The following is a 57,487-nucleotide window of genomic DNA, read 5'->3' as shown; positions in this document are numbered from 1 at the left end:
TCGAACCGCGATTGATCGGCGTCCGTCCCGGTCATGAGCAGCTCGCCGGTAAGGGGGCGGCGCAGCACGATGACCCGCCGTGTTCGGCTCCAGCCTGACAGCCGCAGCGTATCTTCGACCCCTTCCCAACCTTGCCCCGCCTCCTCCCACGCAGTGGAGCGGAAGAGCGTCTTGATGAAGGCCTTCACATGCTTCGTGACGCGTAGCTTGGTGCGAGACGGCTGATCTCGAGCCTCGGCCGCGCGGAGCACCGATGCGTTGCCAAAGGCCACGTCCCCGTGCAACATGGCGGGGCGTGCCTCCTTCGGCAAGGCATCCAGCCACGCCTGTGCTAGGCTCGAAAAAGTGGACGCCTTCAACCTATGATCTGAGGTCTGGAGGTGTGAGATGGAACGAGTTCCGCGACAGCAGTATACGAAGGAGTTCCGTGAGCAAGCGGTGCAGCTGGTCCTGGAACAGAAGTTGACGATTCCAGAGGTAGCAAGACGCCTGGCCATGTCGGGCAAGACGCTCGAGAACTGGGTGTGTCGAGCCCGGCGCGGTCAGCTCGCGACGCTGGGGGAGAGCCGACGGCCCGTGACAGAGCTGGAGGCCGAGGTCTCTCGGCTGAAGCGCGACCTGGCCGAGGCGCGGATGGAGCGCGACATCTTAAAAAAAGCCACCGCGTACTTTGCCAAGGCGCAGCTGCCCGGTACGCGCTCATGAGGACGCTGCGGCCCCAGTATCCCCTGAGTGTGTTGTGTCGGGTGCTGGAGGTGTCCCGAAGTGGGTACTATGCCTGGCGCACGCGCCGTCCCTCGAAGCGCGCTCAGGAGAACGCGCGCCTAGAAGTGGCGATCCAGGCCGCGCATGTGCGCACCCGGCAGACCTATGGGCCGGAACGTCTCCAAGCGGAATTGCGTGAGGATGGGTTCCCCGCTGGGGTCGGACGCATCAAACGGCTACGCAAGAAACTGAGACTACGTTGCAAACAGGTGCGCTGGTTCACGACCACGACGGATTCAAAGCACTCGCTGCCGGTGGCGGAGAATGTCTTGGCCCAAACGTTTGTCGCCACGCGCCCGAACGAGACCTGGGTCACCGACATCACGTATATCCCCACCGCAGAAGGGTGTTTGCCCAGCAGTGGGCTCGTCAACAGCTGGCGGCGTGAGGCGGCAACTCATGGCGTCCACTATTGACAACCCAGGTCACCCTTCGTACGAAGAAATGTGCCCCCAATCCGCTGCCAGCCAGGCTATCCCCGAGCAGGCCGCTGCTTCAACTGCCGTTTATAGGATTATAGACGCGTAGCCAGTCGTGGAGTGCGAGCCGGAGGTCTTCGACCGTCTGGAACGTTCGGACCCACAGCACCTGCTCCTTGAGGGTCCGTATGAACCATTCCGCGACGCCATTGCCTTCCGGGGCTCGCACGAATGCCGGACTCGATGTCATCCCGAGAAACCGGAGCTCGGCCTGAACGTCGTCACTCATGTCTTGACTGCCATGATCATGCCGCACCTGCACGCCCGTCGCACTGCCGGCCGAGAACGCGCCGAACTGCTGGCGACGCCCTGGCGAATCGGCTCCAACGCCTCGAAGCGCGTGGCCCGAGTCGCGGCATGGAGGCCGATCCCTTCGAGCGTCCAATGATCCACGCCGATGAAGACCGTGACGGGCCCATCCTGCTGCGTCACGGTGCTGGTCGCATCGGTGCCCCACATCTGATTCGGGCTCTCGGTCGTAATCGTGCCGTCGTGGGCCCGTGGTCCCAAGACGCGCGGCGCCCGGCTGGGGGCTAAGAGGCCGGCCTGCCGCATGAGCCGCAGCACGCGGGGCCTCGAGGCTCGAATGCCGCGCGCCCGCAAGCGCGCCCAGATTTTGCGATGGCCTTCCCCGAGAACCGGCGAAGCCGTGATGACCGTCCGGATCGCGCTCGTAAGCTCCTCATCTGGATAGGCGGTCTTTGGCCCCCGCTTGGCGGGGGTGAGGGGCGACCGTGTGCGCTGGCGTTGCTGGTGATAGAATGTGGCCCGACTCAGCCCCCATTCCTGACAGACTCGGACCACACCATACGGACGCTGGACAGAAGGCGACGTGGTGTGGCTCATCGCGTCGACCTCCCGGTGGCCAAAGGGGCGCCACCCCGTAAACGCTGGACCGCTTCCCGCGACAGTTCCAAGCGCATGGTGAGATCCCCCACCAGAGTCTTGAGCCGTCCCACCTCCGCATCCCGCTCATCGGCGGTGCGGCTCTTCAGGCTCACGTGGCCACCGGCAAGGAACTGGTCCCGCCACTCGGAGAGCCGTGCTGCCGTGAGCCCCCGCTCGAGGGAGACCAGATCCAGATCTTCACCGCGCAGCACTCGCAGCACGGCATCCACCTTTTTGCGCGAGGAGAAGCGGCCTCGTTCCACCTTCGATTTCGCCATGAACACCTCCATCAATGAGGGGCAGTATGCCCCCAATGTGTGTCCATGGATATCGTGGGGCGAAGGACCAGAGGCCACCCTTCATCGTGGGTTGACCGACAAGAAATCGTGAGCAAAATCTTTGACCAGAGGCTCGACCGCATCGGCAATAATTTGGCGCATATTCGTTTCCTCCACTGTCCCAACAACACTTGCAGACCAGGTGGCCCCTCAGGCCTGCGCGCTCTTCATCGACAACAAGCCAACTACTTGCTTGAGTTCCACGTTTACAGCATAGACGTACAACCCTAGCTCCTCCTTCAGCATGTTGATATTGATATAGAGATATGGCACTGATCCCAAACGCGTTCTTTCTACGTTCGTGAAGACTCGAATGCCTTTTGAGCAGAGGATCAGTTCGGCCGCTGTTTGGATCGCATCTTGCGAGAGACTATCAGCGGAGGCATCGGGACTGATGTCCTCAACCACCACCCCCAATCGAGAGATCCCTCTTAAGGATTCCCGGCTCCCCGCATCAAGCGCTTTGACGACCTTCATATTCCCCCAGACCAAAGCCACGACTACCAGCTGCAACACGTACCGCATAGGACCTCCAGATGCAGATAACCTACCCTTGCACTCGTCCACCATTCCTAACGGCGGGACTGGGTTTCAGTCGGTCCACAACCTTTCTTGGCGTTGCGTGCATCCTTCTTTAGTGCTTCAAGCCTCGTATCTCCCACAGATACTTACGGTACCACCAGCGGGAACTCTCTTTCACCAATTCCCGATTGACGCTGGTCCCATCCGCGAGTAAGACGTCGGCAAGGATGTGCGATTACTTGTCATTGCCATGGGATCTGAACCCTGACGTCGGCTCTCAAGCCGGGAACTATTCATCACGGTCCAACTGGCAACTGAAACTGAGACGGAAGTGAACAACGGGGTTGACAGAGAGCTACAAACCATTGAAACTACGCTCACGCCCCCGTAGCTCAGTTGGATAGAGCAGCGGTTTCCTAAACCGCGGGTCGTACGTTCAATTCGTATCGGGGGCACCAAACCAAGCTCGCTCGTGCCGGCGGCTCATCCGGCGAAGCCGCTCTTCATTGGGCCGCCGGATACACTCCTCGAGTACCGCTTTGCTTGCCAAGAAGCTTGCGCGTGCCGTACGCTCTTTATCGAATTATCGTAATTGTTGCGCAGAGATACCCCCCTGGTGTTTGGTCGGACTGTTCTACCGACTTGCCTCGTCGGACTCTTTAAGGAACTCCGCGCGAATCTGGGTAGAGCGTAATTATTCGGATGCATGAAACAAGACTTGACCCCAAGTACTTGCACCCCGATCTTCTGAATTCGCGCTTCGTCGAGAGGTTCGTTAGGGGCAAATCCTAGGGTCCAGACTCAATTAATCCACCAGTAGACGATGGCCATCAGGCAGATAGCGTTGAGGAATGTCTTGGCAGATTTATCGTAACGTGTGGCGATACGCCGCGCATCTTTGAGGCGGCAGAACATCCTTTCGATCTTGTTGCGTTGGCGATAGCGGCGCTTTTTGAATGGCGACGGTTTTTTGCGGGTTTTCTTGTTGGGAATGACCGCTTCGGTCTTGCGTTTTCTCAGCCACGCCCGCAGATCGTCGCTGTCCTACGCTGTATCGGCAAGAAGCTGGTTGGCAGCTTTGAGAGGTTCCAGCAACGGCTTCGCAGCCTTGATGTCCGAGGCATTCCCCGGCGTCAGCAGGAATGCTATCGGGCGGCCTGGTTCGTCCGTTGCGGCGTGGATTTTCGTCGTGCGTCCGCCACGGCTTTTACCGATGGCTTCCGAACCGCCCCCTTTTTACCGCTGGCTGAGCGGTGCGCCTTGATGATCGTGCTATCGATGCTGTTCTCGTAATGCGTGCCGACGATGGATGTCAGGTCGCGGAATATGCCCTCCCATATCCCGCGCTTTGCCCAGCGGTGATAGCGGTTGTAAACCGTTGTGGAAGGCCCGTATTCCGCCGGACAATCCTGCCAGCGGCAGCCCGATTGCCACACATGGATGATGCCGCTGATGATGCGCCGGTCGTCCTTGCGCGTCGGACCTCGCTGCTTCTTCGGCAGATGTTTTTCAAGGATTGACCATTGCAGGTCGTCCAGCCAGAACTGTTTATTCGTCTGTGCCTTCTTCATGGTCATGCGCCACCCCCTTTGCTCGCATAACCATTGGATCATCAATGACTTATCAACTCAATAATTGAGTTTGGACCCTAGTGTAGCGTCTCTCAAATAGCTATACAGTCAGCACCCGCTTGGCCCGGTGAATCTTGCGGAGGATGTCCTCCCCCTCGGCTTTCCAGACGTAGCGTGTTGGATGAGCGTTCCGTTCGGCCAGGTCGGCCAGAATCTGGTGGGAGAGTTCCTTGACGTGCTTGAAACTGCCTTCTCGCACGACATCGACGGTGAGATCCCGAAAAAAGCGTTCAACCAGGTTCATCCACGACGCCGATGTCGGGGTGAAATGCATGTGAAACCGCTTGTGCTTGGCCAACCACTTTTGGACGTCTCCATGCGTGTGCGTGGCGTAGTTGTCGGCAATCAGATGTAGCGCGACCCCTGCGGGAGTCTCCCGGTCGATCTGCCTGAGAAACTTCAGCCATTCTTGATGTCGGTGTTTGTGCGCGAGCATCGACACGACCTTGCCTTCCAGATAATTGAGCGCGGCAAACAGCGTCACCGTCCCATGCCGAATATAGTCATGGGTGGTGGTCTTGATGTGCCCCACGCCCAGTGGGAGGCCGGGCTGGGTGCGCTCGATCGCCTGGCACTGACTCTTTTCGTCGCAGCAGAGGACCAGCGCCCTGTCCGGCGGATTAAGGTACAGGCCAATCACATCCCAGAACTTTTCTTCGAACCGCGGATCGTTGGAGATCTTAAAGGTCCGTGTCAGGTGCGGCTTGATGTCGTTCTTTGACCAGAGCCGTTGGACCGTGCTCTTGGAAACCTGGTGGGCCGCAGCCATCGACCGGCAACTCCAGCGCTGGCGATGGGGCGGGGGGTGAACGGCCCCGGTCAGAATCAACTCCGTCACGCTGTCGTTGAGCACCGGTTTGCGGCCCCGGCCTGGGGTGTAGGTGAGCCCGGCCAGCCCCTGCTCGGCGAACCGCTGCCGCCACAACCGCACCGTGTAGCGGTTGATCCGCAACTGCTCGGCGACCGCCAGATCCGACCCGCCCGCCGCAGTCAGAAGGATGATCCGCGCCCGCAGAATGTCTCGCTGTGCTGCCTTACCCTTCCGACTCATTCGCTCCAACGTGGCCCGGTCCATCTCACTCAACGCCGGCTTAAGGGATCTCATGGTCCGGCAGTCGACCACCACTGGACCATACTGTCTATACAATTATGGGACACTACACTACCCTCTCCGTTTTCCAACGAACCCGCAATGACGAGCGCTCTATGGCTCTCATGCAATGCTGAAGTCCCAGTTATAGGAGGGCGTTGTGATGGCACAGTTGTTTGCCTTTGCGCTTCTCGTTCAACTCGCGATTCTTTTGCCGTCCGGTTTGGTAGCAGCTCAGGACTTGGCGCCTGCCACCTCAAGCGGCGCAAATGTTGAAAGTTATGCCAATAGTCTGCGTCGGGTCCCCGATGCTTCGCTTCTTCATAGGCTCTCGCCAGTTTTTGAGAATCTTGAATAAGACTTAATCCTAAAGAGCACACGGGGCGAGAAAGAGCAGAGGCTTTTTCGTGAATGCGCCCCTGCAGTTGTCTTAGTTTTGACGAAAGACAGTATGGGCAGTGGGGTCGTTATAGATAAATCGGGGCACGTCATTACGAACCATCATGTGGTTGACCATATTCGACCGTGGCGGTAGTCTTTAAGCCTCGCAATGGGCAGGACTTGACGAAGGATCTTGCCCGAAGAGCTACAGTGGAAACGGTTGATGAGATAGCGGACTTAGCTTTGTTGAAGATTGAGACCCCTCCGCCATCACTTTCCATCCTACCGTCAGGCAACTCCAGAACCGTGGAAGTTGGCACAGACGTTCACTCTATCGGGCACCCAGAAGGGGAAATCTGGACCTGACCTACCCGGGCTAAATTGGTCCAGGCTGAATGTTGGACTGGACCGCAACCAGGGAGGTCTTCACCATGCCCAGGAAACGGTTCACACCCGAAGAAATCCTTCAGCATCTGCGGACGGTCGAGCTTGAAACCGGCAAAAGCCTGCCGGTGCTCGATGCTTGCCGAAAGCTCGGGATTACCGAGCGAACGTACTACCGCTGGAAGAAAGCATACGGCGGCTTGTGCGTCGACCAGGCGAAGCGTCTAAAAGCCGTGGAGCAAGAGACTCTGCGGCTCAAGCGGATCGTGGCAAACCAGGCGCTCGATCTAGCCATCTTGAAAGAGGTGGCCGCGGGAAACTTCTACGCCCGGCCCGTCGGCGCGAAGCCGTGAGGCATGCCGTCACCATGCTCCAGGTGTCCGAGCGTCGAGCGTGTCGGGCAATCGGCCAGGTCCGGTCTGGCGATCGCTACCGGCCACGATGGGACCAGAGCCAGGAGCGGGTACGTGAGCGCATCATCGCGCTCGCCAAGGAGTACGGGCGGTATGGGTACCGCACGGTGACGGATCTGTTAAGACGCGAGGGCTGGGACGTGGGGAAAGATCGCGTGCATACCATGTGGCGACAAGAGGGCCTCACAGTGCCCAGAAAGCAGCCCCAGCGAGCCAGACTCTGGCACGCCGATGGGGCGTGCCTCCGGCTGCGGCCCGCCTACCACAATCATGTCTGGTCCTATGACTTTGGGGCAGATCGGACGCAGGATGGGAGACCCTTTCGGATTCTGAATATCCTCGATGAGTCCACCCGAGAGTGTCTGGCGTCGGTTGTCGCCCGCCGGATCCGCTCGCAAGATGTGCTGTTGATCCTTGCGGATCTATTCCTGAGTCGCGGGATGCCGATGCATGTTCGATCGGATAATGGGCCCGCGTTCATCGCTCTCAAGCTCAGACACTGGCTGAAGAATCTCGACGTGACGCTCCTCTACATCGAGCCAGGGTCACCCTGGGAGAACGGCTCTATCGAGTCGTTTAATGGCAAGATGCGGGCGCAGTTTTTAAACGGCGAGCTCTTCTACACACTCAAGGAAGCGCAAATCATGACGGAACGCTGGGGGAGGCATTCCAACACGGTCCGTCCGCACAGGAGCCTCGGGGGACAACCACCCGCTCCCGAAGCCCTCCCGCTTGCGAGCTGAGGACTAACATACGTAGGTGGTACAAAAACTCCCGGCTGGTCAAGCAACTTTGCTATCCCTAGGTGCCGACGAAGAATCATCATGACGGTTTCACGATAGGACGACGCGAGCCAATCGAGGGTTTCCGTGAAGGGCTGGGCCTTCGTCATCGATCGTGAGATCTCCCTAATCAGTGTGTGGAAGATTGCGCTGAGCCAACACAGCGGGATGCTTTATTCGTGAAAAGGTGTAGAATCCCCGCGTAGCGTGACCGGCCAATCGATCAGACTCACTTCGCATGAGTAGCATTTTCCTCAGCCACAGCAGCCAAGACAACGCGGTGGCCGAACACGCATGAATATTGAGTCTGCGAGATACAGCAGGCTACGGGAAGAAACGGGGGCGACCGTGACTTATTTCGGTTAGCCCCCGATTTTTTTGTTGAACCGTGATAGCAACCGTGACGGCCAGAATTGGTTGAGGGGGACCGGGGGTCTCCTCGCCGACCTCTATACCACCTCTGCCTATCGTCCCCCTCCGTCCGCCGATGATCCGTTGCCTTGCATCAATCCCATACTACCGGGCGGTCCATGGGGCTTACGGTGTTTTGTTCCGTGGTAAGCTTCTCGATCGGGGGGCAGGTTTCGATTTGCGTACCTTGGCCCCTTCGTTTGGCCTGATTTGGTGAGATGGGGGTTTACCTGGGCCTGTACTGCCGCGCCGGTAAACACTAGCATTCCAGCCGCCATCAATAATATGGATGCGCAAGTATGCCTCATTTTCATCATTCTCCCCCTTTGGCCACGTCTTGGGCTTGTTTAGCAAACTCTTTGGCAGAACGTCCTACGTCGCCAACCGCCTCTTCTCCCTTGTTATAATATTCCTTGCGTGTTCCACAGCGGTATACCATGCCTCTTGACCCATATTCACTAAATCATCCTTCGCGCGAGTGGTATAGCCGAGCAGACGGCCGTGCAGCTCGGTGCCCGGTTGACGCGCAAAGAGCAAGGTAACACCCGCCCCAATAACGCTCCAGCCATAAAAACTATAAGATCCCTGCTTCCCTCATCGCAATAGTTCCCGTTGCGAATAATTGCGAATAATATCGTTCTCCGTTAGCGTCCCAAGAGAAGTTAAAGTCTGCTGTCTATGCCTAGTCTAGCTCACTATCCTACCGAAGCCGAAAAGCGTTCTATTCTAGGGAAAGACGAAGGTGGAAAGCAATAGCACACATGAAGATCTTATGGCAGCTTTATCCCAAGAGTCGAGAAACTTCGGAGGTTTCCTTTTGTCCGTTGGCTGATGGATGGTGGCGTATTGTGGACCGGTGCCAACCCTGGACGTGTAGTAATCCTTATACTGCATGCTTGTGGTGATGTTTGACCCTGGTCGTCAATAGTGGACGCCATGAATTACAGCCTCACGCCGCCGGCTGTTGACGGGCCCACTAAGGTGAAGCTCGCAGTAGACTGGTTGAAAAGTTTGGGGTTTCGAAACGGTCGATGGGACCTCCTGGTGCTCCCGTATTGGCTATACAGAGGTACATCGGAAGGCGACGTTCAGGTGACGGGTTATTACGATCTCATCAAGTCGGGCTACAAAGACGCCTATCTGAACCTGCGATACCTGGAAGACCTTCAAGCGTATAAACACTTGCAAGATGCTGGGGTGCTGGCTCCGTTGGACGCTGCCACAACAATCACCGATCAAGATATTGAATCGGTGAAAAACGATATACGGAACCAGTTCTTCTCAAATACTGATCGGGTCCATGGCCGTATGGTCAGTTGGGTTGGCTGCTGGCACCACGGGTGTGTCGGAAACCGGCTTGTCCACCTCCTCTGGATGCGGATAATGGAGCGGTTTCTCTTTTTGCCGGGGCGTGTCCACAGACGTAGGCCCGAGGAGATCAGAGCCACGAGGGGGTGCTGCATCGTGGTGGACCGCTTGATTCACGACCAAAGGAAAGGATTGTTCAGCGCCAGCGAGCGCCGAGATACCCCCGAGGACCACGACGATCATCAACCCGAGTGCATAATGAAACATAGCCCCTCCGAGAAAGCCGCCAATAAGAAAGACCAATTTTGCCCAAACGTAAGTATGAACATAGCCTGTTTCCCTCGCCTCTGCAAATGGCCATTTTTGGATTTTTGTTCGCTCCCCCCGAACGAACTTTGGTCCGTTTAAGGTTTTGACTCGGTCACATTTGCGATCAAGCTGGCACAGTCTATCGTGCCCCCTATATTCTGGAAACGGGGCGAAATCTCAAACGATGACGTATCTCCTCCACGAGTTGGTGAAAGAGGGCTGGTGCTGGTGGTATCGGAAGTATGCGCCAGAAGAGACCATCCTCGAAGGGTTGGAGCAGGAAGCACGAGGGGCGAGGAATGTGTGGACTGATCCTGAACCTGTTTCGCCGTGGGAGTGGCGGAAGAAATGACTGATCGCGATGAGAGACTGAATCGTAGGGCGAGGGTTTCCTTTTTCAAGGGTTCCCTTTTGAGGCGCGTTTGTTTTGGGAAGCCCCGAGGGGCTTCCTTCTGGAGCCGAGCAGTCAGAAAATGATAGCGTACCCATATCAGGCCGTACCGAGAGGCTCAACCATGCCACCCGTCCTGCCGCAAAACCCCCAGGGGTGTTCCCACCATGATTGACGAAAAAACATTTCCGGTTTCTGTCACGGTTCCGATCCGAAAACTGTCACAGTTAGGGGAGGACACGGGAACATACGAGAAGCAACGGCAGGCTACAAACCCCTTGAGAGGCTTGCACCTGCCGTTGTATGGTGTATTTTGCTATGGACTGGTGTTTCTACCTAAATCGTGTTCCTAAACCGCGGGTCGTACGTTCAATTCGTATCGGGGACACCAAACCAAGTTCGCTCGTACCGGCGCCTCATCAGGCGCAGCCTTCTTCTTAGCGGCGCCGGATAAACACCTCTAGGACGTGTTTCCATATGTTACTTGCTCGCACCGGCGGCTCATCTGACGAAGCTGCTTTTCTTTGGCCGCCGGATACAGCTTCCAGTAGTTCTTTGCTTAACAGGAAGCTCGCGTGTATCGTGCGTTCTTCATCCAAATTATCATAACTGTCCGCGTACGGATAAACTGCTCCAGCGTTAGTTCACTCTAGTTTTGATCTTCCTCCTGAAAACTGTCGCATTCCAATGCTTCCCCAACTTTTCCGACTTGTGTCCGGAAATCCACGCACCGCCCTGTATTCCATGACTCGAGAAAGAGTGGTATTATGGAGAAAACATTCGTTTGAAAGGAGTACTACCTATGAAAGGCTCCCATTCTCATAAGCATCTCCACAGCCATGAGCACATGCACGGATCGGCTCAGACTCACAACCACGAGCATGCGCACGAGCATGCACATGCTCACGACCATGGTTCCGACACCGGTCGCCATGACCATCAGCACACCGGCGAGCACGGTGAACATCAGCATCAGCACTCAATGTAGTCTTCCCTGTGCACGTCTGATTTATTCTCTTCTCGTGATGTGATAAAGGGTCGCGCAGCTCTGATTGAGGAGGCGCCCCCTGCAGCCACAGACGTTTGCCAAGGTCACGTTTGAACAGCATCGCACCCCTGCCCGCCGGGAGCGGTTTCTCGACGAGATGAACTGCGTCGTGCCGTGGACGGAACTTGCTGTCGCGATTGCGTCGGTCTATCCCAAGGCTGAGGGTCCTGGCGTCCGCCAGTGGGCTGCGCCTCCATTGTCTGCAACAGTGGTTCAATCTGTCGGATCAAGCGGCGGCGGAGGCGCTGTACGACTCGCGGGCCTTGCGGCAGTTCGTGAGCATTGATCTGGGCCTCGATCCCCAGAATCGCCGGAAGGAATGGGACCCGGAGATGCATCAGACGAAGAGGGGCACTCAGTGGTATTTCGTTATCAAGGCTCATCTTGGGGTAGATAGTCAGACCAAGCTGATCCATGCAGTGGCCGCCACCGCGGCCACTGCGCATGACAGCCAGGGATCGTCGGACTTGCTGTATGGACAGGAGACGCGGGTGTGGGGGTTGATGCGGCCTACAGCGGGCGGCACGACGTGATCCGGCACCACGCTCCCGGTGCCCAGAACTTCCAAGTCGAACCAGCCCTCAAGCCAACGATTCACTCGATAGCATGGTCATGAGGTGTCCCCTAGTTGTCGAGCTTCCAACTATTGGTTCTTCCGGCTGCTACCAAAGGCCTGTGTTGAACACCTAGGGCGAATATACACTGCGCAATCCTTCCCCTGGTGCGTCGATCTGGCGCGGCTTCGTATGCTACCAATAATAGGAACCTCCGTAGTACCCACGGTATGCCCATGGAAAGGGATCGCCGTAGCCGTAGTATCGCCCATACCCGCCCTTCATGTGATCCCAATCCCAGACCGTAATATGCTTGACGACTAGCTCAGGAACTTGCTGCTTGACATCGCCGATTTGGATAGTGGTGGCGCCGAGCACTTCTCCTACAACGGTCACGCGTTTCTCCTTGTCATTAAACACGGCCGAATCCGGCACCTGATCGCCACGATCGATGATAACGAACCGACCTTTCGAATTGGATTCGCGTCCAGTGGGAATCAAATCTTCGGATAGCGGAATGTGCAGTACCTCGATCCATATTCTGTCTTGCGTCCCCTTTGCCGACAACACCCTGCCGCCGGCCAGCATAAGCTTTCCTCGATAGGTCTCAGGATGATCCTTGATGTCGACGTAACGGAGATGGCGATCGACACGTCCCGCCAAGCGATCGGAAATCATATCCGACGTGCGCTGACATGCGCTTGCAACAAGACATAGTAGGGCAATGCTCAACGAAAGACTCGCGCACTTCATGGTCACCTCCATTTCCATAAATTCCCCGCCCTTACAGGCGGAGTTCTCTCAGAATTCAAGAACACTTGTCCCGCGTCTTCCTTGCCTTGTCAGGCAACGTACTGCCTGATAATTTCCTCCGTAATTCCGACCGTGGACACAAAATACCCCCTTAACCAGATGTCGCCGTGATCCCAATACACGGTGTGCAAAGGCCAAACCTTCTTTCGCAGGACGAGATGTGCACGAGCGTATGATCCTTGTCGATCCCGATCTCTGTGAAGAGATCGACGCCGGATCGAAACAATAGGGCGTACTCGTCAACCGGAATGTTCGGAATCGAATAGCGCGGGATGGGCGGGATCGACTCGCGGCAGGCACACTCATGACATGCCCCGTTCCCTTCGACCAATGCATCGGACGTTCTATCCTCACCAATCCGTAGCCTTCCAACGGCAGATAGCCGTAGCGGTAGACAAGGGGTTTCCATCCGTTGCTACCTTGATCCTCCGTCGTCATCTAAACTCGATTTTCCTATAGGCCTTGCTCGCGGCCCGCAGTCTCGGACGTGACAGCACACCTCGTCAAAATGTGGTGTTTTCTTGTCATGCCGTACCCACTCGGCTAGACTTTTTCACACAGCCATGGCACGCGCCCGCGCAGCAGAACATCAACGGTCACGATCGAAAACCGCTCTCATCGAAGAGATCGCACACGGGATCAACAAGTTTCAGGAAGTTCTGGTGGCGATCAATGACATCAGCCAAGAGGGATTCCCTTATCGTGATGCGGCGCAGAGCAAAGCCGAGCTGCAATTTCGTGAATGCTTGCGACAGACGTTCGGTGAACGTTCTCATGAATTCCAAACGTATCGGAACTTCAAGATTCGCACAGCGACCAAGGCTGAGGTGGCACAGACCCTTTCTGTCATTAAAGACCTTATGCACACCTTGGAGGACCGGAAACTGGAACTTCAAGGACTCAAGGCGCCGCCAAAAACAGACCAGGCAAATGAGGCGCTTCCCAGCAACACAGCCCACTTGGTATTGGTCTCACCTGTAACGCCGACTACGACGCCACAGGTAACATCCCCAGTGACAGTCGCCGTGGCTATGACAACAACTATGGGACCGTCTAGTTCTCCTCTGATACCTCAACCACCACCGTCCCTACCTGAGTCCGTCAATGCATCTGAGTCGTCCCCGATGCCGGCATCGACACTCCCTCCAACTCCTCCGCCATCTCCGACGCCGACTCTGATACCCATCGCTGTCGCATCCCAGCCACCACCCCCCTCGGTGGCTGCCGTCACCCCTTTCCCACCTCCCGTACCGCCAGCTCAGCCAACGTCACCGACGATTGATATGCCAGAGGAAGTCAGGCAAGCGCATCCATCTCCCGTGGCAGCTCCGAGCTCTTCCTCAATACCGCCGCAACCTCACGTCGATTCACCAACACCTGTCGTGAACAACCAGTCAACGCCCGCAGAGATGCCTCCCAGTGTTGTCCGCGCTTCGCAAAACCCATCATCGGATAAGCCGGCGATCGGCCCGTGTACCGCTCGGGTGGTTGAGTCCACGTTCGACCAGGACCCGATCAATCTCATCAGGAAAGTCTGTCTTCGCTTCCACTCCGTAGCCCGCCAGCTCCGGCTTCGGCGAGACTATCGACCGACGCTTGAAGTCGACGACGACTCCGACCTACAGGACCTCTTGTGCGCGTTGTTGAAGCTGGAGTTCGACGAAGTAGCGACCGAAGAATGGACACCACCCTACACAGAAGGCGCACCAAGGACGACGCTCCTTGTGAATCGAGATCAGATCGCCGTGGTGGCCAAGAAGACCAGAGCCGGATTGACCACGAAGGAACTTGTCGATCAGGTTGCTGCAGACTCCGATTATTATAGAGATCAAGGGCGATGCTCCACCCTGTTTTGCTTTGTGTACGATCCGGAGGGCCGCATCGGAAGCCCGAAGCGGCTGGAAACAACCTTAACAAGCGTCAGCGAGCACTGCCGGATCGAAGTGCTTGTTGCGCCAAAGTGAGAACCATGACAAGAGCAAATTTAAAGAGGATCCCTTCTATCACGTCGCCATCAAAGACCATGAAGACCAAGCCGGAGTTGACAGCGCAAAATGACTTTGCTATAAAGCAACCCACTCCTGGGGCAATTCCCTACACGATTCATGGCCCTGCTCCGGGAGATCATGGCATGTCGGATCGGGCGTATGTGCTGATCAATGTTCTCCCCGGACAGACAGCGGCTGTAGTTAAGGCGCTGGGTGACATTAAAGAGATAAAAACGATTGATCCCTGTTGGGGCAAGCCGGATATCATAGCCACAGCCGATATACCCGACCAAGATGCCTTGACCCAACTAGTCTTGAGTCGTATACATCGTATAGAAGGAGTGACGCAGACCGATACTCATCTTGTATACCGTCTGAAGGAGGCCAGAACAAAATGATCCGAAAGGACTGTCTTGCCATCGTCGCCCTCGCCGTCTTTGCCTTTGGATGTACTAGAGTTCCGCCACCACATAACTCCCTAGCAGAGGTGGTTGAGGTCACATTGCCTTCGTCGGAAGACCGTGTAAAGGCCGCCGTGACTAAAGTATTGGAAGACGACAACTATGATGTGAAATGGACAGGTGCATCCGAGTTGAAAACAGGCTACAGGGGCGAAGAGCCCAGCATCTATGATAATTGGCTCACAAAGGGCAGGTACGGCGTTGTCAGGAGCTATTACGACGTCTCCGTGACTCCAGAGACAGGCGAGACCACCCGTCTCCGTCTGCAGGTATCGTCAGAAGGCAAGAGCACCATCTGGCAGGGCTGGGGCCCTGCGGCGACCCAAGTGCCTCAAAGTGCGGAAAACAAACTGCGCTTAATCAAGAATGAATTGAAAATCGTACAGGACACCTACACAACACAGACCTTTTACGGATCGAACTACGGATTGAAGCCTTAGACAGGCTCTTTTTCTGCTCCTTCAGCCTCCTCTCCAAGATCTAGACCGAAACGCTCTGCCATACGGTAGAGCGTTCGTCTGTCGATGCCGAGAATTTTTGCGGCTTTCACCTTATTTCCCTTCGTTTCCTTGAGTACGCGGGTCAAATGACGTTTTTCCACTTCTTCTAAGGTCAGATACACTTCATCGAGCTGATCGACTTGCGAAAGTCGCGCACCGGCTTCAGTCGTTGCACTCTGGCGAATCACTTCGGGTAAATCCTCCGGCGTCAGTAGAGGCCCGTGGCTTAATGAGACAGCACGTTCAATCGCATTTTCAAGCTCTCGAACGTTGCCTGGCCATCGATATTGGGTCAAGAGCGCCATGGTTTCCGGCAAGACTCCCCGCACCGCATGGGCTGTACCTGCCGCGCACTTTTGTAGGAAGTGATGTACCAGCATCGGAATGTCTTCCCGCCGATCGACCAATGACGGCAACGTGATTGGAACGACTTTCAACCGGTAGAAGAGATCGTCCCGAAACTTTCCTTCCTTCACCAGCTGCTCAAGATTTCGGTTGGTCGCGGCAATGATCCGGACATCGACTCTGGTGGATGTCGTGCTCCCGACCCGGCGGACTTCCTGATCCTGCATAACCCGCAACAACTTCACTTGTAACGCCTGTCCAAGCTCACCGATCTCGTCGAGAAACAGCGTCCCTCCATTGGCCGATTCAAAGAGCCCGACCTTGGTCCCCGCCGCGCCGGTGAAGGCTCCCTTCTCATATCCGAACATTTCCGATTCTAACAAGGTATCGGGCAACGCACCGCAATTGACCGGAATAAACGGCTTATCCCGGCGTGGGCCGTTCGTATGAATGGCCCGCGCAATGAGTTCTTTGCCGGTCCCGCTTTCCCCCTGGAGCAGGACCGTGCTTTTGCTTTCCGCTACACGCGCGACCAACTTGTACACCTCCAACATCGCCGTGCTGCTTCCGACCAAAGGAGACCACTCGCCTTTGCTCTTCAACTCTTCTCGAAACCGGGCATTCTCTTGGAGCAATCGGCAGTGATCCAGACCCCGTTTGACCACCAGCTTGATGTCCTCCTTCTTGAACGGTTTCGCCAGGTAATCGTAGGCGCCCTGCTTAATCGCTTCGATCGCGCCTTCCAGAGAGCCGAACGCGGTGAGCACCACCACGGCCGTATTCGGACTCAATCGTTTGAACTCCCGCAAAACCGTCAGCCCATCCACCGCACCCATGCGGATGTCCGTCAACACCAAATCGACCAACCCCTGGCGTCCACGCGCGATCACCTCTTCTCCGTTGGCAAAAGCTTCGACATGATATCCTTCTTTCCTGAGAGCTTCCGCCAACAGCTCACGTGCAACCACATCGTCGTCGGCCACCAGAATCGTCGCTGGTTGCATTACGCCTCCTCCCTCGTATGAATAGGTTCACTTCGCATCGCCGGTAACGTCATCGTCACGGTCGTGCCACGTCCGATCTCACTCGTCATCGCCAGACTGCCGCCATGAGCCACCGCCGATTCGCGGCTCAAGAATAGTCCCAAGCCCGTTCCCTTGCCAATCGCCTTGGTTGTAAAAAATGGTTCAAAGGCTTTCTGTACGTCCTCCTCCGGCATGCCGCATCCTGTGTCCCGCACCTCGATTGTAATCACTAACGGCGACATGCCGTCTGCGACCAGCCGACCGCGGTCCAGCTCAGCTGACGACGCCGCGCGATTACCTGCCGTGACGGTTACTTTCCCCTGGCCGGTGGTTGCGGCAAGCGCATTGGTCAGGACATTCACCAATACCTGATGGATCTTTTCCTTGTCCGCCCAAACCAGAGGAAGGTCTTTGGGAATGTCGACCGTCAGAGCGATCCCTTTCTCATGGAAAGCCGGTTCCATCAGGACCGCCGAGGGGCTGACCACTTCCTCCACAGGAAGCCATTGTGGCTCAGGCTGGCGCGGTCGGGTAGAAGACAGTAAATCTTGAATGATTCGAACCACCCGCGCGAGCTGGTCATCGATGATGGCCACCCGCTTTCTCATTTCCAGCGTTGCACCAGGCTCCTCGGCCAGAGCCTGGACATGCCATGCGATCGAGTGAAGAGGCGTACCCACCTCATGCGCCACAGAGGCCACGAGCTGTCCCACCGCAGCCAATCGCTCCGACCGGTTCAGCTGATCTTTCGCCTGGATCAGTTGGGTGTTGGCTTTGAGCAGATTCTCGGTTTCTCGGGCCAGCGCCGACCTCGCCGCCTCCTCTCGCGCCTTCCGCTCTTCCCAGCTCACCCCCAGGTAAGCCACCAATAGCAAGACGCCGACGACGACGCTCCTATTGATGACCGCGGCCTGAAATCGGCCGGGCTTCGTCGGTTGGAGTAGACCTAAATAGGTGGCGACGACACAGGCCAGCACCATCATCAACATGATGGTTCTATTCCGAAGGGTGGTCACCAACAAGATGGGCAACACGTACCCATACGCGCCGACGACGTTGACCGGGGCGAATTCTTCAATGATCAAGATGATGAGAAAGCAGGCAGCCGCAATAGCAAGTACGAGGCGGTCACGATGTGTCATGGCAGTCATCGACTCGCTCCGCCTCGTCGAGCATCACACCTGCTGAATCGAGAACATCGAGAACGAAGAAGGTTCTTCACCGAAGTACTTACACAAGCGGGCGAGTCAAACGCAACAGAGACGCGAGTCGTTCAAATCGGGAGTCTTGGATCAAGTCCTCCACCGTCAGACTCAACTTCCGACACCAATTCGGGTGCTGGTCCAATGTTCCCGGTAGATTGGCCTGGCATCGGGTGCCGATGACATCATCGATGTTGGCCAAGACAACCCAGGCGGGGGTGCGGGCCAGATACTGATGAATCGCCTCCATCAACTCAGTCGTCATGATCGGTACCTGAGTCGGATCATCAGGTACTCCAGAGGGCAGGAGTCCTTCCGACTTCAATGCAACGAGAATCCCTGCTTTTTCTCGATGCCGTTCCGCCCACATCGCCTTTTGAGCGTTCTCCGAAGGGAAAAGACTCAGTGCGGATCGCGTTTCGATATCCACGCCTTCCCAATAGCCGCGCAGCGTCGGAAGATCGTGGGTTGTCACGACGGCAAGGGATTGAGTGGGATAATGAGCCGGAGGCTTCCACCCTCCCCAATGGTCTCGCTCAAAATACAAGACTCGGTACGATAAGACGCCAGCTGCGACAAGTCGGTCACGCACCCAGTCGGGAACGGTTCCCAGATCCTCGCCGATTACCACTGCCTTCGCTCGCACGCTTTCCAACGCCAAGATCGCCAGCAGTTCGTCATCCTGGTAATGCACGTACGTCCCCATCGAGGGCGGGAGACCACGAGGGATCCAAAACAGCCGGAAAAGCGCCATGACGTGATCAATCCGTATGGCACCGCCGTAGCGGAGATTATTGCGGAGTAATTCGATAAAGTACCGGTAACCGCTCGTGCGCAGACGCAGTGGATCGAGTGGAGAAAATCCCCAATTCTGTCCTTCGGGGGCGAAGGCATCGGGGGGCGCACCACAATCGGCCTTGTACGCCAGGACTTCTTGATGCAGCCACCCATCGGCGCCGTCGCGATCGCTTCCCAGAGCAAAGTCATGGTACAAGCCGATCGGCATATCAGCCTCATGTGTCTTCCTCACCGCCTCAAGCAACTGTTCAGCGGCCAGCCATTGCAGATATTGAAAGAATCGTACCCGCGGCATCTGCCGACGCCGAAACTCCTCCAGGGCGTCCGATTTCCGAGTTCTGTAGGGCTCCGGCCAATCGGCCCAGACCACCGGAGGCGATTGCGCGGATTGCCGCTCTTCCTCAAGGGCATGAAACAGCGCATAGTGCGCCAAGGACTCCCCTTCCCGCTCCGTGAAGCGATGGAAGCTTCTTCCCCGATCGGTCTTTGGTGTCAACTCCGGTTCGACACCTTCGAAGTTGTCCTGAAGAAATGTCCGATAGCAGAGCTCGAGGACCTCGCGTTTCGTCGACCTCACCGCGTCGTAATCCACCAACTCAGACCGCCGAGCCGCTTCGATCCGGGAGCGAAATGAGGGGTCGGCAAGCAGGCGTTGCACATCAGGACTCGTCCAGCACTCTGGAACCTGGGTGATATCGAGATACAAGTCGTTCAAAAACAGACGGCTGGTGGGTGAATAGGGACTAATATGATAGGGCTTGGTATTCTTTAGAGCGTGGAGCGGGTTCAGCCCGATCACCGCAGCCCCCAGACGTTTTCCTGCCCATTCGATGACGGCGCCAAGATCTCGAAAATCGCCGACCCCCCAATTGTGATGGCTCCGCAATGAATAGAGCTGCAAGGCCACGCCCCACCATCGAACACCCTGCTGTAGTTCATCAGGAATGTAACAGCGCTCCGGCGCGACGATGAGGCGGAACGTAGATTCCGCATTCGTGCCGCCTCCCTTCGAATAGGCTTTGACTGTGTAATAGCCAAGCGGCAGGTCTTGCGGAAACGACAGCGAGACGCGAACAAACCTACGTTCCTGAATCGTGCGGGTCTCTTCGACTCTGAGGCCAGGCCCCTCCGTTCTGTCAAATAACGTTCCTTCGTTTTCCGCACAAAGTGACCACCGGACCTGCAAAGCCGACTCGTCCGAGCTCTCACAGGGCCTGTACCAAGACCAGGCACCGGCGTCCCGTCCCAACCGAAGCACATGGACGGGTTCGCAGCCTCGTAGCCACCAACGATTTTCCCACGCCTCGAGTTCCTCAATGAGTTCTTCCCGATTCCCAACCCGCAGATTCATGGCAGCCAAGATGGCCCGTCGCGTCTCGTCCGTCGTCACATGGTGCGTTCCGGCGATGTCGTAGTAGTCGGCAGCAATCCCTGCCCGATCGGCCAAGATGCGCAAGAGGTCACTCTCAGACCGGTCGTACATAGGGCGAGTGTGAGTGAAGGGCTCGATCAAGTCAAGGTAAGGTAATGTAATTCCGAGGCCTTTTTGGATGAATTCGGCAAGGAGGTTGACGACAGGAGCGGCACCAGAATACTGAAAAGACCGCATGAAACAAGTTACTTCAAGTCAACGCACAAGCAAGGTGGGCATCGGATACCAAAATCAGCTGCTCAACAGCCGCAAATTGATGAAGTGGCGAACCAGATGAACCACATCTTGCCGTGGTTGTTCATGAATCTGTAACGGCCCAACACCCCAACGTCAGCAAATAGAAGCATAGAGGATTGAACGATTTCTCCGCCGTTACCGCTCCCTCAGGCTTTCTTTCACGGATTTCAGCAAGGGACTCAGTAGATATTCGATGATCCGGCGCTGACCGGTTTTAATTTCAACCGTCACCGCCATACCGGGCGAAAGATTGACCTGTTTACCTTCCACTTGGATGGTCGACCGGTCCATGGTGACTCTCGTTGGGTACACCAGTCCGACTTTTTCGACGGGAGCCGCATCGTCGGAAACCGTCAGCACGTGGCCGGGGATCGTACCATACAAGGTGAATTGAAATGTTTCGACCTTGATCTCAACCGACTGTCCTTCCCGCACAAACCCCACATCTTTATTTTTGACTTGCGCCTCCACTTCGATCGGACGGTCTTGAGGCACGACAATAAGCAACTGCTGAGCCGGAGTGACGACGCCACCGACGGTATGCACGGCTAACTGCTGCACGACGCCGTCGATCGGCGAGGTCAGTCGCTGCAAACCAGCCTTTTGACCAGCCTTCGTGACCTCTTGCCCAAGAGAGGCCGCTTTGGTTTCATGAGCCGACAGTTCTGCCTGTTTCGTCTGCTGAAATTCCAAGATCATAGCCCGATGTTGCGTTTCCGCCTCGGCGAGCGCGGCCTGATCTTGTTGGAGTTTCTTCTTTTGGCCGGCGAGTTCCTGCACCTTGTCGATCCGATGCTCTTCTGCTTGTAGAAAGTCCATCTTGCTGACTGCCTCATGTTCGAGCAACCTTTTGTAGACCTCCGCTCGTTCAACCTCCATGGGTACTGTCGCTTCCAAACGGAGAATATTCTCTCTAGTTTGCTCGATCGCTGCCATGCGCTGATCTACAAGATGCTGAGACGCAGCAACCTTGGCGTGGTACTCGGCCAGTTGGTCACGTAGCAACTGTTGTTGCAGCCCGACGTAGGCTCCATCCGCATCGGTAGGTGCCTCGAAAGTGGCTTGCCCTTTGATCAGAGCCCGCAATCTGGCCGTATCCACTTTCGTCGCGAGATATTCGTTGAATGCCCGGTCATAGTCGGCACGGTTAAGGGTCGAATCAAGCTCGATCAACACATCGCCCTGCTTCACTGCCTGTCCGTCCTGCACATGGATTGAGGCAATCACTGCTGCTTCGTACGGCTGGATGATTTTCGAGTAGCCGCTGGGAATGATCTTGCCTTGCGCCGTAGCCACAATATCGATCCACCCGAAGGCGGCCCACAACCCTGCCGCAGTGAAGACAGCCAATATGGTCCAGAGCAGCGCTCGGCCGATCGGGGATGGGGGAATCTGCTGGATTTCCAACACCGCCGGTAGAAATTCCATGGCCTGTCTGTCGGAACCAGCCGAACCGCCTGGTCGGCTTGATTCTGCTTGCCACGCCGCCCTCCACACCGTCCAATGTCTGCCGAACGCTCCGAAGGCCATCTGAGAGTCCTCTATCCCTTGCCGATCTGATGCACCTGTAATCGCGCATAGAAGCCATCACGACGAAGGAGTTCATCATGCGATCCCTCCTCGATGATCTCTCCCTTGTCGACGACATAGATGCGATGCGTATGCTGCACCGTACTCAGCCGATGTGCAATGATGAAGACCGTACGCTCCTTACAGATCTGCGCCATGTTCCGTTGGATCACCGCTTCGGATTCATAATCCAATGCGCTGGTCGCTTCATCGAAAATCAAAATGCGAGGATTCGCGACCAACGCCCGCGCAATGGCGATCCGCTGGCGCTGCCCGCCTGAGAGCGTACATCCGTGCTCGCCGATCAACGTGTCGTAGCCCTCCGCCAATTCCAGGATGAACTCGTGGGCCCCAGCCATTTTTGCTGCCCGGATCACCTGCTCCATCGGCAACCCGGAATCGGTCAGCGCGATGTTGCTTCGGACCGAGCCGTTGAACAAAACATTCTCCTGCAGCACGACTCCCACTTGCCTGCGCAGCCATGCAGGATCGACCTGCGCCAAGTCCACTCCATCCACCAAAATGCGCCCCCGCTCCGGCACATAGAGACGTTGCAGCAATTTGGCGATGGTGCTTTTCCCGGACCCCGAACGTCCGATGATACCGATCATGCGCCCCGCCTCCACGGAAAATGACATCTTCCGAGTGACTTCCGGCCCATCCGGTCGGTACCGAAACGTGACTTCCTCGAATCGTACCTGCCCCATAACCTGAGGCAACGTCGTTCGATTGGGGTTATAGGATGGTTCGGGCCGAGCGTTAAGCACATCACCCAAGCGTTGCATAGAGATGCCCACTTGTTGAAATTCTTGCCAGAGGGTTACCAATCGTAGAAGTGGCCCTGTCACTTGTGCCGACAGCATGTTGAATGCGATCAACTGTCCGATACTCAGATCTCCATCGATTACACGATAGGCCCCCAGCCACAGCACCGCGACGGTGGTCACCTTTTGTACACAGGTCGCGGATTGACCGGCTATCATCATCACGCTCGTCGCGCGAAAACTTGCCCGCACATAGCCCGCCAGTTGTTCTTCCCATCTCCGCACAAGCGGCGGTTCGACCGCCATGGCTTTGACGGTCTGGATCCCGCTGATTGCCTCGACTAGGAACGCCTGGTTTTCGGCCCCTCGGTTGAACTTTTCATGCAAGCGCGCTCGGATGGCAGGAGTAATGGCTATCGATAGCAACGCATAGACCGGAAGCGAAACCATGACGACGAGCGAAAGCGTAGGACTGTATATCCACATGACCGTCAGAAAAACGGTGGTGAACACGACATCCAGCACCACTGTCACGGAATGGCTGGTCAAGAATTGGCGGATCTGCTCCAACTCACGGACGCGGGCGACCGTATCGCCGACGCGTCTGGCTTCAAAATAAGACATCGGAAGCGCCAGGATATGCCGGAAGAGTTGGGCCCCGAGACTAACATCGATTCGATTCGTCGTGTGCGAAAACAAGTAGGTTCGGAGCCCGCCTACAATCGCTTCGAAGATCGCCAGTGTGATCATGCCGATCGCCAACACATGGAGCGTCGTGAACCCCTTGTGTACGAGTACTTTATCGATGACGATTTGTGTAAAGAGCGGCGTCAACAAGGCAAAGAGCTGAAGAAAGAACGACGCGATCAGCACTTCACCGAAAAACTTCCGGTATTTGACGATGGCAGGGACGAACCAGGTGAAGTCGAACGTGAGATCTTGGAGACGGACATGGGCTCGTTTGGTAAAGAGCAACAGTTCCCCGGTCCATGTCGCTTCGAATTGCTCACGAGAAAGCACGAGCGACCGTGCTTCGGCCGGATCCTGGACGAGTGCCTTTTCTTCTTCCACCTTCGCCAGTACGACATAGCGGCCATCGATTCGCTTGACCATGGCAGGCAGCGGTGTGCTCTGGAGTTTGCTCCATGCGGTCTTGAGTAGGCCGGCCTTGAGTCCCACATGCTTTGCGGCACGCAGGAGGTCGGCATCGGAGAGAACCTGCCCGGACCATGCGAACTGATGCCGCAGTTGCGAACCATCGGCGGGAAGATCATGAAATCGAGCGATGATGAGAAGGCAGATCAAGCCGTTGTCGGCTGGCACCCCATTCACAGAAGCAGCGGAAGTGTTATGCGCCGGTTGCGGTCCGGAATTGTTCATGCGATCCACTGTTCTGTCGACTCAGCGAGCAAGAGAAATCGTTACGTAATGGTCTGCGCGCCGAGTGTAGCAATGGATCGGAACTGTTCTGCCTTCTCTTTGAGGGGGGACGGTCCCACGGAAGTGGTGTGGTTGAGATAGGAATGTCGACAGACCAATAAGGAGCGGTTGTAGCATTATTCGGCAGCCCAATTCTTCCGACCTTCCGACTGGTCGGCCGATGCCGTTGCAGTCTGCGACCTCGTCTAAGCATTCCCGTATTGGAACGTTTACAGCCTTTTGGGCAAAAATCTCCACCTAATTCTTGCCATAGGGGCAGCCGTGCGCCCGTGATAAACTATCGTCGCTGGACGTCTGCGAAAGGATCTTATGGATTTCGTATCACATGGTCTCTGGGGTTCAATTGCGTTCGGTCGAAGAAGCCGATCGAGTTTCGGACTGGCATTCGGCATCGGGATGGCCCCTGATCTTTTTTCATTCGGGGTCCTGTACGTGGCTGCCGCATTCGGCTTCTCGCCGAAGCCCGATTTCAGTCACGGCACTCCCCCGGAGTCGACCATTCCTCAATATGTCCATCATCTCTATAATTACACTCATAGCTTCGTCATATTTCTCACCGTCTTTTTCCTGGCATGGCTTTTCCTGAAACGACCGGTCTGGGAATTGGGAGCGTGGGGACTCCATGTCCTGGCCGACGTGCCTTTGCATTCGTACGCCTTTTTCCCGACGCCGGTACTGTGGCCCCTCTCTGACTGGAAAGTCGATGGCTGGCAATGGATGACGCCAGGTATTCTCATCACCAACTTCGCGCTGCTGTCGCTGCTCTATGTCTGGTACATCCGGAAGTTGTTCCTGGCTAGGAAGAAAGAGGAGGCTCGGCCAGAAGCCATTCCCCAATTACTTCCTTTTCAGGGAGACAGCGAGAAAGGGTGATGCGCCACTTGCATCACCGTCAGCTAAGGAGTAGGCTAAACATCCAATCCTTTCGCGAGGGGGATCCGATGCCATTTCCCCTCCTTTTGCGCTCTCTCGTTTCTCTCTCTGCCTCGACCCGATACCTCAGTGATCTAATCGCCAATTTATCTGGTTCGACCTCGGAATCCCGTTCTTATCAGTCAACGATGTTTCACAACTTGATGGGTCTAGCCGTGCGACGGCAGAAGAGAACATGGTGTCAGCAGATTCAGCAAGATAACCTATAGCAAGGAGGATCGCCATGCATTACATCGGCATCTTAGGAGGAGTTGTTGTCGCGCTCGCCTTGGCTGCGACAGCGACTGCCGGATCGTTTGAGGATAAGGCGCAAGTGACGGTTAGTGGTGCCGAATACATGTTGAACGGATATATCGTCAAGGTCGAAGGGAATGCTTACTGGATCAGGAAGGCGTCGGGCGAGGTAGTTCGCGTTGCAGTCACGGAAGACACTCACCTGATCTGCCCGACTCGCACCGGCAGCAAGGAAGTGAAAGTGGAATCGAAGCCTGGCACCGGTTTTCGAATGGGGGACTGCCCATTTATCCGAGGGGACACTGTGAAGGTCGAGGTCACAGATCTCGGTAGCGCGAGCCTCATCCGGTTTGATGCGCCTCCAGCTCCTGAAACGGTCAACCTTGGACTGCCTCAGGGATGGGAAGGCTACATGCCCAATGATGGGGTGCTTTCCTTCAAAGCGGGGTCGCACTATCCCGTATATACCAAGGATGGTCACCCGGTCGGCCATCTCACAGGAACACTGACCGACACCACAATAGGGACCGAGTATGGACTGATCGAGCTAGAAGGAGACGGGCAGATGATGACCGTGCCCAGAACCGCGATGAGACAAGAATGGCCGGAGCCCAACAAACCTCGTGTGGCGTTGCTGATCAACAAGAATCAGCTTGGGGAGATGGCCCCTCCTACGTACCAGGCCGCAAACCTTATTTCGGTCTCGGAGGTCCGTGACTACTGGGCAAAGGCCGCACCTCCCGAACCTTTCGTCCCAAGCGAAGTTGACGTGGTCATTGATATCAGCGAAAAAACTTTTCAAATCACAAAAGGTGGGACAGCCCGTGGGTTTGCTCTCATGGCAGGGATGCCGGTGGTCATTAAACTTCTCAACCGGGATCTTGTGGCGCACGAGTTCATGTCTACACTGTTCCGCGATGTCCCATTCCGCATCTCGGGCAACGCGACAGTGGTCAAGACCGCCCGAGCTTCAGGGATTCGCATCGATCCGGGGCAAGCCGTGACTCTTGAGTTTACCGCCCCTGTCGCCAAGCTGGATCAATATGGCGACAAAGCAACCATCTATGATGTCTTCTGGTGCAATGTCCATGGGAAGGAGCATGGACAAGCAATGCGCGGGGAATTGGCGATCATAGAGACCAGTGGAATCGGCGGCGGCTGAAGCGATGGCGGTTCAGGTCGCCCGACGCCGGATCATCCGATCGACGCGGGCGACCTGATTTCTTTTACGCGATCCGTTGCTCACACACACTGAAGGCATGAGCTTCTCCACGGAGTACATCCGTTGAGAAAAAAAGAGGTAAAAAGTGCCGTCACCATCGCGATTGATCGCACTCGCCATCCTGTTCGCAGTGGGGATATGGATGAGCGGAATAGGCTCGGCCGAAGAGCTGCTTTATGAACCGGATGTCGTCGTCGTGATGAAAGACAAGGCCTTTCATGTGGTCAAGGGCGGACCACTTGAGAATTCTGTACCGAACCCGGCTTTTTCCTTACCAGTCGGGATGGACCTCGCCATCCTGCTCCAGAATGAGGATGAGGTCGCGCATGAGTTCGTCTCACCATTACTCATGAAGGCGGAAGACATGGAGATCTCAGGCCACGCGACCATCGTCTATACGCTCACTGCCTTCGGAGTTCGGGTTGAACCAAGAGATCGCGTCATGCTCCGCTTTAGTGTCCCTGAAGCGAGCTTTGAGCGGTTTCATTTCTGGTGCAATCTTCACGGGAAATTACTGAGTGACACCATGCGCGGCGAGATCTTTATCTTGGATGCGAAACAACCATCCAAGTAACGGGATCTCAGGAGCTCCAAGTCATATTGACAGGATCGAAAACTTTACGTGCTGACAAAATAGCCGAGATTGATGCAATGACCTCGTAGAGGCGATGAGCGTGTGAGCAAGTCCTGCATGCGAGCGCGAGGAAGGAGGGTTGCCATGATCGAGAAAGTAGCTGGACAGATCCTTGGCAAACTCTTGGCCGTTCTGCTTGCAGGTGTCTCCGTGAATGTTGCGCAGGCCGGAGAGCCGGAGGGAATCCCCCCGGAGTTGGTGGCAGAATACATTCATGCAGTCATTCAGGTCGATCGGAGCATCTATTCCACCCATGTCGTGGAGCAGCTGCAGGATCGCAAGGTCACTGTGGCGGCGGAAGACTGGAAAGAAAAGGGGGCGCTGCCTCTGCCAGCCCAATTCCTCCAGATGGCGGGTCAGGAGGTTCAGGGGTTAGGCCTCGGTCTCCATATCCGCCTAAGCAGCTTAGGCCCAATTTACACGAAGAACGGGCCGGTGGATCAGTTCGAACGAGCGGGCTTGGAAGCGGTGGCAAAGAATCCCCGGAAACCCTATACGGGAATCATTACTGAAGGTGATAGACGTTATTTCAAGGCAATTTTTGCAGATCGGGCCGTCTCGATGGCTTGTGTCGCATGCCACAACAATCATCCTCTGAGCGCAAAGCGGGACTACAAACTCTATGATGTGATGGGAGGGATTATTATTTCTTTTCCGGTTCGTTAGGCCAAGTGAGGAATCTTACGACGAGGCCGTCGAATCAGCGGAGGACTTCGATCGGAGGCATTGGATGATGTTCCAGACTCGTAGGACGTCGAGAGTCAGTGTCGCGCCGTAGGTTGGGCCGAAGCCGCGCTCCGCGATGTTTCCCATACTATCGTTCCACGTTTCGAACCGGACCGGCCCGAATGAGCCGGCAATGGACCAGGCAAACTGCTTCTGGCTCACGCCCCCCACATTCACAAAAATCCCGGAGTCCCACATGAGGGCGAATTCGATTTCCCATGTGGGAATGGTTTCGCCATTCTCAGTCATCCGGTACTGGCCAATAGCGATCGAGGGCTGCACGAGCCCTGCGGTGTTTCTCACGGCATGGAGCGCGGCCCGTTGTCTTGATAACTGATCCGTCCCAAGGCCGATGCCCGCAAGCTCACATCGCCCCACTCTTCACTATGATACAGAGCCGGCGTGATCGGCATCCGCCGGACACCGGCGCGAAGAAACCCCTGTTGATAGATCGTACCGACGGAAAAGCCTCCACCCACGAATATGACCTTTGGCCGAAACAAGGGAAACCACCTTGTCACAGAGCCATCGATCATCACATCGGTTTCCCGACGAGGGTCTACCGTCGGTACAGTCGGCAGTTGGCGAAGCTGATGCACGACTTTATTCTGGAAAAATTGACTGGGTTCGTCCCCGGTCGGGCTGATCCCGGCCGTCAGATTGGTACTCCAGCCCTGCAAGAATCCACCCCAATGTTGGGTCCAGCTGAACGAGATCAGATTGAAGCCGAGGGTATTCTCCACCGTGGAGTCATACTTGTTCCCCAACCCATCGATCGGGGTAAATCGATTGAGAGTGAGTCCCCCCGTAAACGTGGAATACTGGTCTGCGAATGCCGTACTTTCCCAATGCACCGAAGGGGCAGGATTTTCACTCCAGGCTGGAGTGGAGTGGAAGCCTACCAGCAGGAAAATGCCGAGGAATAGTCTCATACCTTCGCACGACCATCGGCGCCTGTTCTGTTGGATGAAAACCTGGTGGGACGACATGCGGCCATCGGTTGGTTCACATCGATACACCATCGATGCAATCATTCTCCTGAGCATGAAAGCAGCCTTCTCTTCAACGCTGGCTGACCGTCACTGGTCAGCCAGAAAAGATTCTGCCTGACATCTTACGTATAAACTGTCGCATTGTACACAAATGGCACCTCCGTAGCGACCCGCTTGGATAGTTCTCCAACCGGGCGACACCGGGCAGAACTCCAAAGTGGCCAGAGGGGACGACGCTTCTTGCAAAAAGGAGTACAGTGCATTTTAGGTCGACATACACGTACGCCGCCGTGATGACAGGTTCATTGGTCACGCTGTTGCACACAGAACTGAATGAACAATACATATGACCCTATAGGAGGGCGCTCATGTTTGATGTTTTCTTCAGTTATCGACATGCCGACGCTACGAACGCCCGTCAGGTAGTACAAGCCTTGCGTGCCGCAGGCCTACGTGTGTGGTTCGATGAAAGTCATATCGAGGCGTTCTCCAGCATTCAGCGAGGTATCGAGGATGGCTTGGCCCAGTCAAAAGTACTGCTCGCCTGGTACTCAACAACCTATCCAGAGTCACTCGCCTGCCAATGGGAACTCACCCATGCCTTCACATCTGCACAACATGAGGGCGATCCACGTCGACGGGTCCTCCTGGTGAATCCGCACACCACGAACAGCCACATTCAGCCTGTCGAACTGCGTGATGCCCTGTACGCTGCATCGCCACAAGATGCCGACGCAGTCGAAACCCTCACACAGAATATTGCCGGACACGTTGCAAAGCTCTCCGGAACACTTGGAGATATTGTTCAGCGAATACGACCACAATGGTACGGCCCTATCAACGGCAACGGCTCTAACCGCTTTTTCGGTCGGTTACGCGAGATGTGGGAGATCCATTTTGGTCTCCAGCGGGCAGATATGCCAATCATTGCCAATAGTCACGAGAGACCGTTGGTACGACTCGTAGGCGTCGGAGGATCGGGCAAATCATTGACTGCGGAAATGTATGCATTGCGCTTCGGCGCAGCTTATCCTGGTGGAATCTACTGGCTCCGTGCCATGGGTCACGATGCCGTTCATGCGACCACGCCGGAAGAGCATGAAGCCTTGCGCGACAGTCAGATTATCGACTTTGCTCTTGCGCATGGCATACAGACCACGGACTGTACACCGGTGCAGATTCATACGGCGCTGGGACTCAAACTCCAAACAGGTGAACCTTATCTGTGGGTGGTCGACGACTTACCAACAGGCTTAGCCTGGCAAAAGGTCCAGCCGTGGCTAGCACCGAGTACCAATGGACATACCCTGATCACCACGCGTAGTGAGGCTGACAATTGGGCCGGCAGCCAAGTCACAGTCGGCGCACTAGATGAGACTTCGGCATTTCAACTTCTCACCCACTCGCACCAGCCTAATAGCAACACAGAGCACGACGCGGCGCGTCAACTGGTGGCCGATCTTGGTGGCCACGCGCTCGCGCTGGAATTGGCAGCCGTAGCGACACGGACTCGTGGCTATGTCGCATTCCAAAAAGAAGTGAATTCTCCCACACGCGATGCCTTGGACTTTGCGGCAGAGCTCATGGCAGCCCGCGGTCAAACGCTACCCCATCGTGACAAGGCCAATCTCAATCTGTCGCAGACCTTACTCACGAGTGTAGACGCGCTGACTCCAGATGCGAAAGATGTGCTTCGGCTGGCAGCACAACTGGCACCAGCACCGTTATCGAGATTGTTGGTCGCACAAACACTCAGCACTGCCGATAAGTTGGACACAATCAAGGCTCAGGACGTGGCCGACATCGCGATGTCCGCAGTGGCCGCACATTCCCTTGCACGAGAGACCTCGCCAGGACATTTGCTGGTGCATACGCTAGTCTCGCGCACCATGCGCTTTCGCGACAAAGATGTCGGGCGTCTGGGCATGCTGTACACATGTGCTCTGCCAGCGGTTGAACGCTTGTTAGGGAACGATATTTTCGAGGCTCGCTTGCATGGGAACATCGGGGATCTCATTGCCCATGCGCGCGCAGTGCTAGCACCTGCCATGGCAGACCCAGTCCACGCAACATTGGCCCAAGCTCGACTACTGGACGCCGTTTACATCTATGACGCTCAGCACGGCAACTACGCGAGCGCGCTTCTTTCGGCGAATGCCTTAGTCTCATACAGTCGCGCCACTGCCGGGCCCGAGCATCGTGTAACGCTCGGTTTCATGCTCTATCGTGGGAGAATGCAGCGTCTGAAGGGCGACTTGCCTGACGCATGGGAGACGAACCAGCGAAGGGTAGAAATCTGCCGCCGCACGCTGGGCAAGGGCCACCCGGACACCCTGACGGCGTTAAGCGATTTGGCGCTTGTGCTAGCGCAACAAGGGCAGCTGGCGCAGGCACGGGAGCTACAAGAGCAGGTGCTGGCGATGCGTATTCATATATTGGGGACCGAACACGAAGATACGTTGACAGCGGCGAATAATCTAGCCACAACCATGGCGACCAGCGGCGACTTCGCCAATGCGCGCCCATTGCAAGAAGGCGTCGTGGCAGGGCGCCGAAAACTACTTGGCCCGGAGCACGTTGAGACGCTCGCAGCGATAAGCAATCTAGCGGTGACCCTGCGCGCACTGAAGGACACGGCAGGTGCGGAGAATCTTGAACATTCGTTAAAGGCCTCATCAAGCGAGAACCTTCCGGAGAATCTGCTATTCCTTCATAATCGGGCTGCCGCATTGCATGGTGAAGGCAAGCTCGCAGAAGCGCGAGAATTGATGGAGCGTGTACTCCAACTGCGCCGAAATCAGCTCGGCGCCAAACACCCAGAAACATTGCTCACAATGAATAATCTTGGGTCAATAATGATTACGCAGGGCGATTTTGCTGCCGCACGATCTCTGCTACAAGAAGGGCTGCAGCTCAGCCGGGAAGTCCTGGGGCCGAATCATATCCAAACCTGGCAGGCAGCCGGTCGCTTGTTCCTGGCCTCCGTACACGAAGGCCAGGGATGGGAGCAAGTCAAAGCCTCGATGCTCCATGACCTCGCCCCACTCATGGCACAGGATCCGGCAACGTTATCCGATGAACTGCGGGAACATCGCAATATGGCCTTGGCCCTTCGTAAGATAGCTGGCGCTGAACATCCCCGTTCAAAACCATGATGGAAACGGATCTTCTCAAGGGGATCTACGAGTTAAAGCAGAGACACTTTTTCAGTTACGTCCTGCATTTGCAATCCTGGCACATCCTGCACTCTGATTCGCTCTTGAGAAGCGATTCAGCCTTTGTGTCATCGCCTCCGTCCCAGCTGCGCTTTACCCTTTCCTCCCTCGACAGACCTCCTGATCCTATGCTAGCTTACGCGTTCGTTTTTCTGGATTCCTTTCCGCACAAGAACCGACAGGCTGAGACATGTTCAAGAAGATTTTAATCGCCAATCGCGGTGAGATCGCTATGCGGATCATCCGCGCCTGCCGCGAATTGAACATCGCCACCGCTGCCATCTACTCCGAAGCGGATTCGACCGGGATCTATGTGAAGAAGGCGGACGAATCCTACCTGGTCGGGCCAGGGCCGGTGAAGGGTTTCTTGGATAGCAACCAGATCGTCGACTTGGCCAAACGGATCGGCGCCGATGCTGTCCATCCCGGGTACGGGTTTCTTTCTGAAAATGCGGAGTTCGCTGAGCTCTGCCAGGCTTCCGGCATTACGTTCATCGGCCCTTCCACCCACGCCATTACCCTGATGGGCAGCAAGGTCAAGGCGCGCGAGCTCGCCGAATCGGCCGGCATTCCGATCGTGCCCGGCACGGATGGGGCCATTACCAGTGTAAAAGAAGCCCTGGCCTTCGCAAAAAAAGCGGGTTACCCGGTCATGATCAAGGCGAGCGCCGGCGGCGGCGGCCGCGGGCTTCGCGTGGTCCGATCAGACGATGAGCTGCGAGAGAACATGGACGCCGCCTCGCGCGAGGCCCAAGCTTCCTTCGGAGACGGCAGCGTCTTCATCGAAAAATATATCGAGCGGCCGCACCATATCGAGTTCCAAATACTGGGAGATCGCCACGGGAATATCATTCACTTAAATGAACGCGATTGTTCAATCCAGAGACGTCACCAGAAGTTGATTGAAATCGCACCGTCTTTGATTCTCACACCGAAGTTACGGGACGAGATGGGCAATGCCGCCATCGCCATCGCACGCGCGGTGAAGTACGACAACGCGGGAACCGTGGAGTTTCTGCTCGATCAAGAAGGCAAGTTCTACTTCATCGAGATGAATCCTCGCCTCCAAGTCGAACACACGGTGACGGAACAGATCACGGCCATCGATATCGTGCGGAATCAGATTAAGATCGCGGCTGGCCTGCCGCTCAGCATCCAGCAAAAGGACGTGATCCTCCAGGGCCACGCCATCCAATGCCGGATTAATGCGGAAGACCCTAAAAACAATTTCCTGCCCTGCACGGGCACGATCACGGCGTATCTCTCTCCTGGTGGAATCGGTGTCCGCATCGACGGTGCGGTCTACAAGGATTACACAATTCCACCTTACTATGATGCGCTGCTGGCCAAGTTGACGGTTCGAGGCCGCACCTGGGAAGAAGCCGTAAGCCGCATGAGGCGGTCGCTCGAAGAATATGTGCTGCGCGGAGTAAAGACAACGATCCCGTTTATGGAAGCGATCATGCAGGAACCGGACTTTATTGCAGGACGTTTCGACACGTCGTATTTCGACACCCACCCTGAATTGTTCTCGTACCACGAGTTTGTGCAACCGGAGGATCTGGTGTTGGCGCTGTCGGCTGCGATTGCCGCCTACGAAGGGCTCTAATTCGAACAAACCCCGCTGCTTCCCGAAGGGATGTACTAACCATCATGGCGAAGAGACGACCACCGACAAGGAAACCGCAGAAAAAGACCAGATCGCCTGCTCCGGCGATCAAGACCGCCAAGAGTACCCCGGCGCTCCCCGGCGAGTTCACGATTACCCCGGCCGCCGGCAAGCCGGTCCTGATCACGGATGTCGCGCTGCGAGACGGCCATCAGTCGTTATTGGCGACACGCATGCGCACGGAAGACATGCTGCCCATCGCACAAAAGCTCGACGCAGTCGGCTATTGGTCGCTTGAGGTATGGGGGGGCGCCACATTCGACACCTGTTTGCGCTTCTTAAAAGAAGATCCCTGGGAACGGCTCCGAGCCCTGCGGGCCGCCATGCCCAACACCAAGCTTCAAATGTTGTTGCGAGGGCAAAACCTCGTCGGCTATCGACATTACGCCGACGACGTGGTGGAGCGGTTCATCGAACGTTCGGCCACGAACGGCATCGATGTCTTCCGCATCTTCGACGCCCTCAACGACGTACGGAATGTCGATCGGGCCGTGAGTGAAGTGAAAGCCTGCGGAAAACATGCTGAAGCCACCATCTGTTACACCGTCAGCCCGGTCCATAGCATCGACCGTTTCGTGGATTTGGCCAGGAGGTTGGAAGATCTGGGAACAGATACGATTTGTATCAAGGACATGGCCGGACTGTTGGCTCCGCTCGACGCATACCATTTGGTGCGTCGGCTGAAGGCCGCCGTCAAGGTCCCGCTTCATCTCCACTCGCATTACACGTCCGGTATGGCCTCCATGACCTCTTTGATGGCGATCCTTGGAGGCCTCGACATGCTCGATACCTCCATCTCTCCGTTGGCAGGAGGAACCTCCCACCCTGCGACGGAAACGCTGGTTGCTTCACTCCAGAATACGCCCTACGATACGGGCCTGGATCTCGCATCGTTCCAGCCGATCACTGAGCACTTCCGAACGGTTCGCCGCAAATATCGCCAGTTCGAGAGCGACTTTACCGGCGTGGATGCAGAGATCCTCATGTCGCAGATTCCCGGCGGCATGCTGTCGAACTTGGCCGCCCAGCTGACAGAACAGAATGCCCTGGACCGGATGAAGGAGGTCCTCGACGAGGTTCCGCTGGTGCGGAAAGACATGGGCTATCCTCCGCTCGTCACCCCGACCAGCCAAATCGTCGGAACCCAGGCAACCCTCAACGTGCTGACCGGTGAGCGATACAAGGTCATCACCACCGAAACCAAGAATTATTTCTTGGGACTCTACGGCCGTGCGCCAGGCCAAGTCGATCTCGATGTGATGGCGCGTGCAACCGGCGACGAAACCCCGATCAAGACCAGACCGGCCGATCGGTTGGAGCCGGAATTGGACGACGCCAAAAGAGAACTGCCCGAGTCGGCCCAGAGCATCGAGGACCAGCTGTCATTCGTCCTGTTTCCCAACATCGCACGGGACTTTTTCGAAGACCGCGAGAGAGGCGACTTAACCCCTGAACCGCTCGAATTGGGGTCGGCGAAAGGGCCCGCCATCGCCCACGAGCTGCACTTGGCGCCTGTGGAATTCAATGTGACGGTGCATGGTGATACCTATCATGTGAAGGTTTCGGGGTCTGGCCGTAAGATCGACGGACGTAAGCCCTACTACATCCGTGTCAACGATAAGCTCGAAGAAGTGTCGCTCGAACCAATTCAAGAAGTGCTTGCCGGTGTCCCGGAGTCGCAAGAGACTGAATCGAGAGGAAAACCCAAACGTCCCAGACCTTCGAAAGCGGGTGATGTGGCTCCACCCATGCCGGGCCGAGTGGTGAAAATCCTGGTTGCAGTCGACGATCGGGTGAAGGCCGGCGATCCCCTGTTGATTATCGAAGCGATGAAGATGGAAAGCCGAGTGCCGGCGCCGATCGATGGGAGAGTCGCCGCGATCTTGGCTGCCGAGGGTGACAATGTGAAGACGGATGAAACGGTCATTCAACTGGAATAATTCCAGCGTCGGCTCGATCTCCGTATCATGCGGACCAGAGCGACTTGCGCTGCTCGTCCTGTGCCTCGTATCGTCTTTCATGACCGCTTGTGCCCAGCCCATACAGATCCCGTCATATTTCGAAACGTTAGAACGGACGCCGATAGAACGCATTCCGATCAACACCGTTCTCGTGCATGATCAACGGATCGCGTATCTCGATGTCGGTACAGGTCCGCCTGTCATCTTGATCCACGGTTTCGGCGGATCCATGTGGCAATGGGAACATCAGCAACATGCCTTGTCTGAACATTTCCGTACCCTGACGCTCGACCTACTCGGTTCCGGATTGTCAGACAAGCCGGACATTGAGTACTTACCGGATCAGATGTTGGACTTTTGTATCGGATTCATGGACGCCTTGCAGATCCCTCACGCCACATTCATCGGTAATTCCATGGGCGCTGGGTTGGCGATTGGGATGACATTGATCCATCCGACCCGTGTCGACAAACTCGTGCTCATCGACGGGTTACCCTCTCATGTCCTGGCCAAGCTCACCAGTCGTTCATTCAAGCAAGCCCTGGAATCTCGAGCCCCTTCCTGGCTCGTCTCCTTCGGTAATTGGCTGTTCGGTGGGCTGGTCACCGAGTCCGTCTTGAAGGAAATCGTCCACGACCACAACCTCCTGACGCCGGCCGTGATCGAACGGTCCAATCGTAATCGCCGGCGCCCCGGCACCATCAAACCTATTATGGCCGTGAGAAACGCCCTCCCCTCCTGGGAAGCCGATTTTGCCCCACGCCTCAGCTCCATCACCCACCCAACCATGATTATCTGGGGTGAAGACGACCGGGTGTTCCCTCTCGCCGTGGGTGAAGAACTTCACCATCGGATTCGTGGATCCCAGTTCGTCAGAATTCCCGATGCCGGCCATATGCCGCAATGGGAACGCCCGGACCTGGTGAACCGATCGTTGATCGCGTATATTCAACTATTACCCTGAATAGATCGCGTGGGAGGAATCCCCACGCATGATCCTCAGAAAGGAGCGTATGATGCGGATAGACAATGCTGGTTTCATCGGCACCCTGTGCCTTGCGCTTGGCCTCGCCGGATGTCAGGCGATGGGAGGATCAACCGGCGCCGGCTTTTCCTACAAGAAGATGCCGGTGGCGGATGGAAGCGCTGTCGCAGGCGAAGGCAACAGCGTCTTATATAAAGGGAGCCCGCTGGCGCTTTCCGGCAACGGAGTGAAGGTCGGCGACGTACTGCGCGACGTGAAAGTGGCGCAGAACGACTTATCTCTCGTGAACATCGCGCAGACCAAAGGCGCGGGAAAAGTCCGCGTCATCAGTGTGGTCCCCTCATTGGACACCCCTGTGTGCGAACAACAAACGCATATTCTGAGCGAGCGGAATAAGGGTCTCGATAGGATGGTGGAACTCATCACCGTGAGCGTCGATACGCCCTTCGCTCAGAAACGGTTTGCTCAAGAAGCCAAAATTGCCAATGTCACTTTCCTGTCAGACTACCGAGGAGCCGAGTTCGGAAAAACCCATGGCCTCTTCCTGGAAGGCCCACACATTTTGACGAGAGCGGTCATGGTGGTCGATAAGACGAACACCATTCGCTATCTTCAAGTCACCCCGGAACTCACGCAACTCCCGGATATGGAAGAAGCTTTACAATTTGCTCGTCGATTGGTGACGGAGAGCTGAGTTTGTGGGATGCTCAGCTTAAAGCTAAGGTTGAGGATGAGGGTTGAGCGCGCGGATGATCCAGCCTCAACCTGAGCCTCGGCCTGAACCTCTCCCATACCAATGGCTCATTACGATTTACTTGTCATCGGCACCGGACCCGCCGGCCAAAAGGCTGCTATTCAGGCGGCCAAGCTGAACAAGAAGGTCGGGATCATCGAGCGGAAGACGGTCGTCGGCGGAGTTTGCATCAATACCGGGACCATTCCAAGCAAATCCCTCCGCGAAGCGGTGCTCTATCTCTCCGGATTTCGTCAACGCAGCCTCTATGGGGAAGAGTACCGCTTAAAAAAGAAAATCTCGATCGAAGACCTTGCCTTCCGCTCGAACCACGTCATCAAGCACGAGATCCAGACCGTGCAGAATCAGATGGCCCGGAATCAGGTCGATATGTTTTTCGGTTCGGCCAGTTTCCTCGATCCGCATCGCCTGCGCATTCAAAGAGATCGTGGCGCGCTTGAGCTGACGGCGGACTTCATCGTCATCGCCGTGGGGACGGAGCCGGCTCGGCCGTCACACATTCCGTTCGACGACCACACCATCATCGACACGGACGGACTCCTGACCCTCAAGCGCATTCCCGCCTCCATCGTGATCGTCGGAGGCGGTGTGATCGGAACGGAGTATGCCTCGATGCTCGCCGCCTTGGGCATCCCCGTCACCCTGATCGATAAACGGCCGCGTCTGTTGGAGTTTGTGGACCATGAGATCATCGAAACGCTCCAACAACGAATGAAAGACTTGGGAGTGACGCTGTATCACGATGAAGAAGTCCTCGCGATCAAGCAAGAATGGAACAAGTCCGTCCGAGTAACTTTGCGGAACAACCGTCCGGTCCACACATCGACACTCATGTATGCGATCGGGCGCGTCGGGGCGACACAATCGCTGAATCTCCACGCCGTCGCACTCAAACCTGACGAGCGGGGACGCTTGACTGTCAACGAACACTTCCAAACGGCGATTCCCCACATCTATGCGGTCGGCGACGTCGTCGGTTTTCCCGCCTTGGCATCGACGTCAATGCAACAGGGCCGCCATGCCGCCTGTCACGCCTTTGGCCACCCGGATCGTACCGACATCTCGCTCCTCCCCTACGGCATCTATGCCATTCCAGAGATCTCCATGGTGGGTCGAAACGAGGAAGAACTCAGAGAGGCAGAGGTGCCCTATGGAGTCGGCATCGCTCGCTACGAAGAAATCGCCCGTGGACAACTTATCGGCGATGAAACCGGCATGCTCAAACTGTTGTTTCACCGACACACCAGACATCTGCTCGGTGTTCATGCCATCGGCGAAGGCGCCACGGAACTGATCCATATCGGTCAAGCCGTCATGGCCTTTCATGGCAAGATCGATTACTTTATCGATACGGTCTTCAACTACCCGACGTTGGCGGAATGTTACAAGGTCGCCGCACTGGACGGCATGAATCGTTCACCGAGAACCTGGATTCCCTATCTATAACGTCGGAACTTGGCACTAACTCTGGGTCAGGTAATTAGGGTGTTTCCTAACCAGGAGGTAGGCTGGAGGTCTTCTGGGTATGGGACCGAGCCAGGTAGTTGGAGGCGCGACCAAGGTTTTGCGAGGAACGCCGTGCGAGGTCTGCGGCGGAGTGAATGCTTAGGCCAAACGCTTGCTATGATCCCGGATTCCGCAGTAGAGATCCGATTAGGGGGAGGCCCCAGACATCTGGTGTGATGGTTGGATCGTAGGCATGGAGGGATTGGGGGCGCGAGCGAGGGCGTGATCCTCGTTCTTGGCTGCACTCAAGTCCCAGTCCAACTGCGCCGCAATGGGCAGCCCCTCGGAAAGCGTGCGCAGGCGCTGGAGCAACTCGGACCGTTCCTCAGGGGGCACCGCGAACCGGACCCGCAGCCGTCGGGCGTCGGGGATCAGATCCGCCCCGACCAGGAAGACCAGATCTCGCACGGCTCGCAGCCGCCGCTCAAACCAGCCCGAGGGCAGAACCGTCTCGCGAAAGCCCATGAGCAGATTGTAGAGGACGCAGCCCGTGCGGAAGGCCGCATCGGTGGCCTCGAACGACTGGAGACAGAACGTGTCGAGACTCAAGTCCTCCTTCAGTTCCTTGATCCGGTTCTCACTGTCGGCTCGGCCCGCGTACATTCGGGTGACCAGTTCTGCGGCGAAGGGGACACTGGTGACGAAGACGCGGTACGTATAGCCCGGACACTCGATCAGCCGCCGCCCACTCGCATCGGGGCGATCCGTCAGCGTCTGGCGCAGACACACGAACCGCCGTGGCTGTCCGTGCCAGGCTAGCAACGTGGCCATCATGTCGGCGACCGCGATGCCCCGCGCGACGGGCCGCCAGTCGGCTTCCGGAATCCGGTGAATCACCACTTTGCGCACCAGCGGGGTGAGCCGCGCCACGATGATGTACGGCAAGTCCCGGGTTTCCAAGCAGTGCAAGAAGGCCGTGACAAAAAAGCCGGCATCGGCACGCACCAGGCCAATCTGGTGCCCGGCGGGCAATAGCGTCAGCGCTTGCGCCAGAAACTCCCGTGCGCCGTTGGCCGTCCCTGCATGGCCCGCCCGCAAGGTGGCCCACAAGAGCCGCCGACGCTCGCTCAACCACGCCACCAACGGATGATGGGAGGGGCGGCCACGCTTGATCGGGTTATGCCCCTTGAGACTCCCACCTTGCTCGCCATACCGACAGAACACGGTCGAATCCAAATCCAGCGTGTGGCCCAGCAGAATCGGTCGCATGGCCTTCAAGGAGAACCGCATCAGGGCCTCCGATACCTCGGTGGTCCGCCGGTACGTAAACCCACAGAAGAACCGCCGCAGCGTATCGGGCGAGGGAAACCGCGGCAGGCCCAGCAGCCGTGGCAACAGTGGATCCCGCCGATAGCGGGTCATGTGCGCAAAACGTTCAGCGCCCAGTGCCAGCCCATACCACCAGGCCAGCAGCACGTCCACGGTCGGAATCTGATTGTTGGAGGTCTTCGCAAAGGGGATCAGCAGCGGAGCAAGTGCCGCGCGCAGCCCGATCAATTCGAAATACAGCCGCAGTAGAATCGCACCGGCCCAGACGGTGATCGGATGGTCCGTGAAGGCAAAGCGAATCTTCGGATAGAGCGGTGATGCGGGAGCTGGACGGACGCGCATGCCAACCTCCTCTGTGGACAGGAGAATTTGGCCGCCTACTCTACATCAAAACCACTCTACTGCGGAATCCGGGATGATCATACGAAGGAGATAAATCTGGAATTAGAAGAACGCCATGCTGGCGTAGGTGACGGTGGAGTTGTATTGATCGGTGATGCCGCGATCGTAGCGGAGGACTTGGCCGTTTTCGGCTTGGATTAATCGGAGCAAGCTATAAATAGGAGAGAAGCCGGAGATACGGCGTTGATCGTTTTCCTTCTGAATGTATCCCGCGAATCCATCCGGCTTAAGTTCCTCGACCTGTTTCAACATTTCTAAGTCATGCTGCATCGAGCGGTGGAAGGAAAAATCGGTCGGTGGAGCGCTATCGCCGTAGCGGAGACCGAGGTGAGCCAACTCCCCTGCAGCAATGACGCACACGGTCCTTCCGGAGACACCAATTGTGTCTCGTAGGGCACTGAGGAATCGATCCACCGAGTTCCGAACAGTTGGATCCCTCAGGCTCAACGCGGAAAACGACGACAAAACCGGAATAATCGTGAAAGGCTTGCCGATGATGGTCTGAAGAAACGGCAGTTGAAATTCGATCGCATGCTCTGACTGATGAGCGATATCCTCCTCAAAGCACTCCGGCGCAACCGCCTTGAGGCGATTCACGATCGGCTGGTCCACCGACACCACACCGAGCGCGGTCTCAAAATCCTTGTCGGTCACGGCAAAGAGGTTTTCAAGGCCCGCATGGGCGGTCCCAATAAGAACATAGACATCAGGTTGTTGAGCCTCCTGTAACTCCTTGTATCCCCACGCATAGACCGGCCCGGCTTGCTTGAGATCGTAGGTCGGCACAACCAGGCCTTTGATCAACTTACCCTGATGCTCCGACGGTTTGAAATCCGGCCCGTCGCTTGATGTGAAGAAGCCGTCAATCTGCTTCCGCAGTTTGGCGCTATCCGCCTCGTAGCTACGCCCGGCAAAAGCTGCCTGTCGGGCTGTCTGTTGCCGATAGACGAGACAGGCCTGTTGCCGTGCCGACTCGGTTCTTGGCCCTTCCAAGAACAGCTTTTGTTCCAGATCCGCCACCAGTTGTTCCACGTGACTCGGCATCAGAAACTCGCCGAACCGTTTCAGGTACAACGCACCGATCTCTTGTAGGGAATGTTCACCATCGAAATGTTGCACGATGAAAAAAAAGTTCAACGGCAAAACCAGTTTCTCTCTGCTCAGGCCGCTGGGGTCCCACAGCACGATCAGCTGATCGTCCCCCTGCTTAATGGGGGAAAATTGCAAGTTCCGCAGGACTGGATATTGGGCGGGAGATTTTACGGCACCGGATGTCATAGCGGAGACATTGTAGGGGACGGACCGACGCCGCTGCAACCAACGTCATGACCGATCTATTGCCTATCAGGAGGATGATCTGGTCTTCGTCGAGCGAGCACGAAGAGCGCTCCAGCAATGAGAATCACTAACCAGATGGTAGGCCGACCATACGAGGCATCGGAGAATTCGATCAAATCGGTCAATCGGCCGATCAAGAGCGACATGCGAGCCATAACCGTGTACCCGAAAGCCGCGCCGAAAGAAATCATCAGGAAGATGATGCCGGTTCGCGCAACCGCCTTTCCCACCCCGCTATGCTCGATCGAAAAGAAGAAGTAGAACAGGACTGAGCTGACCCCGAGCAGGATGATGATCGCGTTGAGGTTGCTGGAAGGATTGAGCACATCCATCGAGAACGTAATGCCATCCGGCCCTGTAAGCGACAGCAACGGCCTCACCGTATCCTCGATTTGTTTCAGAATAAACGAGGAAATCGTCCTCGGAATCGCCAGCCCTGCCCCCATCCCGACGATCAGGGCAAACGCGTACCGGGACATCCAGGCGGCTTTCGGCACATATCGAGTCAACATGAGCATCCCGATGGCGACCGGAATCAGAAGAGCGACTTCACCATTTTCCACGATCGGCTTGACGACCAAGTGGACAATCACGGTATCGTATGTCTTGACGATTATGTACCCGACGGAGACTCCGACGTAGAGGTGTTCCGCCAGTTTGAAAAGCGGGTTGTCTTTGTACAGGAACGTGAAGATGAGGAGGGTCAAGCCGGTTGCAACCCAAGCCCCCACGATCAACTCAAACGGCATGGTTATCACTGATGCTTCACCCTCTCTGCTGCCGCAGCGAAAAGTAGAATGCGTTGCACATGATCACCAGGACAATGATGGCCATATGCGTGGCGGACTGCGCATCCATTCCGGCCACAGCCTTACCCTTCTGGCCGATGAGGCTTTCGTATTCCGCTGCGCCACGGAGACCGCCGATGAGACCGTTGATCTGCCCACTCCGTAGCAACGGATACAGTCCCGGAGCCATGACTCCCGTGCATCCGCCGCCCATTTCAAACTTGTATTTGTCTTTGCCGAAGACGTACCACTCTTCGACTCCGGGCTTCCCTGCTCCCAGGCTGACCATGTAAGTCACATCCTTCAAATTTCGCACGCCGTCCAAAATCGGCAAGTCCTTCGTGGGCTTGCCGCCATAGTCGCTGGGAAAGGCCGAATAGAGGTCCTGCCCCATATTGATGATCACCGCCTGCCCTCCCGGACTCCATCCGAGAAAGGCATAGTCTTTTCCGTATTCTTTCTCCATTTCTCTGGCGACTTGTGTGACCAACTGATCAGCCATCCCGGTACCGGACACCCATAGTGTCATGGTGATCACTCGAAGCTTTTTACTGAAAGCATGGCGCAGTATGGCTATAGCTTGGGGGTACAGTTCGGGTTTGGATGCCGGATCAAAATCAATTGAAAGGAGAAAGACCGAGTGTTCCGGCAGCGACTCGATATGGTCGTACACGCCGCGCACTTCCGAGGTAATCTTGATCGGCAAACCGACCGGATAGAGCAACGGCAAGAGTGTGCAGAGCCCAATCACCAGAAAGATGATCCGCCGATCGATCTGGAGCATCCGCTCAGAAAGAGTCATGCGAACGTTCTCACTCCTTACCGCCACCAAGATATGACCGTTCTACGCCGAAAATAATCTTGAACGACAAGGCCACGGCACCGAGACTGACTCCGATCAGAATAGCCCGGCGCACAGAGGCGTTGAGCACATTCAAGATCCAGGAAGACACATCGCCGCTCATGGGAATCAGATACTCGCCCAGCGGTACCCGTCCCATCATCACAATCACGGCTGCCACCAAGAGCACCGCCGCTTCACGACTTCTGGCCCTGAACGAACGGTAGGCAGCCGATGCGATGAAGAATGCCAGGATGGCGAACATCGTGCCTTGCAGCGGCACCATCATGAAGTTGTACACCCAGCCGAATGCCGTCATGGCCCCATCGACGCTCTCTTTTCCGTTGGCCCACAGTCCGACGGCAATCGTTCCTAGCATCCCGACATACAAGACAAGGCTATAGCCCCATCCCGCTTCTTGCCGTTTGATCTTGACCGCATGTTGATGAAACAGACTGGTTACACCCAAGATCAATGCGAACCCCCCGATGATCTGCAGCCACTTCGTGGCAGAGGTGAGCATCTGTTCCGAGGCCGGATGCGGCACATAGTACTGGCCAGCGAACAGCAAACCGGAAATCAACGTGATCAAAAGTGGAAGTTGCCGGCGCAGGAAGATCATTTGAGATCCCGAAAGAGGTCGAGAAAGATCTGCGGCCATTGGGCACCGGTGACGACTCCGACCGTCGCCAAGACCGTCCCAACGGCCAGCACGCTCAAGATCACGGCCTTCCCAATGTCTTGACCACGGAGTGTTCCGATCTGGACCGGCTCTTTGGAAAGGTACGCACTGGCAGCGTAGAGCTCTTCACCGATCAACGTGTAATCGCACGTCGTCACGAAAAACGGCAACTGGTGATCCGAGTCGGTGCCTGCAATCTGAATCGCGCCGGTACTGGCGCCGGTTTCTGTCAGGAGCAAGGCCTCCGCAAAATACGCCCCCATGAAGAAATTGGCGGCCGGCTTCTTCCGCAGCATGATGCCGTCCACCGCCGCTGTGTAGCTGAACTGATCGGCCGTGATAAAAAAGTTGGCGTCTTCCTTGAAGAGATCGGGCTTTCCCGCTTCCAAATAGGCCTGCTTGGTAATCTCCTGACAGACCGCCATCGTAATCGGCTCCCGGTGAGGCACCATCAGTTCCGTTTCGTACAGCGCAGCCCGTTTCGCGACCTTCCCCAAGATGACCGCAGCGGCGATCGTCGAAGGATCATGCAGGTCGTGCGCGCCGGTCAGATAGAGGATCGGCTTGCCAAGCTCCGTCGCTCGTCCGATCGCTTCATCCACTGCATCAAGCCCCGGAATGCGACGCAGAAAGATCTCGTTTCGTTTCGCGTGACTGATCGTGTAGAAGACCAGCCCTCCGAATGAGATGGCGATGATCAGATTATTGAGCTGGTTCCAGTTGAACCAGTCAGGCGAAGGAGTGGCCACCAAGACCGGGCTGAACATCCGCCGATCGTCTTGAACCGTTGCCACCGCAACCGCATAGGACGTGCCATCCTTGACCTCGACGCCCTTGGCACTTCTGATGATCGTCTGATGCCACGTCTTATCTACATTCCTTGTCCACCACGCCGTTTTTGTGCCTTTGACATACTTGGTGTTCGCCGGGAATTCCGCGACAACCGTGAATATCGCAGGATCAGTCGCGGAGGCATCGCCGACCAAGACCTGATAACGGACATCAGGGCTATCCCATGGCGCGGGAGCCCACTGTACCGTGAGGCTCCCTCCTCCATCGCTTGGCGTGTCGAAGACCTGTATATCTTGAGGCGTCGTCAACGCTGACTGTGCGAATACCGGAGAACTCACGAAAACGAAACAGACCAGCGTCCAGAGCACCGCATAGGCTTTTTGCATAACAGTTGAGGGTTGGGTAACGGACCTCATGCCCCTTCGATCACCTCGATGTTCGTCCGTGGGACAACCACTTTCTGTCCATCAGAAAACCTCACTTCCAACACACGCACTTCGCTTTCTGTGGAAATCCTGGTGAGCTCGGACGGAAGCGCCGACACTTCGCCGATACGCCCGAACAAAGGATCACGGATGATCCGGACCGGATCGCCGAGGCTGATTCCTTCTCGTTGCGACTGAGTGGTCATTCCGACGGCTGTCTCTCCCCGTGGAATGATAATTTCTGGACGGATCACTCCGGCTCTGATCTGTGTGGCGCCGGAAATCGAGGCTTTCTGGCCAGCATGAGTGGAGAGCAACTTGAATGTCTTGGCCGCCATTGGAATCGTCCCGAAGCCCTCGGTCAGGATCAACGTAAATCCCACCTGTTCCGTCCCGGTGATGGCAACGCCAAGGTCATACCCCAACAAGGCGCGCAGATCTTCATCGTGAATCCCGCCGACAACCAAGCCGGCCACACCGACTGTCTTGGCCTGCTTCATGGCCTCAGCTGAAAGGAACGATCCTCCGACCACGACTTTGCCCTTCATGGTCGGATTGAAATGACTCGGAGTGAGTGGTTCGTCCGTAGCCTGCACTGCCATCACAATTTCACCGGAAGTTTCCCCTCCGATGCCGAAGATCCCTTGGACGAGGCTACAAGTTGTCTCGACGACGACACCCTGCTGCGGAATCGTTTCGATGATCGTTCCGTCCACATAGGCAAGCAGCTGAAGCACCCGTGGAGGTTCGCGCAGGAGGACTTGCCCGGTCACGGTTGACACCGATTCGATTGTTCCCGCAACCGGCGAATGAATCTCCGTCTTAAACCATTTGATCAGCGGCTTGTTCTCGGCGAGGATCTCGTCCTTTTCGACAACATCGCCTTCCTTCTTGGTCAGATACTCTCTGATTTCGCCAGGGGCCACGCTGAGTTGATTGGCGAGATTGACTGGAAAGACTTTTCCCGGCAACTCCGCTCGGGCCACCACCTGTTCGGAACGGACTCTGTCACCGACATGGACTAATATTTTTCCGGGCAGAGGCAACATGCGCCGCCGATGAACGACCGTATGATCGGTGACCGTGAGACCAGGTGTGTATGAATGAGCCATCTTGTTCAGCAGGACTGAGCAACGAGGACTGTGGACTGAGTGAATGCGTCTTCTCTTGGCACCTCAGTCCTCACTACTTAGCAGTCTGGTACAACTCGACTGCGTCAAACCATTTCGTGAGGGCCACGACACGGTCTTGTTGGTCAGCCGGAAGTTGTAGTGGTCGCCCGCGGCCATCCAGCAAGAGTCCGACAACACCCCCGTGGACTTCCTTGGTAAGGGCCATACCCGCCCCAGCCCCTATGTTGACTCTCCTGGAAGGCTGGACCTTGATCGTCGCCTGTTCGCCAGAGTTCAATGGAAACGACCTCAACTCCCCAAACTTCAATTGCTCTTTGGTGGTCTTCCCATCGGGCCAGAAAATTTCATAGTCGGCACACAGTTCCCCGTCTTTGCCCTGTCCGATCGGTGCCACACAGGTTCCGAGATAGATCATGCAATCCCGGACGAACACATCCGTTGCCGCCTTCTCATTGATCGTGGACAGTACCCCGAGATGCGGCATCATGAAAATGCTGTCGACCGACAATCTCGTGCAGCCCATCGGTTCATAGGCATCGACCATCATCAGCATCGACTGGATGCGACGAGGCGCATGCGAGAGAATCCCGCCGCTTCCGACGATCAGGTCCAGCTTTAACATATCGATCAACGTCTTGCCGGAAGTCTGCTGTTCGAAGACATCCGAAATCGTCCGCTCCTGCTGGACACCCTTCAACCCTGTGGCCAGCGACTTGTGGTGAATCAAAGCCAGCCGCAAGGCTTCACGCGCGATGGCCTGCTCGATTTGCAGTTCATCGAGTGTCTGTGGAATGGTCGTCGGACGGATCATCTTGTTCTTGATACGGTTCCGCAGCGTCTGCTCGTCGATAGTAAAGGGGACCCAGCGCATGATATTGGCCAGTCCCGCTTCGGCAAGGACATTCGACACACTGTATGACATGCCGAGATTGGCGCTGACTGTGCGGTTGAAGACGCCATCGAAAACAGAAAAGACGTCCGTCGTCGCTCCCCCGATATCGACGCCGATCAGGTTCAAATGTTCCCGCTTGGCGATCGTCTCCATGATCAGACCGACTGCTGCGGGAGTCGGCATAATCGGCGCTCCCGCCATGTCGATGAGCCTCTTATAACCGGGCGCCTGCTGCATGACATGTTCGAGAAACAGGTCATGAATCTTGTTTCGCGCCGGAGCCAAGTTCTCTCGTTCCAGGACCGGCCGAATATTTTCCGTCACGACCAGCGCCGATTTGTCTTCCAGAATCTTTTTCACTTGCGGCTGGGCTTCCTTGTTGCCCGCATAGATGAGCGGCAACTTGTAGGTCGCGCCAAACCGTGGCCGAGGTTCCGCCGCCGCCACATATTCCGCCATCTCCACCACGTGGGTCACGGCGCCTCCATCGGTCCCACCCGACATCAGAATCATATCGGGTCTCATGGAGCGGATCCGTTCGATCTTTTCGTGTGGCAATCGCCCATCGTTTGCGGCCAACACATCGATCACGATGGCTCCTGCGCCCAGCGCCGCTCGCTGCGCGCTTTCACCTGTCATGTTCTGCACGACCCCGGTCACCATCATCTGCAAACCACCACCGGCGCTGCTGGTGGAGATGTAAATATCCACACCCGTCTTATCATCCCGGCAGGGCGTGATGATTTTGTCGCTGTCTAAGATCTTCCGACCCGAGAGCTCCTCGATTTCAGCGATGGCATTGAGCACGCCGCGCGTCACATCTTCGAACGGGGCTTCAACCGTCGTCGGCGCTTCTCCGCGATAAGTCTGCCGATACTCCTCACCGACTTTCTCGATGAGAATGGCTTTAGTCGTGGTACTGCCGCAATCGGTGGCAACAATGACGTTGAGAGGACGGTCGATCTTGGGAGCGGTGAAAGCGGAAGCCGTCATTGAGCCGTTGCTCCCTTTGGAGCAGACTTGGCTTCAATCATGGAAATAAGGCGAGTCACCGTGTCACGGCGTTCAAGCAATCGAGCAACCTGTTCAACTTCTTTGGCATTAAACACACAATCGATGATCGGTGTGATGAAATGCAGCGCCTGACTTCCGAGAAAGTTCATGGGCCCCATGGATTCCAAAAACATCGTCGCTGGAGCTGCCATGCCACGCTTGACGATCGTCTCGGCAATCCGTTCCAGAAATTGAACGTCTTCACTGGCGAGAGGCTGAGTCTCAGGACGAACAGCAAACGCATGGCGAAGTCCGGCTCGAACTTTCGCCAGCTTCTCCGCTGCGTTTCCCCTGAAAGGCGATCGCATAAGTGTACGCCGGATAAGGCAAACCGCAAACGAGTCGCATTATATGAAGGGGGTGGAGGAGAGTCAATTCAACGAAGCTCATTGGATGGCCCGAGATTTAGTCTGAATAACCTCTACCGCAATGATGTATCTTGCGAATCTCGGCGCGGCGGACAGCCCCACCGTGCTCACTCCACCCATCCCCCAGTGGGACCCTTCCGTTGCACGCGGTGGGGCGCCCCGTCCACCACGCCACATACTGTACTTTTTCTTCTAACTACGAAATGTTTTCGGATTGGGATTGGTTGAGATTCATCACAAATATTCGGTAGGCTTAGTCATCAGAAGACATGATGACCATCAAACTCATCTCCCGCGAGACGGTTGCTGAAAAGCTTGCCGCACACTTACATCATGAATTGTCGCTAGAGAGCCTGGTAGCCTGGGCAGAATCGGCTTTCATGGATGGCGAATTCGACCCAGCTCATCTTCCAACCATTCGCGACGTCATAGCGAGGATCGGCGTCGCCGACGTGCGCGCATTTGGCCTCACCTGGGAAGATTGTGGAGCCCCACGGCAGACAGTCGTGCTCCCGGGTGGTTCTTCAGCGACACCTCGCCGAAGCGTGTCCGCACTATACCAAGACTTCGGAGGACACCAGCCGCGCATTCCTCCATGGCTCCATCCTCCGCAGCTGACTAGTGCGGAGAGACGGGCAACCGCGGCCCCTTGCTGAGGCGGGCGAGCATCTCCTCACGCAGCTCGGCTATTCCGCACAAGTCAGCCTCGTCGCCCGGTGATTTCCGTTGGTTCACGCCGCAGCTATAGGGAAACGATGCCGTTCGGCCTAGTCCCCCGACTCACAGTATGGAGAGCGTTGACAAGTGATGGGACATGCGCAAGAATTCCCATAGTCTTCTGCCCATGTTGGTTACTATATCGGTTGATATGTTCTCATGGTAGACGCCAAGTAGTGACCCCGGATCTGGAACCGCTGAATGCAATTTGAGTGGGATCGTGAAAAGGCCAAGCGGAACATTCGGAAACATGGAGTGTCCTTTGACGAAGCGGTAACGGTGTTTTATGATCCCCTATCCGCCACCTTCGATGATCCTGATCACTCCGTCGGTGAGCGGAGGTTCATCACGGTTGGCTACTCCATACACGGAAGGCTATTAGCCGTTTCACACACTGAGCGCGGCAAGGCCATACGTATCATCAGCGCACGACCTGCGACGCGACACGAGAGGAAGCGACATGAAACGTAAGGGCGAAGTCTCCAGCGGCGATCTCCGCCCCGAATACACCTTCGACTATTCGAAGGCGGTTCGGGGGAAATATTATCGCCGCCTGCTAGAGGACGGAGCGAACGTCGTCGTGCTCGAACCCGATGTTGCCAAGGCTTTCCGAAATTCGACAGCAGTGAACGAGGCCTTGCGCTCTCTCTTGAAGGTGGCACGTCTATCTACCCGCTCAAGCCGAGCGGCGCGAAAGCACACCACTGCTTAGCGGAGGCACGTCAAACGCTGAACGGGAGAATCCCCGTAAAAGCAATGGGGACACATCTTGTTCTGTGCATGCCCTCAAGCCAGCCATGCCCATGGCGCGACCGTTGCGCAGCACATTTGCTGCGGTGCTGAATCCGCGCTGATGGAAGGCGAGTTCGACCCCGCTCATTTCGCAGTCATTCGTGATGCAATAGCCCGCATCGGCGTCGCCGACGTACGTGCCTTCGGACTGACCTGGGAGGACTGCGAGCAACTCCTCTTGCAACTCGGCTATTCCGCACAAGTCGGCATCGTCGACAGTACTACGGAGAGCGTTGACAAGTGATCGTGCACCCGTAACAATCACGCGCCAGTTTTTGGTTCGTTGGTGTACTATGCCGGTCAGTGTGCTTAGTAGTTAGGCATCGCAACCACTCCATGTCTCAACTCATCGTCCGAAAGCATATACGCTTTCATAGTTTTGGCGCATCCAGGTGGCGGAAGCAGGATCACGATACACCGCTCTCCTTGCAGTTGGCGCGAGCGAGGGCTGTCATCTATTTGGAGGAAGAGCAGTACCTCTGGAAACGAGACGTGATCATGTTGCCAAATGGGCGTATCGAACTTCACTACGCACCAGCGCCTACAGATCTCGTCCAGAGTCTCGCGCGCAAGGGCGCGGCCAATACATTAGCAGCCGAAGAGATCTACGACGTCTATGTCGAAGCCCACACTAGGTTCGAGGCCCTCCTGTACTCAGCTGGGAAGGTTCGATATCTGATGGGTATGGATCCGGAGTCAATAACCAACTTCTTCTCCAATGGCGTCTTGTCTCGCGATCAAGTCGAGTGGAGCCTTGATGGAAAGACGTTCACGCCATTTCAACCGAAACTTCGCAAACCACGCGGGCTAAACCCGCTGTACACCGCAGCGCAGCTAATCACTCCAGTACGCTGGCGAGACATGCAGCGCGCTGCTGAGAATGGAAACTTTCCGGAAGGCGAGCTGCTTGAGCTCTATAGAATTCGAAGCAAGGCCGGTTGGCGGAAGCTAAGTACTGCGGCTATAGAAGCATCAATCATTTCCGAAACACTACTTCGCGCTTATGGCCTTAAGGCCCTCAAGGAAAGCGGCTTCAGCAACAATAAGCTCAAGCGCCTTCGTGACGAACTAACGTTCAACAACCTACTGAACATCGTGCTTCCGCTTTCTCTTGGCAAGACCGACCTGTGCCGCGTTGAGTCTGCCATCGATGCTGTCGATCGTTTACGAGGCATCCGAAACGATCTGGTTCACGGAAAGATCACACAGAAGGAGGTGGAGGGGGCACTGGTGGAACAAGGAATCGACGGCGCCATCAAGCTCGCCCGCTTTCTTCAGGCCAAACTCGCCTAGCGATATCTAACCCTCTTATCAAGCAGAGAGCCTACGCCATGGTCTCCCGCTTAATTGGACGCCAACTCTCTCTCACTTCTGAATAACACCTGCTGTGATTGCTGAGCACTAGCCTTCACCCTTCCACCAAGATCCATCTCACGATAAAGTGAAGAAGAGTCAGAAGAGGGCGTTTCCTGCGCGCATCGAAGGCCCTTCTGAGGGCGCGCGTTCGGCGAGCAAGAAGGACGGCCTGGCTGATCCCCTAATTCTTCCGCTCTCCCATCTTACTTTCCGTCCCCTTCCGCAACCGTTCGATATTCCCCTTGTGTTTGATGAAAATCAGCCCGCTCACGGCGAGTGAGAAGAGGATGAATGCTGTCGTCGGGCGAAGCAGCAAGGCGATCAGGGGAAAGAGTCCAAAAGCTGTCAGTGCGCCGCCGGAAGAATAGCGCCAGATGGCCACCGCACCAATCCACGCCAGGAGCAGCAACAAGCCAATTAGCGGTGCAACACCGAGAACTGAGCCAAGCGCCGTCGCGACACCTTTACCACCCTTGAATCCAAGAAACGGCGAAAAGAGATGGCCTAGAAACGGAGCGAGTGCGACGAACAAAATAGCCCATTCATCTTGCAACAGCTGTGTGGCCGCGAAGCCCATTATCCACCCTTTACCCATATCCCCGATCAAGGTCAGGATGCCGGCCTTCTTGCCCGACACACGCAGGACATTTGTAAAGCCGACGTTCTTGCTTCCGACCGTGCGGGGATCAGGCAATCCCATCGCCTTTGAGATGACGACCCCAAACGGGATGGCACCTAAGAAATAGCCGCAGACGGCGAGTCCAATAATGAGTACTTGTTGTTCCATCTTAGGATAGAGTCCAAGAACTACGTTCGTGGTGAGCTTGTCGAACCATGAACGGAACTGCCTGAAGTCGGACGGACGCCCTTCGACATGCTCAGGGCGAACGGATTATCACAGGAATGGAAGGGAGGCAACACTAGCGTTCCTCAACGTTCTTCAGCCACGCCTTACTTGATGCTCAGACGTCACTGAAACTTATCCGGATGCGCAAAAAACTCCAGCATGACTCGATTCAGGTTGGGCCATTCGCGATGACTACCGGCTCCTTCGCAGTAGAGCGTTGCACCATTCGGCGCACATCCTTGATAGGCACGACATCCGCCCTTCACTGGTTTTGTCTTCGTGACATCGCAACGATTGCATCTCGCCCACCAGGCTGATGTTTGGGCTCCCCAACCCGGAAATAAACTATCGTTCTTGCTGTGCATGATCATGACCGGAATGGGCTCGCGACATTGAAACTCTTCGAGATCCTTCCCCGTCCATCCCGCCGCGCTCGGTGCGACCGATGCTGGGATCGTCCTCGTCTGTTCGAGCACAGCCAGCGCCAACGTAGCGGTGCCACCATCGGAGTGACCAGTAATAAACACTCGCTTCTGGTCGATGCACCACTCCGTTGCGATTTGGCCAGGAATGGCCCCAAGCCACTCAATGGCAGGAATGTTCAATTGCAGATGATCGGCATAGACCACTATAAACCCGGCGCCTGTGGCTGCGGTCGTGAGGCCGGTGAGGCCTTCCGACGCCCAGCGGCTTTGTCCGGCCGGAGCGTAGACCATCAAGAGAGGATGAGTAACCGCGGCATCGTAGTTTGAGGGCGTGCGGACCATATATTTAATGCCATAGGGGGAGACTTTCCCATCGGTTGCACCGGCAGGCCCAGGACGGGCACCGGACGGACAATGCCCGGTCGCCTTCCCGTAAACAAACGTGCCGAGTTGAGGCGGTTGCGCGTTTTCGCTGCAGGCTGTGAGGGTGAAGTGGAGAAGGACCAACGCGCAGGCAGATCTGAAAAGTCGCACGTTGCCCACCACGTCGCGGCTAGACTAGCGAGATTCCATTCTCTTCAAGACCAACGAAAGTGCACAGTGGTCCCGGAGACCTGGCGTGGTTGCTGACCTGCCGTCAGAGTCCCTTCGCGACGACCTGCTTCCAGAAGGTCCATACATACTGACTGCCGGAGATGTAGCCCAGCAGCAACGAGAGATACAACGTGACGGTGCCGGCTAAGTGCAAATTGCCGAGTTGGGCAAGCCCTGTCCCTTCTAAGATCAGCAGGATGATGGCCACAACTTGGAGCGCCATCTTATACTTGCCGGTCGTCTCCGCCGGGATGATCATCCCTTCACTCGCAGCAATGGCGCGGATGCCGGTAACCGCGACTTCGCGCGCGATAATCAGCAACGCCACCAGCGCGCTGACCCGATCCACGTTCATGAGGAGAATCAGGGCCGACAAGACCAGAAGTTTGTCCGCGATCGGATCGAGCAGCTTGCCGAGCTTCGTCACCTGGCCGGTTCGCCGGGCGATATAGCCGTCCAACATATCCGTCACCGCCGCGACGGTAAAGATGATGGCTGCGGCTAGCGACTGATCAGGCGTTGGATTGACGAAGAGAATGATGAAGACAGGAATCAAGAGAATGCGGACGAGCGTGAGGAGATTGGGCAGATTGAGCGAGTCCTGCCCAATGTCTCGCCACACCTCCAGAACGCGGTTCATGGCTGCATCTATCCCCTAGACAATCCCGTTTTTTAATAAATCGTGCAAATGAATCACACCGCGAATCGTCCGACCCTCTTCCGTCACCACCAGCGTCGTGATCGAATATCGCTCCATCATCTCCACCGCGGTTGCCGCCAATTCGTGTGGTCCGATCGTTTTGGGATTGTGCGAGGCCAACTCGCTTGCTGTCGTGTTCACCATATCCGTGCCCCGCTGGATGAAGCGTCGCAAGTCGCCGTCGGTAATCACGCCGACCAACGCACCTTCCTGATCGACCACAGTCGTCATGCCGAGCTTTTTTGCGCTCATTTCAAGCATGGCCGCCATGCCTCCGACGCTGGCTTGGACCATCGGGATCTCGGAATCGGCATGCATGAGATCTTTCACCTTGACCAGCAACCGCCGCCCCAAGGTGCCGCCTGGATGGAATCGCGCAAAATCCTCTTCTTTGAACTGCCGTTTTTGTAGGAGGGCGACGGCCAACGCATCGCCTAATGCCAACGTGGCGGTCGTGCTGGCGGTCGGGGCCAGTCCCATCGGGCAGGCTTCTTCCTGTACCGACACATCGAGCGCAACATCGGCATTTTTCGCCAGGGTCGAAGTCATCCGCCCCGTGAACGCAATCACCGGAATCCCCAGACGTTTCACGTACGGAAGCAATTGAAGTAACTCTTGCGTCTCGCCGCTGTTGGAAATCGCGACCAGCGCATCCCGACGAGCCAACATGCCCAGATCTCCGTGCACCCCTTCGGCGGGATGCAGGAAGAATGACGAAGTACCGGTGCTCGCGAGCGTCGCAGCAATTTTTTGTCCGATGTGGCCTGACTTACCCATCCCCGATACGGCGACCTTTCCCTTGCATTGAACGAGCAGATCCACGGCCTTCGCAAACTTGGCATCCAGCCGGTCCACAAGCGATTGAACGGCTCGCGCTTCGATTTCGAGGACACGCCGGCCATCGGAGAGACTTTCCTCCATTTTTGCGGCTTTCAATTCACGACCGGTTGGTTTCACCACCATGGTCTTGCTGCCTCTCGTCACGGCCTTCGATACTGGACTTGTTGCCTTCACCTTCGTCGTTTTGTTGCGTCGCGCGGATGGTTTCAGCTTCTTGGCTTTGTTGCGTCGCATATCCGCATGACTCGTTCAAGTAGAGATTTTAATTGATGTAATGGCACCATGTTCGGTCCATCGGACAGCGCCTCGTCAGGATTCGGGTGAACTTCCATGAAGAATCCGTCGACGCCCGCTCCGGCCGCTGCGCAAGCCAGCGGCTCGACAAATTCACGCTGGCCGCTGGATTTGGTCCCTCCACCTCCAGGCAACTGGACACTATGCGTCGCATCAAAGACGACAGGATACCCGAAATTTCTCAAAATAGGAAAGGACCGCATATCCACGACAAGATTGTTGTAGCCGAAGGACGATCCCCGCTCGGTGAGCAGAATCCGCTGACTTCCGCACTCTTCGATCTTCTTCACCGCATTGCCCATCTCTATCGGCGAGAGGAACTGGCCCTTCTTCACGTTCACCACTTTTCCGGTTTGTGCAGCCGCAATCAGGAGATCCGTCTGGCGACAGAGAAAGGCTGGAATCTGGAGAACATCCACGACTTTCCCCGCTTCCGTCGCCTGCTCCTCTGTATGCACATCGGTCAAGACAGGCAGACCAAAGTGGTCCTTCACCTTGCTCAGGATGGCCAGACCATCTTTGATCCCAGGACCACGAAACGACTTGATGGAGGTGCGGTTAGCCTTGTCGAATGACGACTTGAAGATGTACGGAATCCCCAGTCCCTTCGTCAGCTCGGCGACTCGCCCTGCCGTGTCCATCACGACCTGTTCGCTCTCGATCACACAAGGCCCGGCAATCAAAAACGGCCGCTGCCCTTGTCCGACTTTGAACGTTCCAATATCGACGAGATGCGTCATAGCTTTCAGATTCGTTTCATGTGAGGTGCTCAAACCGGCTTTCCAACAAGGCCGCAGGCAAGTCAACACCGGAAGCGTACCCTCTGGGGTACGTTGAGGATTTTGACGAGCCGAGAACGCAGTTGGAAGTCGGTTTCAGCATCTCACCTACTGGCCGAGTTTCTTGCGCAGGGCAGCTCCTACGAACCCACTAAAAAGCGGATGGGGACGGTGGGGACGGGAACTGTATTCAGGGTGAAATTGAGTCCCCAAGAACCAAGGATGATCCTTCAACTCAATGATTTCGACCAATCGCCCGTCAGGAGAGACCCCGCTCAAGACCAGTCCCTTCGCGGTCAGTCGTTCACGATACGCGTTATTGAATTCATAGCGATGGCGATGGCGTTCACGAACCTCGCTCACACCGTACATCTTCTGCGCAAGCGTCCCCTCGCCCAACTTGCAGAGATACGATCCGAGTCGCATGGTCCCCCCCTTGTCGATCACACCATGCTGATCGGGCATGAGATGAATCACGGGATGAGGCGATCGCTCCTCAAACTCGGCGCTGTTGGCACCGCCCAGTCCGGCTACATTCCGCGCAAATTCGATCGCGGCACATTGCATGCCTAAACACAGGCCGAGGAATGGGACCTGACGTTCCCGTGCATACCGAATGGTCGTCACTTTTCCCTCTATCCCTCGCGTCCCAAATCCACCGGGAATCAAGATGCCGTCTGCCTCTCGCAGGATTCGCTCCGTCCCCTGCCGTTCGATATCTTCGGACTCGATCCAATCGATATTGACCTTGGTTTCATGATCGATCCCACCATGGACCAGCGCTTCTCCCAAGCTCTTGTAGCATTCTTTCAGTCCCACATACTTGCCCACCAACGCGACAGAAATTTCATGCTTCGGACGCTTGATCTTTTGCACCATCGCATCCCACTCGCGAAGATTGGGCTGGCCGGTCCCCACATGGAGCTGACGAACAATCAATTCGTCCAACCCCTCTTTTCTGAATACGATCGGCACTTCGTAGATCGTCTCGACATCTTTGGCCGTGATGACGGCATCCTTATCCACATTACAGAACATCGCGATCTTGCCCTTGAGCTCCG

The 57,487-nt window shown here is 56.2% G+C and carries 56 protein-coding genes, 1 tRNA gene and 1 pseudogene (1 of these 58 cut by a window edge); 24 read left to right on the top strand and 34 right to left on the bottom strand.

The window, feature by feature from the left end; all coding sequences use genetic code 11:
* A protein-coding gene (locus P0120_24045) for a hypothetical protein (protein ID MDF0677380.1) crosses the window boundary here: on the bottom strand, positions 1-287 show its 5' portion. Its footprint begins 127 nt before the window's first position; the window shows 287 of its 414 coding nt (coding positions 1-287); the start codon lies at positions 285-287; its stop codon lies beyond the left edge, outside the window.
* A gap of 100 nt (positions 288-387) precedes the next feature.
* Here P0120_24045 and P0120_24040 point away from each other — a divergent pair, with 100 nt between their 5' ends.
* Both P0120_24040 and P0120_24035 read left to right on the top strand, forming a co-directional pair.
* On the top strand, positions 388-705 hold the full coding sequence (locus tag P0120_24040) for a transposase (protein ID MDF0677379.1): 318 nt from the start codon (positions 388-390) through the stop codon (positions 703-705).
* Positions 702-1,181: an IS3 family transposase gene (locus P0120_24035; GenBank protein ID MDF0677378.1), complete on the top strand. Its 480-nt coding sequence runs from the start codon at positions 702-704 to the stop codon at positions 1,179-1,181. Before P0120_24040 ends, P0120_24035 begins: the two co-directional genes overlap by 4 nt.
* A 79-nt stretch (positions 1,182-1,260) precedes the next feature.
* Here the strand turns inward: P0120_24035 and P0120_24030 are convergent, their stop codons facing one another.
* The 4 genes from P0120_24030 to P0120_24015 form a co-directional block, all read right to left on the bottom strand.
* Positions 1,261-1,473, bottom strand: a complete 213-nt coding sequence (locus tag P0120_24030) for an integrase core domain-containing protein (GenBank protein MDF0677377.1) — start codon at positions 1,471-1,473, stop codon at positions 1,261-1,263.
* Positions 1,470-2,090, bottom strand: coding sequence for an IS3 family transposase (locus P0120_24025; GenBank protein ID MDF0677376.1), 621 nt, complete (start codon positions 2,088-2,090; stop codon positions 1,470-1,472). The genes P0120_24030 and P0120_24025 overlap by 4 nt, the downstream gene beginning before the upstream one ends.
* Positions 2,087-2,410, bottom strand: coding sequence for a hypothetical protein (locus P0120_24020; GenBank protein ID MDF0677375.1), 324 nt, complete (start codon positions 2,408-2,410; stop codon positions 2,087-2,089). The genes P0120_24025 and P0120_24020 overlap by 4 nt, the downstream gene beginning before the upstream one ends.
* Before the next feature lie 210 nt (positions 2,411-2,620).
* Positions 2,621-2,995 (bottom strand): hypothetical protein, encoded by a 375-nt coding sequence (locus P0120_24015; protein MDF0677374.1) that lies wholly within the window; start codon positions 2,993-2,995, stop codon positions 2,621-2,623.
* Between the two features lie 378 nt (positions 2,996-3,373).
* Here P0120_24015 and P0120_24010 point away from each other — a divergent pair.
* Positions 3,374-3,450, top strand: a tRNA-Arg gene (locus tag P0120_24010).
* 343 nt (positions 3,451-3,793) lie between these two features.
* Here the strand turns inward: P0120_24010 and P0120_24005 are convergent.
* Together P0120_24005 and P0120_24000 are read right to left on the bottom strand one after the other, a co-directional pair.
* Positions 3,794-4,563 (bottom strand): annotated as a pseudogene (locus P0120_24005) (IS5 family transposase).
* Positions 4,564-4,663: 100 nt separating this feature from the next.
* Positions 4,664-5,698, bottom strand: coding sequence for an IS630 family transposase (locus P0120_24000; GenBank protein ID MDF0677373.1), 1,035 nt, complete (start codon positions 5,696-5,698; stop codon positions 4,664-4,666).
* Between the two features lie 178 nt (positions 5,699-5,876).
* Between P0120_24000 and P0120_23995 the strand changes: the two genes are divergently transcribed.
* A complete protein-coding gene (locus P0120_23995; GenBank protein ID MDF0677372.1) occupies positions 5,877-6,071 on the top strand; it encodes a hypothetical protein in 195 nt (64 codons plus the stop codon).
* 454 nt (positions 6,072-6,525) lie between these two features.
* Positions 6,526-7,634 (top strand): IS3 family transposase gene (locus P0120_23990; GenBank protein ID MDF0677371.1). Its coding sequence is split into 2 segments (ribosomal slippage): positions 6,526-6,784 and positions 6,784-7,634, totalling 1,110 coding nucleotides; the frame shifts between segments, so codons are not numbered across the junction.
* Positions 7,635-9,365: 1,731 nt separating this feature from the next.
* Here the strand turns inward: P0120_23990 and P0120_23985 are convergent.
* Positions 9,366-9,659 (bottom strand): hypothetical protein, encoded by a 294-nt coding sequence (locus P0120_23985; protein MDF0677370.1) that lies wholly within the window; start codon positions 9,657-9,659, stop codon positions 9,366-9,368.
* Positions 9,660-9,885: 226 nt separating this feature from the next.
* On the opposite strand from P0120_23985, the gene P0120_23980 reads away from it, so the two are divergent.
* Positions 9,886-10,053, top strand: coding sequence for a hypothetical protein (locus tag P0120_23980; protein ID MDF0677369.1), 168 nt, complete (start codon positions 9,886-9,888; stop codon positions 10,051-10,053).
* An 835-nt stretch (positions 10,054-10,888) separates the two neighbouring features.
* Here the strand turns inward: P0120_23980 and P0120_23975 are convergent.
* On the bottom strand, positions 10,889-11,065 hold the full coding sequence (locus P0120_23975; GenBank protein MDF0677368.1) for a hypothetical protein: 177 nt from the start codon (positions 11,063-11,065) through the stop codon (positions 10,889-10,891).
* Positions 11,066-11,265: 200 nt separating this feature from the next.
* Here P0120_23975 and P0120_23970 point away from each other — a divergent pair, with 200 nt between their 5' ends.
* Positions 11,266-11,673: a transposase gene (locus P0120_23970; GenBank protein MDF0677367.1), complete on the top strand. Its 408-nt coding sequence runs from the start codon at positions 11,266-11,268 to the stop codon at positions 11,671-11,673.
* A gap of 216 nt (positions 11,674-11,889) precedes the next feature.
* Here the strand turns inward: P0120_23970 and P0120_23965 are convergent, their stop codons facing one another.
* The 3 genes from P0120_23965 to P0120_23955 form a co-directional block, all read right to left on the bottom strand.
* Positions 11,890-12,447, bottom strand: a complete 558-nt coding sequence (locus tag P0120_23965; GenBank protein MDF0677366.1) for a Slp family lipoprotein — start codon at positions 12,445-12,447, stop codon at positions 11,890-11,892.
* A gap of 656 nt (positions 12,448-13,103) precedes the next feature.
* Positions 13,104-13,283 carry a hypothetical protein gene (locus tag P0120_23960; GenBank protein MDF0677365.1) on the bottom strand — a complete coding sequence of 60 codons (180 nt, stop codon included), beginning with the start codon at positions 13,281-13,283 and terminating at the stop codon, positions 13,104-13,106.
* A gap of 296 nt (positions 13,284-13,579) precedes the next feature.
* A complete protein-coding gene (locus P0120_23955; GenBank protein ID MDF0677364.1) occupies positions 13,580-13,738 on the bottom strand; it encodes a hypothetical protein in 159 nt (52 codons plus the stop codon).
* 178 nt (positions 13,739-13,916) lie between these two features.
* Here P0120_23955 and P0120_23950 point away from each other — a divergent pair, with 178 nt between their 5' ends.
* Genes P0120_23950 through P0120_23940 form a run of 3 tightly spaced genes read left to right on the top strand, consistent with a single transcriptional unit; the run spans position 13,917 to position 15,396 of the window.
* Entirely contained in the window at positions 13,917-14,471 is a 555-nt protein-coding gene (locus P0120_23950) for a hypothetical protein (GenBank protein MDF0677363.1), read from the top strand.
* 59 nt (positions 14,472-14,530) lie between these two features.
* Positions 14,531-14,893 carry an Lrp/AsnC ligand binding domain-containing protein gene (locus P0120_23945; protein MDF0677362.1) on the top strand — a complete coding sequence of 121 codons (363 nt, stop codon included), beginning with the start codon at positions 14,531-14,533 and terminating at the stop codon, positions 14,891-14,893.
* A complete protein-coding gene (locus tag P0120_23940) occupies positions 14,890-15,396 on the top strand; it encodes a hypothetical protein (GenBank protein ID MDF0677361.1) in 507 nt (168 codons plus the stop codon). The genes P0120_23945 and P0120_23940 overlap by 4 nt, the downstream gene beginning before the upstream one ends.
* On the opposite strand, the gene P0120_23935 is transcribed toward P0120_23940, so the two are convergent.
* From P0120_23935 to P0120_23915, 5 genes are all read right to left on the bottom strand, one after another.
* Positions 15,393-16,805, bottom strand: coding sequence for a sigma-54 dependent transcriptional regulator (locus P0120_23935; protein MDF0677360.1), 1,413 nt, complete (start codon positions 16,803-16,805; stop codon positions 15,393-15,395). The two genes, P0120_23940 and P0120_23935, sit on opposite strands and share 4 nt — an antisense overlap.
* On the bottom strand, positions 16,805-17,977 hold the full coding sequence (locus tag P0120_23930) for an ATP-binding protein (protein MDF0677359.1): 1,173 nt from the start codon (positions 17,975-17,977) through the stop codon (positions 16,805-16,807). The genes P0120_23935 and P0120_23930 overlap by 1 nt, the downstream gene beginning before the upstream one ends.
* Before the next feature lie 79 nt (positions 17,978-18,056).
* Complete coding sequence (gene malQ, locus P0120_23925) at positions 18,057-20,435, bottom strand: 4-alpha-glucanotransferase (GenBank protein ID MDF0677358.1); 2,379 nt, start codon at positions 20,433-20,435, stop codon at positions 18,057-18,059.
* 195 nt (positions 20,436-20,630) lie between these two features.
* Complete coding sequence (locus tag P0120_23920; GenBank protein ID MDF0677357.1) at positions 20,631-22,025, bottom strand: HlyD family type I secretion periplasmic adaptor subunit; 1,395 nt, start codon at positions 22,023-22,025, stop codon at positions 20,631-20,633.
* Positions 22,026-22,036: 11 nt separating this feature from the next.
* A complete protein-coding gene (locus tag P0120_23915; GenBank protein ID MDF0677356.1) occupies positions 22,037-24,208 on the bottom strand; it encodes a type I secretion system permease/ATPase in 2,172 nt (723 codons plus the stop codon).
* Positions 24,209-24,577: 369 nt separating this feature from the next.
* On the opposite strand from P0120_23915, the gene P0120_23910 reads away from it, so the two are divergent.
* The 4 genes from P0120_23910 (at position 24,578) to P0120_23895 (ending at position 27,957) form a co-directional block, all read left to right on the top strand.
* Positions 24,578-25,141, top strand: coding sequence for a hypothetical protein (locus P0120_23910; protein MDF0677355.1), 564 nt, complete (start codon positions 24,578-24,580; stop codon positions 25,139-25,141).
* Positions 25,142-25,424: 283 nt separating this feature from the next.
* A complete protein-coding gene (locus P0120_23905; GenBank protein ID MDF0677354.1) occupies positions 25,425-26,597 on the top strand; it encodes a hypothetical protein in 1,173 nt (390 codons plus the stop codon).
* 145 nt (positions 26,598-26,742) lie between these two features.
* The gene (locus P0120_23900; GenBank protein ID MDF0677353.1) at positions 26,743-27,231 is read left to right on the top strand and encodes a hypothetical protein; all 489 of its coding nucleotides are present in this window, start codon (positions 26,743-26,745) and stop codon (positions 27,229-27,231) included.
* Between the two features lie 144 nt (positions 27,232-27,375).
* The gene (locus P0120_23895) at positions 27,376-27,957 is read left to right on the top strand and encodes a DUF3365 domain-containing protein (protein MDF0677352.1); all 582 of its coding nucleotides are present in this window, start codon (positions 27,376-27,378) and stop codon (positions 27,955-27,957) included.
* A gap of 15 nt (positions 27,958-27,972) precedes the next feature.
* Here the strand turns inward: P0120_23895 and P0120_23890 are convergent, their stop codons facing one another.
* Positions 27,973-28,299, bottom strand: coding sequence for a hypothetical protein (locus tag P0120_23890; protein ID MDF0677351.1), 327 nt, complete (start codon positions 28,297-28,299; stop codon positions 27,973-27,975).
* Positions 28,300-28,316: 17 nt separating this feature from the next.
* Complete coding sequence (locus P0120_23885) at positions 28,317-28,949, bottom strand: hypothetical protein (GenBank protein ID MDF0677350.1); 633 nt, start codon at positions 28,947-28,949, stop codon at positions 28,317-28,319.
* Between the two features lie 428 nt (positions 28,950-29,377).
* On the opposite strand from P0120_23885, the gene P0120_23880 reads away from it, so the two are divergent.
* The 6 genes from P0120_23880 (at position 29,378) to sthA (ending at position 39,039) form a co-directional block, all read left to right on the top strand.
* Positions 29,378-32,164, top strand: coding sequence for a toll/interleukin-1 receptor domain-containing protein (locus P0120_23880; protein ID MDF0677349.1), 2,787 nt, complete (start codon positions 29,378-29,380; stop codon positions 32,162-32,164).
* 250 nt (positions 32,165-32,414) lie between these two features.
* On the top strand, positions 32,415-33,833 hold the full coding sequence (accC, locus tag P0120_23875) for an acetyl-CoA carboxylase biotin carboxylase subunit (GenBank protein ID MDF0677348.1): 1,419 nt from the start codon (positions 32,415-32,417) through the stop codon (positions 33,831-33,833).
* A 44-nt stretch (positions 33,834-33,877) separates the two neighbouring features.
* The gene (gene oadA, locus P0120_23870; GenBank protein MDF0677347.1) at positions 33,878-35,833 is read left to right on the top strand and encodes a sodium-extruding oxaloacetate decarboxylase subunit alpha; all 1,956 of its coding nucleotides are present in this window, start codon (positions 33,878-33,880) and stop codon (positions 35,831-35,833) included.
* On the top strand, positions 35,808-36,818 hold the full coding sequence (locus P0120_23865) for an alpha/beta hydrolase (GenBank protein MDF0677346.1): 1,011 nt from the start codon (positions 35,808-35,810) through the stop codon (positions 36,816-36,818). The genes oadA and P0120_23865 overlap by 26 nt, the downstream gene beginning before the upstream one ends.
* A gap of 28 nt (positions 36,819-36,846) precedes the next feature.
* Positions 36,847-37,533: a thiol peroxidase gene (tpx, locus tag P0120_23860; protein MDF0677345.1), complete on the top strand. Its 687-nt coding sequence runs from the start codon at positions 36,847-36,849 to the stop codon at positions 37,531-37,533.
* A 102-nt stretch (positions 37,534-37,635) separates the two neighbouring features.
* Positions 37,636-39,039 (top strand): Si-specific NAD(P)(+) transhydrogenase, encoded by a 1,404-nt coding sequence (gene sthA / locus P0120_23855; protein ID MDF0677344.1) that lies wholly within the window; start codon positions 37,636-37,638, stop codon positions 39,037-39,039.
* A gap of 207 nt (positions 39,040-39,246) precedes the next feature.
* On the opposite strand, the gene P0120_23850 is transcribed toward sthA, so the two are convergent.
* From P0120_23850 to P0120_23810, 9 genes are all read right to left on the bottom strand, one after another.
* Positions 39,247-40,710 carry an IS1380 family transposase gene (locus P0120_23850; protein MDF0677343.1) on the bottom strand — a complete coding sequence of 488 codons (1,464 nt, stop codon included), beginning with the start codon at positions 40,708-40,710 and terminating at the stop codon, positions 39,247-39,249.
* Positions 40,711-40,812: 102 nt separating this feature from the next.
* Positions 40,813-42,048 carry an AmmeMemoRadiSam system protein B gene (amrB, locus tag P0120_23845; protein ID MDF0677342.1) on the bottom strand — a complete coding sequence of 412 codons (1,236 nt, stop codon included), beginning with the start codon at positions 42,046-42,048 and terminating at the stop codon, positions 40,813-40,815.
* A 56-nt stretch (positions 42,049-42,104) separates the two neighbouring features.
* Positions 42,105-42,857, bottom strand: a complete 753-nt coding sequence (locus tag P0120_23840; protein MDF0677341.1) for a hypothetical protein — start codon at positions 42,855-42,857, stop codon at positions 42,105-42,107.
* 16 nt (positions 42,858-42,873) lie between these two features.
* The gene (locus tag P0120_23835; protein MDF0677340.1) at positions 42,874-43,698 is read right to left on the bottom strand and encodes a hypothetical protein; all 825 of its coding nucleotides are present in this window, start codon (positions 43,696-43,698) and stop codon (positions 42,874-42,876) included.
* A 10-nt stretch (positions 43,699-43,708) separates the two neighbouring features.
* Positions 43,709-44,359 (bottom strand): hypothetical protein, encoded by a 651-nt coding sequence (locus P0120_23830; GenBank protein MDF0677339.1) that lies wholly within the window; start codon positions 44,357-44,359, stop codon positions 43,709-43,711.
* Positions 44,356-45,627, bottom strand: a complete 1,272-nt coding sequence (locus P0120_23825) for a hypothetical protein (GenBank protein MDF0677338.1) — start codon at positions 45,625-45,627, stop codon at positions 44,356-44,358. Before P0120_23825 ends, P0120_23830 begins: the two co-directional genes overlap by 4 nt.
* Positions 45,624-46,748 carry a hypothetical protein gene (locus P0120_23820; protein MDF0677337.1) on the bottom strand — a complete coding sequence of 375 codons (1,125 nt, stop codon included), beginning with the start codon at positions 46,746-46,748 and terminating at the stop codon, positions 45,624-45,626. Before P0120_23820 ends, P0120_23825 begins: the two co-directional genes overlap by 4 nt.
* A 73-nt stretch (positions 46,749-46,821) precedes the next feature.
* Positions 46,822-48,654: a glutamate mutase L gene (locus P0120_23815; protein MDF0677336.1), complete on the bottom strand. Its 1,833-nt coding sequence runs from the start codon at positions 48,652-48,654 to the stop codon at positions 46,822-46,824.
* Positions 48,651-49,022 (bottom strand): hypothetical protein, encoded by a 372-nt coding sequence (locus tag P0120_23810; protein MDF0677335.1) that lies wholly within the window; start codon positions 49,020-49,022, stop codon positions 48,651-48,653. The genes P0120_23815 and P0120_23810 overlap by 4 nt, the downstream gene beginning before the upstream one ends.
* Positions 49,023-50,000: 978 nt before the next feature.
* Here P0120_23810 and P0120_23805 point away from each other — a divergent pair.
* The 4 genes from P0120_23805 (at position 50,001) to P0120_23790 (ending at position 51,884) form a co-directional block, all read left to right on the top strand.
* Complete coding sequence (locus P0120_23805) at positions 50,001-50,270, top strand: BrnT family toxin (GenBank protein ID MDF0677334.1); 270 nt, start codon at positions 50,001-50,003, stop codon at positions 50,268-50,270.
* On the top strand, positions 50,260-50,511 hold the full coding sequence (locus P0120_23800) for a hypothetical protein (GenBank protein MDF0677333.1): 252 nt from the start codon (positions 50,260-50,262) through the stop codon (positions 50,509-50,511). The genes P0120_23805 and P0120_23800 overlap by 11 nt, the downstream gene beginning before the upstream one ends.
* A 57-nt stretch (positions 50,512-50,568) precedes the next feature.
* The gene (locus tag P0120_23795) at positions 50,569-50,835 is read left to right on the top strand and encodes a hypothetical protein (GenBank protein ID MDF0677332.1); all 267 of its coding nucleotides are present in this window, start codon (positions 50,569-50,571) and stop codon (positions 50,833-50,835) included.
* Positions 50,836-50,927: 92 nt separating this feature from the next.
* A complete protein-coding gene (locus P0120_23790) occupies positions 50,928-51,884 on the top strand; it encodes a hypothetical protein (protein ID MDF0677331.1) in 957 nt (318 codons plus the stop codon).
* Positions 51,885-52,128: 244 nt separating this feature from the next.
* Here P0120_23790 and plsY read toward each other — a convergent pair whose 3' ends face one another.
* The 6 genes from plsY to P0120_23760 all read right to left on the bottom strand — a co-directional run.
* Positions 52,129-52,734 (bottom strand): glycerol-3-phosphate 1-O-acyltransferase PlsY, encoded by a 606-nt coding sequence (gene plsY / locus P0120_23785; GenBank protein MDF0677330.1) that lies wholly within the window; start codon positions 52,732-52,734, stop codon positions 52,129-52,131.
* A 182-nt stretch (positions 52,735-52,916) separates the two neighbouring features.
* Complete coding sequence (locus P0120_23780) at positions 52,917-53,753, bottom strand: hypothetical protein (protein MDF0677329.1); 837 nt, start codon at positions 53,751-53,753, stop codon at positions 52,917-52,919.
* Between the two features lie 103 nt (positions 53,754-53,856).
* A complete protein-coding gene (gene pgsA, locus P0120_23775; GenBank protein ID MDF0677328.1) occupies positions 53,857-54,453 on the bottom strand; it encodes a CDP-diacylglycerol--glycerol-3-phosphate 3-phosphatidyltransferase in 597 nt (198 codons plus the stop codon).
* Between the two features lie 15 nt (positions 54,454-54,468).
* On the bottom strand, positions 54,469-55,587 hold the full coding sequence (locus tag P0120_23770; GenBank protein ID MDF0677327.1) for a KpsF/GutQ family sugar-phosphate isomerase: 1,119 nt from the start codon (positions 55,585-55,587) through the stop codon (positions 54,469-54,471).
* Positions 55,560-56,420, bottom strand: a complete 861-nt coding sequence (kdsA, locus tag P0120_23765; protein ID MDF0677326.1) for a 3-deoxy-8-phosphooctulonate synthase — start codon at positions 56,418-56,420, stop codon at positions 55,560-55,562. The genes P0120_23770 and kdsA overlap by 28 nt, the downstream gene beginning before the upstream one ends.
* Before the next feature lie 114 nt (positions 56,421-56,534).
* Positions 56,535-57,487 (bottom strand): CTP synthase (locus tag P0120_23760; protein ID MDF0677325.1); only part of this gene is annotated, 953 nt, incomplete at its 5' end.

Origin of the sequence: Nitrospira sp., assembly GCA_029194675.1 — a bacterium.
GTDB lineage: Bacteria > Nitrospirota > Nitrospiria > Nitrospirales > Nitrospiraceae > Nitrospira_D.
Note: the sequence above shows the minus strand (reverse complement) of the source record. Positions and strands in the feature narration are given on the sequence as shown.

What these genes read in the sequence shown, in the direction of transcription:
- P0120_23850 (MDF0677343.1), bottom strand. Translation starts at nt 40,710, where the DNA reads ATGCGCGTCCGTCCAGCTCCCGCATCACCGCTCTATCCGAAGATTCGC.
- P0120_23960 (MDF0677365.1), bottom strand. Translation starts at nt 13,283, where the DNA reads ATGAGAACGTTCACCGAACGTCTGTCGCAAGCATTCACGAAATTGCAG.
- P0120_23830 (MDF0677339.1), bottom strand. Translation starts at nt 44,359, where the DNA reads ATGATCTTCCTGCGCCGGCAACTTCCACTTTTGATCACGTTGATTTCC.
- P0120_23935 (MDF0677360.1), bottom strand. Translation starts at nt 16,805, where the DNA reads ATGCAACCAGCGACGATTCTGGTGGCCGACGACGATGTGGTTGCACGT.
- P0120_24015 (MDF0677374.1), bottom strand. Translation starts at nt 2,995, where the DNA reads ATGCGGTACGTGTTGCAGCTGGTAGTCGTGGCTTTGGTCTGGGGGAAT.
- P0120_23940 (MDF0677361.1), top strand. Translation starts at nt 14,890, where the DNA reads ATGATCCGAAAGGACTGTCTTGCCATCGTCGCCCTCGCCGTCTTTGCC.
- P0120_23815 (MDF0677336.1), bottom strand. Translation starts at nt 48,654, where the DNA reads ATGACGGCTTCCGCTTTCACCGCTCCCAAGATCGACCGTCCTCTCAAC.
- P0120_24040 (MDF0677379.1), top strand. Translation starts at nt 388, where the DNA reads ATGGAACGAGTTCCGCGACAGCAGTATACGAAGGAGTTCCGTGAGCAA.
- P0120_23980 (MDF0677369.1), top strand. Translation starts at nt 9,886, where the DNA reads ATGACGTATCTCCTCCACGAGTTGGTGAAAGAGGGCTGGTGCTGGTGG.
- sthA (MDF0677344.1), top strand. Translation starts at nt 37,636, where the DNA reads ATGGCTCATTACGATTTACTTGTCATCGGCACCGGACCCGCCGGCCAA.
- P0120_23930 (MDF0677359.1), bottom strand. Translation starts at nt 17,977, where the DNA reads ATGACTGCCATGACACATCGTGACCGCCTCGTACTTGCTATTGCGGCT.
- P0120_23950 (MDF0677363.1), top strand. Translation starts at nt 13,917, where the DNA reads ATGCCTCCCAGTGTTGTCCGCGCTTCGCAAAACCCATCATCGGATAAG.
- P0120_23965 (MDF0677366.1), bottom strand. Translation starts at nt 12,447, where the DNA reads ATGAAGTGCGCGAGTCTTTCGTTGAGCATTGCCCTACTATGTCTTGTT.
- pgsA (MDF0677328.1), bottom strand. Translation starts at nt 54,453, where the DNA reads ATGAACCGCGTTCTGGAGGTGTGGCGAGACATTGGGCAGGACTCGCTC.
- P0120_23975 (MDF0677368.1), bottom strand. Translation starts at nt 11,065, where the DNA reads ATGCTGATGTTCACCGTGCTCGCCGGTGTGCTGATGGTCATGGCGACC.
- P0120_23835 (MDF0677340.1), bottom strand. Translation starts at nt 43,698, where the DNA reads ATGACTCTTTCTGAGCGGATGCTCCAGATCGATCGGCGGATCATCTTT.
- P0120_23995 (MDF0677372.1), top strand. Translation starts at nt 5,877, where the DNA reads ATGGCACAGTTGTTTGCCTTTGCGCTTCTCGTTCAACTCGCGATTCTT.
- P0120_24035 (MDF0677378.1), top strand. Translation starts at nt 702, where the DNA reads ATGAGGACGCTGCGGCCCCAGTATCCCCTGAGTGTGTTGTGTCGGGTG.
- P0120_24000 (MDF0677373.1), bottom strand. Translation starts at nt 5,698, where the DNA reads ATGGACCGGGCCACGTTGGAGCGAATGAGTCGGAAGGGTAAGGCAGCA.
- P0120_24020 (MDF0677375.1), bottom strand. Translation starts at nt 2,410, where the DNA reads ATGGCGAAATCGAAGGTGGAACGAGGCCGCTTCTCCTCGCGCAAAAAG.
- P0120_23800 (MDF0677333.1), top strand. Translation starts at nt 50,260, where the DNA reads ATGAAACGTAAGGGCGAAGTCTCCAGCGGCGATCTCCGCCCCGAATAC.
- P0120_23790 (MDF0677331.1), top strand. Translation starts at nt 50,928, where the DNA reads ATGTCTCAACTCATCGTCCGAAAGCATATACGCTTTCATAGTTTTGGC.
- P0120_23840 (MDF0677341.1), bottom strand. Translation starts at nt 42,857, where the DNA reads ATGCCGTTTGAGTTGATCGTGGGGGCTTGGGTTGCAACCGGCTTGACC.
- P0120_23805 (MDF0677334.1), top strand. Translation starts at nt 50,001, where the DNA reads ATGCAATTTGAGTGGGATCGTGAAAAGGCCAAGCGGAACATTCGGAAA.
- oadA (MDF0677347.1), top strand. Translation starts at nt 33,878, where the DNA reads ATGGCGAAGAGACGACCACCGACAAGGAAACCGCAGAAAAAGACCAGA.
- accC (MDF0677348.1), top strand. Translation starts at nt 32,415, where the DNA reads ATGTTCAAGAAGATTTTAATCGCCAATCGCGGTGAGATCGCTATGCGG.
- P0120_23880 (MDF0677349.1), top strand. Translation starts at nt 29,378, where the DNA reads ATGTTTGATGTTTTCTTCAGTTATCGACATGCCGACGCTACGAACGCC.
- P0120_23885 (MDF0677350.1), bottom strand. Translation starts at nt 28,949, where the DNA reads ATGAGACTATTCCTCGGCATTTTCCTGCTGGTAGGCTTCCACTCCACT.
- tpx (MDF0677345.1), top strand. Translation starts at nt 36,847, where the DNA reads ATGATCCTCAGAAAGGAGCGTATGATGCGGATAGACAATGCTGGTTTC.
- malQ (MDF0677358.1), bottom strand. Translation starts at nt 20,435, where the DNA reads ATGCGGTCTTTTCAGTATTCTGGTGCCGCTCCTGTCGTCAACCTCCTT.
- P0120_23810 (MDF0677335.1), bottom strand. Translation starts at nt 49,022, where the DNA reads ATGCGATCGCCTTTCAGGGGAAACGCAGCGGAGAAGCTGGCGAAAGTT.
- P0120_23985 (MDF0677370.1), bottom strand. Translation starts at nt 9,659, where the DNA reads ATGTTTCATTATGCACTCGGGTTGATGATCGTCGTGGTCCTCGGGGGT.
- P0120_23820 (MDF0677337.1), bottom strand. Translation starts at nt 46,748, where the DNA reads ATGGCTCATTCATACACACCTGGTCTCACGGTCACCGATCATACGGTC.
- P0120_23895 (MDF0677352.1), top strand. Translation starts at nt 27,376, where the DNA reads ATGATCGAGAAAGTAGCTGGACAGATCCTTGGCAAACTCTTGGCCGTT.
- P0120_24025 (MDF0677376.1), bottom strand. Translation starts at nt 2,090, where the DNA reads ATGAGCCACACCACGTCGCCTTCTGTCCAGCGTCCGTATGGTGTGGTC.
- amrB (MDF0677342.1), bottom strand. Translation starts at nt 42,048, where the DNA reads ATGACATCCGGTGCCGTAAAATCTCCCGCCCAATATCCAGTCCTGCGG.
- P0120_23905 (MDF0677354.1), top strand. Translation starts at nt 25,425, where the DNA reads ATGCATTACATCGGCATCTTAGGAGGAGTTGTTGTCGCGCTCGCCTTG.
- P0120_23825 (MDF0677338.1), bottom strand. Translation starts at nt 45,627, where the DNA reads ATGAGGTCCGTTACCCAACCCTCAACTGTTATGCAAAAAGCCTATGCG.
- P0120_23910 (MDF0677355.1), top strand. Translation starts at nt 24,578, where the DNA reads ATGGATTTCGTATCACATGGTCTCTGGGGTTCAATTGCGTTCGGTCGA.
- P0120_23865 (MDF0677346.1), top strand. Translation starts at nt 35,808, where the DNA reads ATGAAACGGTCATTCAACTGGAATAATTCCAGCGTCGGCTCGATCTCC.
- P0120_23770 (MDF0677327.1), bottom strand. Translation starts at nt 55,587, where the DNA reads ATGCGACGCAACAAAGCCAAGAAGCTGAAACCATCCGCGCGACGCAAC.
- P0120_24030 (MDF0677377.1), bottom strand. Translation starts at nt 1,473, where the DNA reads ATGAGTGACGACGTTCAGGCCGAGCTCCGGTTTCTCGGGATGACATCG.
- P0120_23920 (MDF0677357.1), bottom strand. Translation starts at nt 22,025, where the DNA reads ATGGCCTTCGGAGCGTTCGGCAGACATTGGACGGTGTGGAGGGCGGCG.
- P0120_23945 (MDF0677362.1), top strand. Translation starts at nt 14,531, where the DNA reads ATGAAGACCAAGCCGGAGTTGACAGCGCAAAATGACTTTGCTATAAAG.
- plsY (MDF0677330.1), bottom strand. Translation starts at nt 52,734, where the DNA reads ATGGAACAACAAGTACTCATTATTGGACTCGCCGTCTGCGGCTATTTC.
- P0120_23915 (MDF0677356.1), bottom strand. Translation starts at nt 24,208, where the DNA reads ATGAACAATTCCGGACCGCAACCGGCGCATAACACTTCCGCTGCTTCT.